The 55,968-nt window shown below is 73.5% G+C and carries 49 protein-coding genes, 2 pseudogenes and 1 riboswitch (1 of these 52 only partly in view); of the genes and pseudogenes, 21 read left to right on the top strand and 30 right to left on the bottom strand.

The genetic code is table 11. From position 1 onward, the window contains the following. Positions 1–465: 465 nt before the first annotated feature. Genes AB0P35_RS22630 through AB0P35_RS22620 form a run of 3 tightly spaced genes read right to left on the bottom strand, consistent with a single transcriptional unit; the run spans position 466 to position 3,685 of the window. Entirely contained in the window at positions 466–1,551 is a 1,086-nt protein-coding gene (locus AB0P35_RS22630; RefSeq protein ID WP_363513316.1) for a low specificity L-threonine aldolase, read from the bottom strand. Further along, entirely contained in the window at positions 1,548–2,291 is a 744-nt protein-coding gene (locus tag AB0P35_RS22625) for an SDR family NAD(P)-dependent oxidoreductase (protein WP_095876467.1), read from the bottom strand. Before AB0P35_RS22625 ends, AB0P35_RS22630 begins: the two co-directional genes overlap by 4 nt. After that, a complete protein-coding gene (locus tag AB0P35_RS22620) occupies positions 2,288–3,685 on the bottom strand; it encodes a DUF6421 family protein (protein ID WP_363513280.1) in 1,398 nt (465 codons plus the stop codon). The genes AB0P35_RS22625 and AB0P35_RS22620 overlap by 4 nt, the downstream gene beginning before the upstream one ends. Before the next feature lie 354 nt (positions 3,686–4,039). Between AB0P35_RS22620 and AB0P35_RS22615 the strand changes: the two genes are divergently transcribed. Both AB0P35_RS22615 and AB0P35_RS22610 read left to right on the top strand, forming a co-directional pair. Beyond that, positions 4,040–4,693, top strand: a complete 654-nt coding sequence (locus tag AB0P35_RS22615; RefSeq protein WP_363513277.1) for a DUF5134 domain-containing protein — start codon at positions 4,040–4,042, stop codon at positions 4,691–4,693. A 132-nt stretch (positions 4,694–4,825) separates the two neighbouring features. Then, positions 4,826–5,776, top strand: coding sequence for a M56 family metallopeptidase (locus tag AB0P35_RS22610; protein ID WP_363513274.1), 951 nt, complete (start codon positions 4,826–4,828; stop codon positions 5,774–5,776). 56 nt (positions 5,777–5,832) lie between these two features. Here AB0P35_RS22610 and AB0P35_RS22605 read toward each other — a convergent pair whose 3' ends face one another. Further along, positions 5,833–6,231: a MarR family transcriptional regulator gene (locus AB0P35_RS22605; protein WP_363513271.1), complete on the bottom strand. Its 399-nt coding sequence runs from the start codon at positions 6,229–6,231 to the stop codon at positions 5,833–5,835. Between the two features lie 86 nt (positions 6,232–6,317). Here AB0P35_RS22605 and AB0P35_RS22600 point away from each other — a divergent pair, with 86 nt between their 5' ends. The 4 genes from AB0P35_RS22600 to AB0P35_RS22585 all read left to right on the top strand — a co-directional run bounded on the left by AB0P35_RS22600 (position 6,318) and on the right by AB0P35_RS22585 (position 10,861). Then, positions 6,318–7,817: an MFS transporter gene (locus AB0P35_RS22600; protein ID WP_363513268.1), complete on the top strand. Its 1,500-nt coding sequence runs from the start codon at positions 6,318–6,320 to the stop codon at positions 7,815–7,817. Between the two features lie 260 nt (positions 7,818–8,077). Beyond that, positions 8,078–8,701: a TetR/AcrR family transcriptional regulator gene (locus AB0P35_RS22595; protein WP_257019430.1), complete on the top strand. Its 624-nt coding sequence runs from the start codon at positions 8,078–8,080 to the stop codon at positions 8,699–8,701. A gap of 81 nt (positions 8,702–8,782) precedes the next feature. Further along, positions 8,783–10,435 (top strand): LuxR C-terminal-related transcriptional regulator, encoded by a 1,653-nt coding sequence (locus tag AB0P35_RS22590; RefSeq protein WP_363513264.1) that lies wholly within the window; start codon positions 8,783–8,785, stop codon positions 10,433–10,435. Positions 10,436–10,561: 126 nt separating this feature from the next. Next, entirely contained in the window at positions 10,562–10,861 is a 300-nt protein-coding gene (locus AB0P35_RS22585; RefSeq protein WP_363513261.1) for a hypothetical protein, read from the top strand. Between the two features lie 42 nt (positions 10,862–10,903). Here AB0P35_RS22585 and AB0P35_RS22580 read toward each other — a convergent pair whose 3' ends face one another. Then, positions 10,904–11,770 carry a helix-turn-helix transcriptional regulator gene (locus AB0P35_RS22580; protein ID WP_095876475.1) on the bottom strand — a complete coding sequence of 289 codons (867 nt, stop codon included), beginning with the start codon at positions 11,768–11,770 and terminating at the stop codon, positions 10,904–10,906. A 419-nt stretch (positions 11,771–12,189) separates the two neighbouring features. Here AB0P35_RS22580 and AB0P35_RS22575 point away from each other — a divergent pair, with 419 nt between their 5' ends. After that, a complete protein-coding gene (locus AB0P35_RS22575) occupies positions 12,190–12,699 on the top strand; it encodes an ATP-binding protein (RefSeq protein ID WP_257019431.1) in 510 nt (169 codons plus the stop codon). Between the two features lie 236 nt (positions 12,700–12,935). On the opposite strand, the gene AB0P35_RS22570 is transcribed toward AB0P35_RS22575, so the two are convergent. Beyond that, the gene (locus AB0P35_RS22570) at positions 12,936–13,172 is read right to left on the bottom strand and encodes a DUF397 domain-containing protein (RefSeq protein WP_095876476.1); all 237 of its coding nucleotides are present in this window, start codon (positions 13,170–13,172) and stop codon (positions 12,936–12,938) included. 385 nt (positions 13,173–13,557) lie between these two features. Here AB0P35_RS22570 and AB0P35_RS22565 point away from each other — a divergent pair, with 385 nt between their 5' ends. Further along, positions 13,558–14,436 carry a hypothetical protein gene (locus tag AB0P35_RS22565; RefSeq protein WP_179419651.1) on the top strand — a complete coding sequence of 293 codons (879 nt, stop codon included), beginning with the start codon at positions 13,558–13,560 and terminating at the stop codon, positions 14,434–14,436. Positions 14,437–14,572: 136 nt separating this feature from the next. Here AB0P35_RS22565 and AB0P35_RS22560 read toward each other — a convergent pair whose 3' ends face one another. Next, on the bottom strand, positions 14,573–16,690 hold the full coding sequence (locus AB0P35_RS22560; protein WP_363513256.1) for a hypothetical protein: 2,118 nt from the start codon (positions 16,688–16,690) through the stop codon (positions 14,573–14,575). A 231-nt stretch (positions 16,691–16,921) separates the two neighbouring features. Then, positions 16,922–17,150, top strand: a riboswitch (cyclic di-AMP (ydaO/yuaA leader). 5 nt (positions 17,151–17,155) lie between these two features. On the opposite strand from AB0P35_RS22560, the gene AB0P35_RS22555 reads away from it, so the two are divergent. Beyond that, the gene (locus AB0P35_RS22555; RefSeq protein ID WP_363513253.1) at positions 17,156–18,355 is read left to right on the top strand and encodes a transglycosylase family protein; all 1,200 of its coding nucleotides are present in this window, start codon (positions 17,156–17,158) and stop codon (positions 18,353–18,355) included. 178 nt (positions 18,356–18,533) lie between these two features. Beyond that, positions 18,534–18,737 carry a hypothetical protein gene (locus tag AB0P35_RS22550; RefSeq protein ID WP_363513250.1) on the top strand — a complete coding sequence of 68 codons (204 nt, stop codon included), beginning with the start codon at positions 18,534–18,536 and terminating at the stop codon, positions 18,735–18,737. 119 nt (positions 18,738–18,856) lie between these two features. Here AB0P35_RS22550 and AB0P35_RS22545 read toward each other — a convergent pair whose 3' ends face one another. The 7 genes from AB0P35_RS22545 to AB0P35_RS22515 all read right to left on the bottom strand — a co-directional run bounded on the left by AB0P35_RS22545 (position 18,857) and on the right by AB0P35_RS22515 (position 29,631). Beyond that, positions 18,857–19,900 carry a LacI family DNA-binding transcriptional regulator gene (locus AB0P35_RS22545; RefSeq protein ID WP_095876480.1) on the bottom strand — a complete coding sequence of 348 codons (1,044 nt, stop codon included), beginning with the start codon at positions 19,898–19,900 and terminating at the stop codon, positions 18,857–18,859. 1 nt (position 19,901) lies between these two features. Then, a complete protein-coding gene (locus tag AB0P35_RS22540; protein WP_363513246.1) occupies positions 19,902–21,620 on the bottom strand; it encodes a glycoside hydrolase family 13 protein in 1,719 nt (572 codons plus the stop codon). Positions 21,621–21,724: 104 nt separating this feature from the next. After that, the gene (locus AB0P35_RS22535; protein ID WP_095876482.1) at positions 21,725–22,630 is read right to left on the bottom strand and encodes a carbohydrate ABC transporter permease; all 906 of its coding nucleotides are present in this window, start codon (positions 22,628–22,630) and stop codon (positions 21,725–21,727) included. 49 nt (positions 22,631–22,679) lie between these two features. After that, positions 22,680–23,681, bottom strand: coding sequence for a sugar ABC transporter permease (locus AB0P35_RS22530; protein ID WP_095876483.1), 1,002 nt, complete (start codon positions 23,679–23,681; stop codon positions 22,680–22,682). Between the two features lie 111 nt (positions 23,682–23,792). After that, positions 23,793–25,076 (bottom strand): extracellular solute-binding protein, encoded by a 1,284-nt coding sequence (locus AB0P35_RS22525; protein WP_363513242.1) that lies wholly within the window; start codon positions 25,074–25,076, stop codon positions 23,793–23,795. Positions 25,077–25,444: 368 nt separating this feature from the next. After that, complete coding sequence (locus tag AB0P35_RS22520; protein WP_363513239.1) at positions 25,445–26,512, bottom strand: aldose epimerase family protein; 1,068 nt, start codon at positions 26,510–26,512, stop codon at positions 25,445–25,447. Positions 26,513–26,670: 158 nt separating this feature from the next. Beyond that, positions 26,671–29,631, bottom strand: a complete 2,961-nt coding sequence (locus AB0P35_RS22515; RefSeq protein ID WP_363513236.1) for an AAA family ATPase — start codon at positions 29,629–29,631, stop codon at positions 26,671–26,673. Between the two features lie 280 nt (positions 29,632–29,911). Here AB0P35_RS22515 and AB0P35_RS22510 point away from each other — a divergent pair, with 280 nt between their 5' ends. Next, entirely contained in the window at positions 29,912–30,862 is a 951-nt protein-coding gene (locus AB0P35_RS22510; RefSeq protein ID WP_363513233.1) for a terpene cyclase, read from the top strand. 212 nt (positions 30,863–31,074) lie between these two features. Here the strand turns inward: AB0P35_RS22510 and AB0P35_RS22505 are convergent, their stop codons facing one another. After that, positions 31,075–31,503 carry a DUF6325 family protein gene (locus tag AB0P35_RS22505; RefSeq protein ID WP_095876488.1) on the bottom strand — a complete coding sequence of 143 codons (429 nt, stop codon included), beginning with the start codon at positions 31,501–31,503 and terminating at the stop codon, positions 31,075–31,077. Between the two features lie 186 nt (positions 31,504–31,689). Here AB0P35_RS22505 and AB0P35_RS22500 point away from each other — a divergent pair, with 186 nt between their 5' ends. The 5 genes and pseudogenes from AB0P35_RS22500 (at position 31,690) to AB0P35_RS22480 (ending at position 34,803) form a co-directional block, all read left to right on the top strand. Beyond that, the gene (locus AB0P35_RS22500; RefSeq protein WP_095877238.1) at positions 31,690–32,013 is read left to right on the top strand and encodes a hypothetical protein; all 324 of its coding nucleotides are present in this window, start codon (positions 31,690–31,692) and stop codon (positions 32,011–32,013) included. Positions 32,014–32,190: 177 nt separating this feature from the next. Continuing rightward, entirely contained in the window at positions 32,191–33,204 is a 1,014-nt protein-coding gene (locus tag AB0P35_RS22495) for a LacI family DNA-binding transcriptional regulator (RefSeq protein WP_363513229.1), read from the top strand. A 227-nt stretch (positions 33,205–33,431) separates the two neighbouring features. Beyond that, positions 33,432–33,617 (top strand): annotated as a pseudogene (locus AB0P35_RS22490) (hypothetical protein); the annotation flags it as partial. A 44-nt stretch (positions 33,618–33,661) separates the two neighbouring features. Beyond that, a complete protein-coding gene (locus AB0P35_RS22485) occupies positions 33,662–34,003 on the top strand; it encodes a hypothetical protein (RefSeq protein WP_363513226.1) in 342 nt (113 codons plus the stop codon). Between the two features lie 75 nt (positions 34,004–34,078). Continuing rightward, positions 34,079–34,803, top strand: a pseudogene (locus tag AB0P35_RS22480) (acetylxylan esterase). On the opposite strand, the gene AB0P35_RS22475 reads toward AB0P35_RS22480, so the two are convergent. Then, entirely contained in the window at positions 34,704–35,930 is a 1,227-nt protein-coding gene (locus AB0P35_RS22475) for a serine hydrolase domain-containing protein (protein WP_363513313.1), read from the bottom strand. The pseudogene AB0P35_RS22480 and the gene AB0P35_RS22475 overlap by 100 nt on opposite strands. 143 nt (positions 35,931–36,073) lie before the next feature. Between AB0P35_RS22475 and AB0P35_RS22470 the strand changes: the two genes are divergently transcribed. Further along, complete coding sequence (locus tag AB0P35_RS22470) at positions 36,074–36,583, top strand: NUDIX domain-containing protein (protein WP_363513223.1); 510 nt, start codon at positions 36,074–36,076, stop codon at positions 36,581–36,583. Here the strand turns inward: AB0P35_RS22470 and AB0P35_RS22465 are convergent. Both AB0P35_RS22465 and AB0P35_RS22460 read right to left on the bottom strand, forming a co-directional pair. After that, positions 36,559–37,224 (bottom strand): cytochrome b/b6 domain-containing protein, encoded by a 666-nt coding sequence (locus AB0P35_RS22465; RefSeq protein WP_363513220.1) that lies wholly within the window; start codon positions 37,222–37,224, stop codon positions 36,559–36,561. The genes AB0P35_RS22470 and AB0P35_RS22465 overlap by 25 nt on opposite strands. After that, positions 37,208–37,861, bottom strand: coding sequence for a molybdopterin-dependent oxidoreductase (locus AB0P35_RS22460; protein ID WP_095877240.1), 654 nt, complete (start codon positions 37,859–37,861; stop codon positions 37,208–37,210). The genes AB0P35_RS22465 and AB0P35_RS22460 overlap by 17 nt, the downstream gene beginning before the upstream one ends. A gap of 218 nt (positions 37,862–38,079) precedes the next feature. Between AB0P35_RS22460 and AB0P35_RS22455 the strand changes: the two genes are divergently transcribed. Both AB0P35_RS22455 and AB0P35_RS22450 read left to right on the top strand, forming a co-directional pair. Next, positions 38,080–38,868, top strand: coding sequence for a TetR/AcrR family transcriptional regulator (locus AB0P35_RS22455; RefSeq protein ID WP_095876493.1), 789 nt, complete (start codon positions 38,080–38,082; stop codon positions 38,866–38,868). 65 nt (positions 38,869–38,933) lie between these two features. Then, positions 38,934–39,482 carry an LURP-one-related family protein gene (locus AB0P35_RS22450; RefSeq protein WP_363513217.1) on the top strand — a complete coding sequence of 183 codons (549 nt, stop codon included), beginning with the start codon at positions 38,934–38,936 and terminating at the stop codon, positions 39,480–39,482. A gap of 15 nt (positions 39,483–39,497) precedes the next feature. On the opposite strand, the gene AB0P35_RS22445 is transcribed toward AB0P35_RS22450, so the two are convergent. Beyond that, positions 39,498–40,427, bottom strand: coding sequence for a helix-turn-helix transcriptional regulator (locus AB0P35_RS22445; protein ID WP_363513214.1), 930 nt, complete (start codon positions 40,425–40,427; stop codon positions 39,498–39,500). Between the two features lie 234 nt (positions 40,428–40,661). Here AB0P35_RS22445 and AB0P35_RS22440 point away from each other — a divergent pair, with 234 nt between their 5' ends. After that, positions 40,662–42,644 carry a hypothetical protein gene (locus AB0P35_RS22440; RefSeq protein WP_363513211.1) on the top strand — a complete coding sequence of 661 codons (1,983 nt, stop codon included), beginning with the start codon at positions 40,662–40,664 and terminating at the stop codon, positions 42,642–42,644. 336 nt (positions 42,645–42,980) lie between these two features. Beyond that, positions 42,981–45,233, top strand: a complete 2,253-nt coding sequence (locus AB0P35_RS22435) for a glycosyl hydrolase family 18 protein (protein ID WP_363513208.1) — start codon at positions 42,981–42,983, stop codon at positions 45,231–45,233. Between the two features lie 18 nt (positions 45,234–45,251). Here the strand turns inward: AB0P35_RS22435 and AB0P35_RS22430 are convergent, their stop codons facing one another. The 11 genes from AB0P35_RS22430 to AB0P35_RS22380 form a co-directional block, all read right to left on the bottom strand. Then, positions 45,252–45,932 carry a spermidine synthase gene (locus tag AB0P35_RS22430; protein ID WP_363513205.1) on the bottom strand — a complete coding sequence of 227 codons (681 nt, stop codon included), beginning with the start codon at positions 45,930–45,932 and terminating at the stop codon, positions 45,252–45,254. Positions 45,933–45,986: 54 nt separating this feature from the next. Further along, positions 45,987–47,060: a putative sulfate exporter family transporter gene (locus AB0P35_RS22425; protein ID WP_363513202.1), complete on the bottom strand. Its 1,074-nt coding sequence runs from the start codon at positions 47,058–47,060 to the stop codon at positions 45,987–45,989. Between the two features lie 5 nt (positions 47,061–47,065). Next, complete coding sequence (locus AB0P35_RS22420) at positions 47,066–47,602, bottom strand: cysteine dioxygenase family protein (RefSeq protein ID WP_363513310.1); 537 nt, start codon at positions 47,600–47,602, stop codon at positions 47,066–47,068. Between the two features lie 304 nt (positions 47,603–47,906). Continuing rightward, entirely contained in the window at positions 47,907–48,812 is a 906-nt protein-coding gene (locus tag AB0P35_RS22415; RefSeq protein ID WP_363513199.1) for a LysR family transcriptional regulator, read from the bottom strand. Positions 48,813–48,933: 121 nt separating this feature from the next. Then, positions 48,934–49,803, bottom strand: a complete 870-nt coding sequence (locus tag AB0P35_RS22410; protein ID WP_363513196.1) for an amino acid ABC transporter permease — start codon at positions 49,801–49,803, stop codon at positions 48,934–48,936. After that, positions 49,800–50,444, bottom strand: coding sequence for an amino acid ABC transporter permease (locus AB0P35_RS22405; protein ID WP_363513193.1), 645 nt, complete (start codon positions 50,442–50,444; stop codon positions 49,800–49,802). Before AB0P35_RS22405 ends, AB0P35_RS22410 begins: the two co-directional genes overlap by 4 nt. 62 nt (positions 50,445–50,506) lie before the next feature. Then, entirely contained in the window at positions 50,507–51,415 is a 909-nt protein-coding gene (locus tag AB0P35_RS22400) for a glutamate ABC transporter substrate-binding protein (RefSeq protein WP_363513190.1), read from the bottom strand. A 9-nt stretch (positions 51,416–51,424) separates the two neighbouring features. Further along, positions 51,425–52,153 carry an amino acid ABC transporter ATP-binding protein gene (locus AB0P35_RS22395; protein ID WP_363513307.1) on the bottom strand — a complete coding sequence of 243 codons (729 nt, stop codon included), beginning with the start codon at positions 52,151–52,153 and terminating at the stop codon, positions 51,425–51,427. A 17-nt stretch (positions 52,154–52,170) separates the two neighbouring features. Next, positions 52,171–52,434, bottom strand: a complete 264-nt coding sequence (locus AB0P35_RS22390; RefSeq protein WP_363513187.1) for a LapA family protein — start codon at positions 52,432–52,434, stop codon at positions 52,171–52,173. A gap of 158 nt (positions 52,435–52,592) precedes the next feature. Next, positions 52,593–54,383, bottom strand: a complete 1,791-nt coding sequence (locus AB0P35_RS22385; protein ID WP_363513184.1) for an ABC transporter ATP-binding protein — start codon at positions 54,381–54,383, stop codon at positions 52,593–52,595. Then, positions 54,362–55,968, bottom strand: partial view of an ABC transporter ATP-binding protein gene (locus AB0P35_RS22380; RefSeq protein ID WP_363513181.1) — the 3' portion only. The gene runs 238 nt beyond the window's last position; 1,607 of the gene's 1,845 nt are visible here — the last part of the coding sequence; its start codon lies beyond the right edge, outside the window — the gene reads right to left on this strand; it ends in the stop codon at positions 54,362–54,364. Before AB0P35_RS22380 ends, AB0P35_RS22385 begins: the two co-directional genes overlap by 22 nt.

Here is a 55,968-nt window from a genome sequence, read left to right as displayed (position 1 = left end):
ACCCTCCGGGCGTTTCGCTCTTTCGTGTTTCCAGCTTATCAGACCCGAGTCAGTGCTCTTCGCCGACTTGCTTTCTTCACCGCTTTGCCGGCCCGGCCTGGCGGCCTGTCCGACGTTTCAAACCCTAGCCGATCCCCGCTCCGAAAAGCGAATCGACCTCGACTCGAATGCAATTCCTATAAACGCGCACGCCGAATTCGCACAGGGGCGCGACGAGACGCGACCCAGCCCGAGCCGGGAAGTGGTGTTTCAAGGGATTGGCCGCTCCGGGACCGTCCGCGCAGACTGCGTGTCCGGTGCTCCCTGTCGAGCGACCAGTGAACACTACGCCGTTCCGGCCGCAGATGCAAAACTCCGCTGCCGGTCGGTGACGCGGGCACCGTACGAACGCCCACGACCCCGGCGCGGGATGTCCGCGCCGGGGTCGTGATGCCGAGCCGGTGGTGGGCCGGTCGTCGGGTCAGGTCAGACCCGGCCCATCTCCTCGGCGATCGCCGCGGCGAACGCGTCGATGTCCGCCTCGCTGGTGTCGAAGGACGCCATCCAGCGCACCTCGCCGGTGTGCTCGTTCCAGAAGTAGAAGCGGTAGCGCTTCTGCAGCCGCTCGCTGACCTCCCGCGGCAGGATCGCGAAGACCGCGTTCGCCTGCACCGGGCGCACGACCGTCACACCGTCGATGCCGCTGACCGCGGCCTCCAGGCGCTTGGCCATGGCGTTGGCGTGGCCGGCGTTGCGCAGCCAGAGGTCGCCGGCGAGCAGCGCCTCGAACTGGACCGAGACGAAGCGCATCTTCGAGGCGAGCTGCATCGACATCTTGCGCAGGAACTTGAGGTTGCGCACGCGCTCGGGGTTGAGCACGACGACGACCTCGCCCAGCATCAGGCCGTTCTTGGTGCCGCCGTAGGACAGCACGTCGACGCCGGCGTCCGTGGTGAACTCGCGGAACGGGACGCCCAGGGTGGCTGCGGCGTTGGCCAGCCGCGAGCCGTCCATGTGCACGAGCATGCCGCGCTCGTGGGCGTGGTCGCAGATGGCCTTGACCTCGTCGACCGTGTAGACGGTGCCGAGCTCGGTGCTCTGGGTGATGGAGACGGCGAGCGGCTGGGCCCGGTGCTCGTCGTCCCAGCCCCAGGCCTGCTGGTCGATCAGCTCGGGGGTGAGCTTGCCGTCCGGCGTGGGGACGGTGAGGATCTTGATCCCGGCGATCTTCTCCGGCGCGCCGCACTCGTCCACGTTGATGTGCGCGCTCTCGGCGGCGACCACCGCGCCCCAGCGCGGCAGGAGGGACTGCAGGGAGACCACGTTGGCGCCGGTGCCGTTGAAGACGGGGTACGCCTCGGCCCGGTCGCCGAAGTGGCGGCGGAAGACCTGCTGCAGGTGGGCGGTGTAGTCGTCCTCGCCGTAGGCGACCTGGTGGCCGCCGTTGGCGAGGGCTATCGCCGCGAGGATCTCCGGGTGGATGCCGGCGTAGTTGTCGCTGGCGAATCCGCGCACGGCGGTGTCGTGGTGCCGCACCGCGTCGGTGCGGGCGTCTTCGGTGCCGATGGTCATCGGGCTGTCAGCCACAGGTGCTGTCCGTTCAGTTCTGCTGCGGGGCGGTCCCAGAGGCCCGCCATGGTGTCGGCCAGGTCTGCGGTGTCGGTGAAACCGGCGAACTTGGCGTCCGGCTTCTCGGCACGCATCTCGGGAGAGACCAGAGCCTTGATCACCAGGATGGCAGCCGCGGCGGTGGGCGTGCCGTCCTCGGCGGTGGTCTCCTTCACGAAGGAGTCCGCCATGGCCATCGTCCATGCCTCGGTGGCGGCCTTCGCCGCGGCGTACGCGGCGCCGCCGGCGGTGGGCTTGTGGGCCGCGGCCGCGGAGACCATGGCGTAGCGGCCGCCGCTGCGGACCAGTGCCGGCTGGAAGGCCAGCGAGGTGTGCTGGAGGGTGCGCACCACGGTGTCGTGCAGGAAGTCCCAGTCGTCGATCCGGGTGTCGAAGAAGGTCTTGCTGCCGCGCCAGCCGCCGACCAGGTGGAGCAGGCCGTCGACGTGGCCGTGCTCGGCCTCCAGGTGGTCGGCCCAGTCGTGCACCTCCTGCGGGTCGAGGAGGTCGATGACCTGGCCGCTGACCTTGGCGCCGGGCACGGTGGTGCGGACGCTGTCGAGGGCCTTGTCGAGGCGCTGCTGGTCGATGTCGGCACCGACGACGGTGGCGCCGTCGGCCGCCAGGCGGCGCAGCACCGCCTGGCCGGCCGGGCCGCTGGCGCCGGCGACGGCGATCACCTTGTTCTCGAGGCGGGCGCTCATGCGGCGACCCCCTGGACACCGGCGCCGGTGATGCCGGTGGTGGCGGCGATGACGCCGCCGAGCTTCTTGGCGAGGGCTTCGTAGAACATGCTGAGCGGGAACTCGTCCGGCTTGACGGCGTCGCACAGGGCCTTGTTGAGGGCCTTGCCGTCGGTGATGTCGAGCGGGAGCGCCTCGGTGCCCTTGGCCCAGGTGGAGGCGGGGTGCGGCGTGAGGTAGCGGGAGACGAGCTCGTAGGCGGCGATCCAGTGGGCCGTCTTCGGGCGGTCGATGCCGTCGCGGTAGAGGGTCTCGATCTCGCCGCAGAGCTGGTTGGTGACCTCGGCGACGCGCTCCCAGTCGATGGAGAGGCGGTTGTCGCGCCAGCGCAGGGCGTCGTGCTTGTGCAGGTAGGCGAAGAGCAGCTGGCCGCCCATGCCGTCGTAGTTGCGGACGCGGTCGCCGCTGACCGGGAAGCGGAACATGCGGTCGAAGAGGATCGCGTACTGGACGTCGCGGCCCTGGGCGTAGCCCTCGGCCTCGAGCTTCACGGCCTCCTTGAAGGCGGTGAGGTCGCAGCGGAGCTCCTCCAGGCCGTACATCCAGAACGGGCTGCGCTGCTTGATCATGAAGGGGTCGAACGGCAGGTCGCCGTGGCTGTGGGTGCGGTCGTGGATGAGGTCCCACAGGACGAAGGTCTGCTGTGCGCGCTCCTGGTCCTTGAGGAGGCCGGTGGCGTCCTCGGGGATCTCCAGGCCGAGCAGGTCGACGGCGGTGGTGGACACGGCGCGGAAGCGGGCCGCCTCGCGGTCGCAGAAGATGCCGCCCCAGGTGAAACGTTCCGGCGCCTTGCGGACGGCCACGGTCTCCGGGAAGAGCACGGCGGAGTTGGTGTCGTAGCCGGCCGTGAAGTCGGTGAAGGTGATCGGCACGAACATCGGGTTGTCGAAGCGCTCGCGCTCGAGCTCGGCCAGCCAGTCCGGCCAGACGACCTTGAGCAGGACCGCCTCGAGGTTGCGGTTCGGGTTGCCGTTCTGGGTGTACATCGGGAAGACGACGAGGTGCTCGATGCCGTCGGCGCGCTGGCCGGCGGGCTGGAAGGCGAGCAGCGAGTCGAGGAAGTCGGGCTCGCGGTAGCCGGTCTCGGCCCACTTGCGCAGGTCCCCCTGGACGGCGGCGTGGTACGCGGCGTCGTGCGGGAAGAGCGGGGCGAGCTCCTGCACCGAGGTGAGGACGGTCTCGACCAGCGGGTCGACCGTGCCGCGCTGGACGGCGGAGAGGTCGATGGAGCCGTCCTTGGACTGCAGCGGGCGGAGTGCCTCCACCGCGTCCTTCAGGCGGATCCAGGCGGGGTGGCCGGCCGGAGAGGCGGAAGCATCGCCAGCCACGGCGAGCGTCGGCGAAAGATTCTGCATCTGAGACTCACTTCGACAGGAGGTATTGCGACGTACCCACCATAGATACGAAAGGTTCTTCTGTTCAAGGGGGGTCTGCCGGGCAATCCTGCGGCGGATGGGGTTCGCGGCGGGAGATCCGGCGCTCCGAGGCGTCTCGCGGGGCGGTCCGCGGGGTGCGGAGGCCGCCGTATCCCGACGATCGCGCGCCCGTCTCGGCGCCGCCACCGGGGGCCGGGCGCCCTCCGCGGGGCCCCGGCCGACGGCCCGATCGGCCGGTCACTCCCGTGCGCCCCCCTGCGCGCCCTGCTGCCCCGTGCGTCGATCGGTGATCGTGGACGTACTGTCCGCAGGCACCGGCCGGGAGGGGGCGCCGTGCACGGTCCGGCCGTCGTCACATGGATGCTGGCGGGGCTGGCCGCCGGCTCGGCCGCCCTGTGCCTCCTGCGCCTGCGGCGCCCGGGCTGTGCGGGGGCGCACCGCGAGGGGGACGTCGCCGAGGCCGCGATGGCGGTCGGGATGGCCGGGATGGCCGTCCTGCCGGGGGTGGCCTGGGGCTGGTTCTTCACCGTGCTGGCGGGCGCGCTGGTCCTGGGAGCGCTCGCCGGGCGCGCCGGGCGCGTGCACCGCCTGCACCACGGGGTCGGGGCGCTCGCGATGGCCTACATGGGGCTGGCCATGGCCGCCGCCCCGGCGGCACCCGGGCATCTGCACCACGCGGTGCCGGGCGTGCCGGGCCCGGTGGGCGCGCCGATGGGGCTGCCGCTGCTGACCGGGCTGCTCCTCCTCTACTTCGGCGGGTACACCCTGTGGGCCGGCAGCCGGCTGCTCTCCGCACCCGGCCGGGCGGCGGGCCACGCGGCGGCCGGCGCTGCGGTCGTTGGCGCTGCGGCAGCCGGCAGTGAAGCGGTCGGCGGCGCCGTCCGGAGCCCGGCTGCGGCGGGAACGAGCTCGCCGGAGGACGGCACGGTGCGGGCCTGCCGGGTGGCGATGGGCATCGCGATGTTCGCCATGCTCCTGACGCTCTGACGCCTCCCGGAGGCTGACGGGGTGTCGTTGGTCACCTGTCCCCCCGAACCCGTTCCACGGCGGCGCGGCGGAGCATAGGTTGGAGGCAGCGCACTGTCGCGCTCCTGATCGCCCCTCGGGGGAGCCCCTGCCATGACGGCCCTGCTGAGCCTGCTGCTGCTCGGACTGCTGCTCGCCACCGTGGCGCCGGGCCTGTTGGCCCGGGCCCGCTGGGCCGAGCGAGAACCCGTGCTGGCGCTGCTCGCATGGCAGTCCCTCGTGGTGGCCGTGCTGCTCTGCTGTGTGCTCTCCCTGCTGCTGGCCTGCGCGGCCGCGCTGCCGGCGCTGCGCGAAGCGGTCTTCACGGGAGCCCCGTCCGGCGTGGAGGAGGCCTACGGCCTGGCCGGCGCGGAGGGGTGGGGCCGGCTGACGGCGGCTCTGCTGGCGCTCGGCGGTGTGCAGACGGCGGTGTCGCTGACCCGCGAGGTGCGCGCCGCCCGGGCGCTGCGTGGTGCGCGCCATGCCCAACTCGACGACCGGGCACCGCAGTTGCCCGGCGAGCCGACGGCGGAGCGGCGCGGTGGCGAGCGGCTGGTGGTCCTGGAGAACGTCCGCCCGGAGGCCTGGTCGCTGCCCGGCCCGGAGGCCCGGCTGGTGGTGACCACCGGCGCGCTCCAGCAGTTGAGCGACCGTGAGCTGGCGGCCGTACTGAGCCACGAGCGCAGCCATGTGCGGGCCCGGCACCACTGGCTGGCCCAGTGCGCCGAGGCGCTGGCGACGGGATTTCCCGGCGTGGGCGTGTTCAGCGCCTTCCGGGACCAGGTGGGCGAGCTGGTCGAATTGGCGGCCGACGACCGGGCGGCGCGACGGCACGGCCGGATCACCACGGCGCTCGCCCTGGTCGAGATCAACGCCGGGCGCGGGGTGTTCGGCTCGTGCCCGCCGAAGCAGCTCGCGCAGGCGCCGCGGCGGGTGGACCGGCTGCTGGCGGGCGAGCCGCGGCTGCCGGTGCACCACCGGCTGCGGCTGACCCTGGCGGCGCTGGCGGCGCCGACCGCCGTGGTGCTGCTGGCGATGGCGCCGGGGCTGGGCACCCTGCTGTAGCCGCTGCAGCCCCCCGGCGGCCGCACGGCTCGGCGGACACCGCCGATGCCCGGGCCTCAGCCGAGGGTGCGGGCGAGCACCTCGCGGTGCAGCGGCTGGGCCTCCCGGTAGCGGGCGCGGCCCTCGTCGGTGAGCGCGACGAAGATCCCGCGCCGGTCGAGCTCGCACATGACCCGGGCGACCAGGCCGTCCTTCTCCAGCCGGCCGATCAGACGGGACAGCGCGCTCTGGCTGAGGTGCACCGTCTGCGCTATGTCCTGCACCCGGAGCTTGCCCGGCCCGACCCGCAGCTCGTCCTCCCAGAGGCGCTCCAACACCTCGAACTCGCTCATGCCCAGGCCGTACTGCTCCCCCAGCGCGCGGTCGAGCGCGCAGGAGACCGCGGCGTGGCGCGCGAGCACGTCCCGCCACTCGAATACGAGGGCGGCGTCTGGGGCGAGATCCGGTTCAGCCACACCGCCAGGCTAGCACATGCCCGCACATCTATTGCAGGCGCATTAAATTCACTTGCATTGGATGCACATGCATGTAGTCTCTGATCATGACCGCATCTGACGCCCCGTCGACGACCGAGGCCTGGAGCCCACGCCTGTGGGGCACCCTCGTCGTCCTCTGCGCCGCCCTCTTCCTCGATGCCCTCGACGTCTCGATGGTGGGCGTGGCCCTGCCCTCCATCGGCACCGACCTCCACCTGTCCACCTCCGCCCTGCAGTGGGTGGTGAGCGGCTACGTGCTCGGCTACGGCGGGCTGCTGCTGCTCGGCGGCCGCGCGGCGGACCTGCTCGGCCGCCGCCGGGTCTTCCTGGCCGCCCTCGCCGTCTTCGCCGCCGCCTCCCTGCTCGGCGGCCTGGTCGACGACGGCGGCCTGCTGATAGCCGCCCGGTTCCTCAAGGGCGTGAGCGCCGCGTTCACCGCCCCGGCCGGCCTGTCGATCATCACCACGACCTTCGCCGAGGGCCCGGCGCGCAACCGCGCCCTCTCGATCTACACCACCTGCGGCGCCAGCGGCTTCTCGCTGGGCCTGGTGCTCAGCGGCCTGCTCACCTCGGCCGGCTGGCGCTGGACGTTCCTGATGCCCGTCCCGGTGGCGCTGGTCGCCCTGGGTGCCGCCGTCCGGCTGCTGCCCCGGCAGCCCGCCCCGCCGCGCGGCACCGCCGGGTACGACGTGGCCGGCGCGGTCACCGGCACCGGCTCGCTGCTGCTGCTCGTGTTCACCGTCACCGAGGCGCAGAACGCCGGATGGGCGAGTGCCCGCACCATCGGTTCGCTGGCCGCCGTCGCGGTGCTGATGGCGCTCTTCCTGCTGATCGAGTCCCGGGCGGCCCACCCACTGGTCCGGCTCGGCATCTTCCGCAACGGCGGGGTCAGCCGGGCCAACATCGCGGCGCTGGCGGTCTTCGGTTCGTACGCCGGCTTCCAGTTCATCGCCACGCTCTACCTGCAGCGGCTGCTCGGCTGGTCCGCGCTGGAGATGGCCTTGGCCTTCCTGCCGGCCGGCGCGCTGGTGGCGCTGTCGGCGACGAAGATGGGCGCGGTGGTCGACCGGTTCGGCACGGCGCGCCTGATGCCGCTCGGCATCCTCTCGCTGACCGCGGGCTACGCGCTCTTCCTGCGGCTGGACGAGCACTCCGGTTTCCTCGGCCTGGTGCTGCCGAGCATGGTGCTGCTCGGCATCGGCTTCGCGCTCGCCTTCCCGTCGGTCAACATCGCGGCGACCAACGGCGTCCACGACGACGAGCAGGGCCTGGCCTCCGGCCTCGTCAACACGGCCTTCCAGGTGGGCAGCGCGATCGTGCTGGCCGTCGCCACGGCGGTGATCACCGCGGGCAGCGGCGGCGGCCAGAGCCCGCAGGCGCAGCTGGACGGCTACCGGCCGGCCCTGCTGCTGGTGACGGGCGTCTCGCTGGCCGCCCTGCTGGTGACCCTGGCCGGCTGGGCCGTGGAACGCCGCCGTGGTGGGGCATCCGCAGCCCCGGCGGCCGGGTCGGTCACGGAGTCCGGCCGGGCGGACCGGGAGGAGAAGGTGCTCGCCGACCGCTGACGCCACCGACCGCGCCGCACCTACCGCACTGCACCGAACTGCGGCCCCCCGCAGCGGACTTCGGCCCGGAACGCAGCAGCGCCGGCTCCACCAAACCCCCGTGTTGGTGGAGCCGGCGCCTGCCGTTGGCCGCCGCCGAGGCCACCTGGGCCCGGGCATACGGCCGCGCCGCGACGGGCCCGGCCAGTATATTGGCCGGGAGCCAGTCAACGTACGGAGCAGACACGATGGCACCTCGCGGGGAATCGGTCAATGAGGAGATGCGCCGGCGCTCCCGCCGCCGCATCATGCGTGCCACCGTCGAGCTCGTCGACCAGCGGGGATACGCCGGGACGACCCTCAGCGACATAGCCGAACACGCCGGGTTGGCACGTGGTCTGGTCTCGTACTACTTCGACGGCAAACGGCTGTTGATGCAGGCCGCCACCCATCGGCTGATGCATCTGGAGCTGGCCGCCGCCCTGGCGGAGCTGCCCGCCGGGACCTCCCCCGACGCCCGCCTGGCGCGGGCCATCGACGCCGTCCTGGGCCTCGCCCTGGACCACCCGCGGGTGATGCGCTCGCACCTCGCCCTGATCCTCGACCCGGACGTCGGCGCCTTCGTCCAGGACCCGGAGCAGCAGCAGCTCGGCGCGATCCTGCGTGGCCTGCTGAAGGACTGGGGCGCACCGGATCCGATCGCCGAGCACGCGGTGCTGCGCAGCGCACTGATGGGCGGCTGCATCGGCGTCCTGCTGCCAGGGGCGTCGACACCTCTGGCGCCGATCCGCGCGGATCTCTTCGCACGCTACGGGCTCTCGTGGCGCCTGGGCGTGCCGCCGCAGCCCGAGGCGCCCGAGCGCGCCCAGACGTCCACCCGCGCAGGGGCCTCGACCCGGGCGTGACGGCTCGGGCCCGGCCACCGGCGCCCGCCCGGCCTGCACCGCTCTTCTGTCGGTCTCGTCCGGCGGGTCGATAATCGGCTCGTGGACACCCGCACCGATCTCGTCCGGGGCCGTGCGTGCTACACCGCCGAAGCCTGGCGCGAGGCCTTCGAGAGCCTGAGTGCCGCCGACGGAGCCGCCACGGTCGGCGCAGACGACCTGGAGCTGCTGGCCAGAGCCGCCTACATGCTCGGCCGCGACGAGGACTACGTGGCCGCGTTGGAACGCGCCCATGCGGGGTGGCTCGATGCCGGCGATGTGCCGCGGGCCGTGCGATGCGCGGTGTGGATCGGCCACAGCATGCTGTTCCGGGGCCACGGTGCGCGGGCGAGCGGCTGGTTCTCCCTCGGCGAGCGCCTGCTGGGGGCCGAGGGGCGGGACTGCGTCGAACGCGGCTATCTGCTGATCCCCGTGTGGCTCGGCCAGATGGGCAGTGGCGACTGGCGGTCCGGCCGGGCGACGGCGGCCGAGGCCGCCGCGATCGGCGAGCGGTTCGGCGACGCCGACCTGGTGTGGCTGGCGCGCGACGACCAGGGCCGGGCCCTGGTGAACCTGGGCCGCGTGCACGAGGGCCTCCGGCTGGTGGACGAGGCGCTCGTGGTCGTCGAGTCCGGTGCGCTGTCGCCCGTCGTCAGCGGCATCGTCTACTGCAACACCATCAGCTTCTGCCACGACCTGTACGACCTGCGCCATGTGCGCGAGTGGACGGACGCCCTGACCCGGTGGTGCGAGCGCCAACCGCAGATGGTCGCGCACAACGGACTGTGCCTGGTGCACCGCGCCGAGGTCCTGCAGTACGGCGGCGCCTGGCCCGCCGCGCTCGACGAGGCCTGCCGGGCCACCGGCCGCTTCACCCAAGGGGTGCTGAACCGGATCGCCTGCGGGCAGGCCTTCTACCGTCAGGGCGAGATCCACCGGCTGCGGGGCCGTCCGGCCGAGGCCGAGCAGGCCTACCGGGAAGCCAACCGCTGCGGGTTCGAGCCCCAGCCTGGGTTCGCGCTGCTGCGGCTGGCGCAGGGCAACGGCGAGGCCGCAACGGCGACGATCCGCCGTGCCGTGTCGGAGCACACCCGGGAGCTGGAGCGGGCCGCGCTGCTGCCGGCGTATGTCGAGATCGTGCTGGCCGACGCCGACATCGACGGCGCGGCCGAGGCCGCCCGTCAGCTCGAGGCCGTCGCCGAGCACCAGGACAGCGAGGTGCTACGCGCGGCGGCCGCGTACGGCGTGGCCTCCGCGGCACTGGCGAAGGGCGACGCCGCCGCCGGTCTCGCCGCGGGGCGGCGGGCGTGGCACGGGTGGCAGGAGCTCGAGGTGCCGTACGAGGCGGCGCGGTCACGTGTCCTGGTGGCCCGCGCGTGCCGCGCGCTCGGCGACGACGACACCGCTGCACTCGAACTCCAGGCGGCCCGTGCGGTGTTCGCCGAACTCGGGGCCGACCCGGACGTCGCTCGCGTCGACTCCCTCGCCCACGGCGGCCCGGACACCGGCGCCCGCGCGCGCGGCTACGGTCTCTCACCGCGCGAGGTCGAGGTGCTCCGCGAGGTGGTCGGCGGCGCGAGCAACCGGCAGATCGCCGCCGCCCTGGTGATCAGCGAGCACACCGTCGCCCGGCACCTGCAGAACATCTTCGGCAAGCTGGGTGTCTCCTCGCGCACCGCGGCGAGCACCTTCGCACTGGAGCACGGCCTCGTCTGAGCCGCATGGCCAGGATTGACCATGCCACCCGCACCGGTTTGGTGAATCTGCGCGACGCGGCGTCCGCTGCCGCAGGCCTAGCGTCGAACCGTCGGTACGGAACGACCACGAGCGAGGAGGACTCCCATGTATGTCGTGGTCCAGCACACGATCCTGAACCCGGAGACCGCGTTCCCCCGCGGCCAGGCCCTGATGAGCGGCACCGGAGCGCCCGACGGCACCCGCGTGCTCCAGTTCTACCCGCACGTCGACGGCTCCGCCGTGACCTGCCTCTGGGAGACCGGGTCCGTCGGGGACGTCCAGCGCTTCGTCGACACCACCCTCGGGGACTCGAGCGTCAATCTCTGCTACGAGGTCGACCCGGAGCAGGCGTTCGCCGACCGCCCGCTCGGTCTGCGGCCGTCACCGGCGCCCGTCGCCCACTAGGCCCCCTTTGCCCGAGGACCGGCCGAGCCCGCATCCGGCCGGTCAGCGGTCCTTGAGGATCGAGGTGAGCAGGTCGACGGTCTGATCGGGTGTCAGGCTGTCGACGCAGAGCCGCTCCATGACCTGGATGTAGGCGTCGACGTCGTCGCGCTTGTCCAGGTAGAGGGCGCTGGTGAGCTGCTCCAGGTAGACGACGTCGGCGAGGTCCTGCTCGGGGAAGCGCAGGATCGAGAAGGCACCGCTCTCGCCGGCGTGGGCGCCGAAGCGGAACGGCATCACCTGGACGGTCACGTTGGGGCGGTCGGCCATGTCGATGAGGTGCTGCACCTGGGCGCGCATCACGGCCGGTCCGCCGACCGGGCGGCGCAGCGCGGCCTCGTCGATGACGGCCCACAGGTGCGGGCTCCGGTCCCCCGTCAGCAGGTTCTGCCGGCGCATGCGCAGGCTGACCCGGCGCTCCAGTTCCTCGGCGCTGATGGCCGGGCGGCTCTGGCCGAAGACGGCGCGGGCGTACTCCTCGGCCTGCAGGAGTCCGGGGATGAACTGGACCTCGTAGGTGCGGATCAGGGCGGCGGCCTCCTCGAGGCCGACGTAGGTCTGGAACCAGCCGGGCAGGACGTCGTTGAAGCTGTGCCACCAGCCGGACTTGTTGGCCTCGCGGACGAGGCCGAGCAGGGCTTCGCGTTCGGTGGTGTCGTCGACGCCGTAGAGGCTGAGCAGGTCGGCGACGTCGCGTTCCTTGAAGGAGACGCGGCCGAGCTCCATACGGCTGATCTTCGACTCGGAGGCGCGGATGGTGTAGCCGGCGTCCTCGCGGGTGATGCCGCGTCCCTCGCGCAGGCGCCGCAGCTGCGAGCCGAGGAGGATACGGCGCACCATCGAGCCCCCGCCGGGCTGAACTGTGGTCATGCGGTCGGAAACCTCCACCTCGGGTCAAACAGCGCACAGTCTGCCATCAGTTGGGCGCGCTCGGTGCCGGTAGTGGTGCAACGATCTACTACTTCTGCATCACATCCTCCATCTTGCACGTGCATTCGGCGCTTGCATATGCCAAACATGCGACTGCACGTGAATCGACTCTTGCATCTGCAGTGGGCGCAGAGGACCATGGTGCACGTGCACTTGCACGCACCTGACAACTCCGCGGGCTTCGCGTCGACCGAACGCGCGACCCCCCATGCCCTCCCGGCCGCTCCCCTGTGCGGCCGGGAGTTCGTGTGCGGGTCCGGGTTTTCGGGCGGCCGGCCGGGCGGCCGAGCGAGTCGGAGGTGACCGGCATGACCCGGACGGGTCCCGCCGTGTCCGCCCCCTTATGGGAGGAGCTCTTCATGAGCACCGGTACGGCCATCGCTGCCGACCCGTACGTGGTCAGCTGTACCCTCGCCCCTCGCTACGAAGCCGTCAGATCAGCCCGGGACTTCGCCAGAACCACCCTGCGGAGCTGGGGACTCGACTCACTGTTCGACGATGTCGCCCTGGTCGCCTCGGAGTTGGTGACCAATGCGCTGCGCCACGCGCTGGGTGCGGTGCCCGAGGGGTGCGCCGGCACGGCGGCGCAGGTGCCGGCGCAGACGGTGCGCACACAGGACCGCACTCCGATACGCATCAGCCTGGTGCACCGGGCTCCGCAGGTGGTGTGCGCGGTGAGCGACCCCAGCAGCCACGGGCCGGTGGCGCGGGAGGCGGACTTCGTGGCGGAGTCCGGCCGCGGACTGCACCTGGTCGACTCCTTCAGCAGTTCCTGGGGCTGGCACCCGCTGGCCGGGGCGGGCAAGGTCGTCTGGGCGCTGTTCGACGCGGCGCCGGCTGCCGGACCGGGTCGGCACCGGTCCGTCTGAGCCGCCGGAGGGCGCACGAACGGGCGGGTCGGGCGGAGGGGACCCGATCGGTCTGCGGCGCCGCCCGGCGAAGTGGCCCGCCCGAGGGGAGACACCCGGGCGGGGAGCGGTCGACGGAAGGCAGTGGCCGCCGGACGGGCCGCGCCACCCGGCCCGCGAAGCGCAACCGGGCCGCCGTGGCGACCCCCACGACGGCCCCTATATGAACGAGTCGGATCGCCGGCGGCGACCGGCGGTCAGGTCGCCAGGTGGTCGAACTCGCCGTCCTTGGCGCCGAGCAGCAGCGCGGCTATCTCGGCCCGGGTGTAGACGAGCGCCGGCCCGTCCGGGAAACGGGAGTTGCGCATCGCCACCTCGCCGGTCGGGAGCGCCGCGAACTCCACGCAGTTGCCCTGCGAGTTGCTGTGCCGACTCTTCTGCCAGACCACTCCGTCGAGGTCCGCAGCGGCCATGCCGTTGTACGTGTCACTCATCGTTGTCTCCCAGAGCCTGGCGTTCGCCTCACTTGACGTGATGATAGCTGGCCTGCACGTGCATCAGCACGGGACAAAGCGCGTGCATCTGACTCATCAGTAGCACCGAACAGCGCCGGCGCCGACCGGGTAAACAGGGGCAGAACACCACATACGACCGCGTAGATGATCACCGTCGGTACGGATGGATCTGCGTCCCGTTGATCTTCACGCTCGACGGCGGGCTTTACGCGCAGTCACATCGGCCACTGTGAGCCGCATCACGCACCCCTCCGACGGAGTGCGCATCGCTTTGCCGGGTTTTGTCCGGTCTTGTGCCGTCACCACCAAGCCCTCACGGGAGTCGACTGCAGTACGGACCCCGGAATGTCCTACGATCTCCGCCATGAGCACCGCAGCCATCCCGGGCGCGCCACTGCCCGTCCGTACGCCAGGCTCCCGTGCGCGGGGGCGCCACCGCCGTCCCGAGCGTCCGGAGGTTCCGGTCGGCTCCCCGGCCCTGCTGCTGGCCGTTCCGGCCACGGCCGGTCCCGAGGCCCGCCCGATCGTCGACGAGCTGCTGTCCGTCGTGCGCGGCGAGCAGCCCGGTATCGAGATCGCGGCCGGCTACCTCGCGGACGAGGCGGAGGACGCCCCGACCGTCGCCGACCTGCTCGCCATGGCCGCCGGCAACGGTGCGCCGCCGCCGATCGTGGTGCCGCTGCTGCCCGGTCCGCACGGTTTCCTGGCGGAGCTGCACGAGGTGGCCGCGGCCGCGGGATCCCCGGTCACCGACCCGCTGGGCCCGCACCCGCTGCTCGCCGAGGCCGTGCACGTCCGCCTCTCCGAGGCCGGGCTGGCGCGCGCCGACCGCGCCCGACTGTTCGCGATCGCGACCTCCGCCGACGGCGTGGTGCTGACCGTCTCCGGCGGCGAGGACGCGGCCGCGGCCGCCGGGATCACCGGTGTGCTGCTCGCCGCCCGCCTCGCCGTGCCGGTGGTGGCCGCCGCCCTGGACGTCCCGGGTTCGGTCGTCGCCGCGGTCGAGCACCTCAAGGCCACCGGTTCGGAGCGCCCCGCACTGGCGCCGCTGGTGATCGGCCCGGAGGCCGACTCCGAGCTGCTGGCCACGGCCGCCGAGCAGACCGGCTGCCCGAGCGCCGCGCCGCTGGGCGCCTACCCGACGGTCGGCCAGCTGATCGCCTCCACCTACCTGGCCGCGCTGCCGCCGCAGCCGCCGGTCGAGGAGCAGGCCGAGGCCGAGGAGCCCGCGGCGGAGCAGTGAGCGCCGTGAGCCACCGCCTCGCGCAGTGAACTCGCAGGAGGGGCCCCGACCGCACCGGTCGGGGCCCCTCCGCGTTCCGTGTCGCGTTCGCTGCAGCGTTCCCCGTCTCGCCCCTCGCCCGTCCCCCGCCCCGGCCTCAGACCGGCAGCCGCCGGGTCGGTGCCGCGGCGTCGGCGAGCCGGATCGCCGGGACGGAGACCGCCCGGGGCGGGCTGTCCACGGTGGCGGGGGCCGCCACGGCGTTCCACTCCGCCTTGCCCGGGCCCGGCTCCAGCTGGACGGCCTGCCGCTCGCCGGCCTTGCGGAGGACGATCCGGGCCGGGCGGGGGGACTGCGGGTCCAGCCAGACCTCGTTGCCGCCGAAGGAGCAGTCCAGCACGGCGATGTCGTCCGGCTGGCCGTCCGGGGTGGCGCGGAAGGCCACCCCGGCCTTGCGGTAGCCCGTCATCCGGCTCCGACTGATCGTCACCGTGCCGCCGGCGAGCTGGTGTTTGGCCGTGGCGACCGCGTAGTCGGACTGCCCTGCCGCGTCGATCAGCAGGCCGTCGAAGACGGTGCCCTTCTCCCGGCCGAGCGCGTGCACGGCCACTCCCCCGGCGCCGTTGCCGTACAGCACACCGCCGTTGTAGTCGAAGTCGTTGAGATAGGCGCCGTGCTCGACGCCCCAGCCGCCGTTGTGGTAGGCGACGAAGCGCTCCAGGGTGTGGTGGTGACGGGCGTTCAGCCAGACGAAGATGCCGTTCTGCAGGTTGTTGTGGGCCAGGCAGCGCTCGAAGGTCCAGACGCCCTCGCTGGTCTCCGGCCACTCGTAGCCGGAGGCGCCGGTGGCGCCCTGGACGCCGACGGCCACGCAGTCGCGGGCGGTGCCGCCGGTGCCGGCGCCGAGTGCGAAGCCGGTGAGCCGGTAGCCGCGCGGGGCGGGCTCGTAGACCGTGCGGGAGGCCACGCAGGACTCGTAGGTGATGTCGTCCGAGGGTGCCTGCGGGGTCCGGGTGTCCGGCGGGCCGTCCCACCAGTAGGCGTCCTCCCAGGTGTCGTGGCTGATGCAGCTGCGGAAGGTGATGCCGTGGCTGGCGTGCGGGACGAAGGCGTGGCTGCCGCAGTCACGGACCACCACGCCCTCCACGACGGTGCCGCGGGAGGTGTCGCCGAGCATGTGGAAGTGCAGCCCGTACCGGCCGAGGACGGGCTCGGTCACCGGGGCGCCGTTCCAGGTCTCCTTGCCGGCCCGGCGCGGGCCGAGCCAGCGCAGCGCCGCGTGCCGGACATCGGCCCGCCGCGAGCTGGTCAGGTGGACGTGGGCGCGACCCCGGGGGGTGCCCTCGACCCGTACGCTGCGGGTCAGGTTGAGCACCTCGGCGCCGACGGCGACCCCGCCGCCGGCCGAGACGCGCGGGTGCGCGTGGGCCAGGGGTGCGCTCAGCACGACGGTCCTGCCGTCGACCCGTCTGATCGTGCACAGATCGTATCGGGTGGAGAATTCGTCCTCGCTCGGGGGTCCGGTCGGAGTGACGGCCAGCTCGTCGCCCGACTGCCAGCCGGTGGGCGGCTCGGCCAGGCTCAGCTCGGTGTCGCCGGCCTTGAGCGCGGTCGCCGCGCGAGCCCAGGCGGTCTTGGCGGCGCCGTCCAGCCGGAGGTAGCCGGTGCCGGTCACCCAGAGCCCGGTGTCCCCCTCCACCATCGTCATGCCGCCGCCCCGGAACGTTCGTTCGTCCACGGATGGAAATCGCAGGGTGTGCACGGCACCCTCCGCCGGAGCCAGCGCCAGGGTGCCGCGGACCTCGACGCCGCCCGCCGAGGAGAGCGTGAGGCTGCGCTCCGGCGCGAAGACCAGCGAACCGCCCGGCTCGACCAGCAGCGAGCCGACCGTCGCGTCGGCGTCCAGCAGGACGCGGTCGGCGATCCGCACGGCGCCCTTCGGGCCCGGGACGGCGCCGCCCCAGCCGGCCGGGTCGGACCAGCGGCGGCCCGTCAGATCGACCGGGGAGGGCGAGGGGTCGACCGGGGTCGGGGCGGCGTGCGTGTGCCCGGCAGAGGCCCCGCCAGGGCCCTCGGAGGGCGTGGCACCGAACGCGCCGGGATGCGCCTCGGAGGCGAGCGACCGGCGGGCCCATTCGCCGCCGGCCGCCGCGACCGCCGCGGTGGAGATCCCGATCCAGAGCAGCACCCGGCGCCGGCCCACCCGGCGGTGCGGGACCGGCCTCCGCGACATCCCGTCGGTCTCCGCCTCGCGGCGCCCGTCGCGCTCGTCCATGACCGGTCGACCCCTCCCCCGGGTCGCCGCCCGGCCCCCGCTGCCTGAAGCATAAACAAGCCGGTTTTCCCGGACGGGATTTGCACGAAAGCGGCGAAAGTCGATCACGGGGATATCAAGGAATCGATCATGAATTACGCCAAGATCACCTGTGACCGGCATCACACATGTTTGCGGTTTGAACTTAACTCTGTCTAATGTCCTCCCACGTTCGTGGTCACACGGACCCAGTTGGCCCGAACGCCGAGTCCTGCCGGCGGTCCGACTGGCAAGCGAAACGCACTTCGGCAGGGGCGGGGGAACCAGGTAAGTCGCCCGGGAGCGGTCCAGCGCCGCTCCCCGGCTTGGGGTGAAGCCGCGCGCGCGGAAACGGCGAGAGATCGCCGGAATCCGTGCGTGCGGCCGGGCAACTCCAGCCCGAATCCGACAGCTCACCTCGCAGGCGTGGGAGAGGAACGCTGCTTCATGCTGTCCATCAACTCCAAGCGCGGCCGACGCATTCTCGCCACCACCGGCGTCGTCGGCATCGGCCTCACCATCCCGTCGCTGGCCGTCGGCAGCGCCTCCGCCGCCTCGGTCTCCACCTGGGACAAGGTCGCCCAGTGCGAGTCCTCCGGCGACTGGCACATCAACACCGGCAACGGCTTCTACGGTGGCCTCCAGTTCACCAACAGCACCTGGTCCTCCTTCGGCGGCGGCAGCTACGCCTCCCGCGCCGACCTGGCCACCAAGGACCAGCAGATCGCCATCGCCGAGAAGGTCCTCGCCGTCCAGGGCCCCGGCGCCTGGCCCGTCTGCTCCGTCAAGGCCGGTCTGACCAAGGGTGGTCCGGCCCCCGAGATCAACCCCGGCGGCTCGGCCTCCACCACCGCCCCGGCGGCCTCCACCGGCAGCAGCACCGCCGCCAAGCCGGCCGCTCCGGCCGCCCCGGCCGCCTCCACCGGCAGCGGCTCGACCGCCTCCGCCGGCACCTCCCAGGACGGCAAGGCCTGGCAGGGCAAGAAGTCCTGGCAGGGCAACCGCTCCCACGGCGCCACCTACACCGTGCGGGCCGGCGACTGGCTGTCGACCATCGCGGAGCGCAACCACGTCCAGGGTGGCTGGCAGAAGCTCTACGAGATCAACAAGTCGGTCCTGACCAGCGGTCCGCACACCATCTACCCGGGCCAGAAGCTGTCCCTGGGCACCGGTGCGCAGCACGCCCAGGCCGCCCAGGCCGCTCCGGCCGCCGCCCAGCCGGCCGCCAAGCCCGCCACCACGGCGGTCAAGGCGAGCACCACCACCCCGGCCGCGCAGACCGCCACCGGCTCCAAGGCCGCCGCGGTCAACTTCGCGCTCTCCAAGGTGGGCCAGGCCTACATCTACGGCGGCACCGGCAACGGCGGCTGGGACTGCTCCGGGCTGACCCAGGCCGCGCTGCGCGCCGCGGGCATCTCCGTCCCGCGCGTCGCCGCCGACCAGGCCGACTACTCCACCCGCGTCTCGCTGGACAGCCTGCAGCCGGGCGACCTGCTGTTCTGGTCCAGCAACGGTGCCAACTCCGGTGTGCACCACGTCGCCATGTACATCGGTGACGGCAAGTACGTCGAGGCCGCCAACCCGAGCGCCGGTGTCCGCGTCCAGACGATCGCCAACTGGGCGCCGGACTTCGCCGGCCGGGTCTGATCCCGGCTCGGTGCCGGCGTCCCGCACGCCGGCATCCCCGCGCCCGTCGGCCGTACACGGGTCCCACGGCCCGGGCGCTCCTCTCCCCTCCGATGCCCCGGAGCGGCCTCCCGCCGCTCCGGGGCATCGGCCTGCCCGCGCGGATAGGCTGACGCTCCCACGGAGTTGAGGAGTCGCCATGGCAGCGAAGGTCACCGTCACGCTGGACGCCGATCTGGCGATCGAGGTCATGCTGGCCGCCGGGGCGGGCAACCCGCAGGACGCGGTCGAGCTCATCGTCCGCGACTACCTGGCCCGCAGCCGGCGCACCGAGGCCCGCACCGGGGACGCCGCCGACGCCGAACGCACCGCCCGCCCGCACCGCACCGTCGAGGAGGGCTGACCGGACCGCCGCCCGGGGGCGTCGGGGACACCGGGCCCCGGGAACGCCTGCGGCCCCGGAGAGAGAGCTCTCCGGGGCCGCAGCCGTGTGCCTCCGGCCATGGGCCGGGTGGCGGGGTGTCAGCGCACGCTGGCGCCGGTGGAGCCGCGCATCACGAGCTCCGGCTGGAACATGAACTCCGCGCGCTGCGCGGGGTTGCCGCCGACCTCCTCCAGCAGGGCGTCCACCGCGGCGGTGGCCATCGCCTCGACCGGCTGGCGGATCGTGGTCAGCGGCGGCTCGGTGAACGCTATCAGCGGCGAGTCGTCGAACCCGACCACCGAGACGTCCTGCGGCACGGAGAGCCCGCGCTGCCGGGCGGCCCGGATCGCGCCGAGCGCCATCATGTCGCTCCCGCAGACGATCGCGGTGGCGCCCTTGTCGAGCAGCGCGCCGGCCGCGGCGTGCCCGCCCTCCACGCTGAACAGCGTGTGGTGGACCCAGCCGTCGGCCTCCTCCGCGGTCAGCCCGAGGAGTTCCTGGACGGCCGCCCGGAAGCCCTCGATCTTGCGGAGCACCGGCACGTACCGCTTCTGGCCGACCGCGAGGCCGATCTTGGTGTGGCCGAGCTCGACCAGGTGCTGGACGGCCATCCACATCGCGGCCCGGTCGTCCGGCGAGATGAACGGCGCGGCGATCCGCTCGCTGTAGCCGTTGATCATCACGAACGGCACCTGCCGGCCGATCAGCTTGTTGTACCGCTCGTGGTCGGCCGTGGTGTCGGCGTGCAGGCCGGAGACGAAGACGATGCCCGCCACTCCGCGCTCGACCAGCATCTCCACCAGTTCGTCCTCGGTGGAGCCGCCGGGGGTCTGGGTGCACAGGACCGGCGTGAAGCCGTGCCGGCTGAGCACCTGCTCGATCACCTGCGCGAGCGCAGGGAAGATCGGGTTGCTGAGCTCCGGGGTGATCAGGCCGATCAGGCCCGCGCTGCGCTGCCGCAGCCGGGTGGGCCTCTCGTACCCGAGCACGTCGAGGGCGGCCAGCACGGTCTGCCGGGTCGTTGCGGAGACACCCGCCTTGCCGTTGAGGACGCGGCTGACGGTGGCTTCGCTGACCCCCGCCTGCGCCGCGATGTCCGAGAGTCGCGCTGTAGTCACGACCCCAGAGCCTATTGCAACCATCTCAGACCGCCCACCATACGGTGCTGTCCGCCGGCAGCAGAATCTCGCCGTCCACGGCCCCGGTGTCCGCGGAGGACAGCAGGATACGTCCGGGGGCGGTGATCCGGACCGGCTCCCCGGTGGTGTTGGAGGTGCAGACGAACGAGCCCTGCGCGCTGTCCCGGCGGAAGGCGAGGACGCCCTCCGGCGACTCCAGCCAGGTCACCTCGGTGCCGGCGCCGAGCGCGGGGTGCTCGCGGCGGACGGCCAGCGCCGAGCGGTAGAGCTCCAGGGTGGAGGTCGGGTCGCCGGTCTGGACCTCGACGCTGAGCTCGGCCCACTCGGCCGGCTGCGGCAGCCAGCTCGGGCCGCCCGCGGCGGGGCCGAAGCCGTACGGGGCCTCGGTGCCGGACCACGGGATCGGCACCCGGCAGCCGTCGCGGAAGCCGTCCTGGCCGGAGGCCCGGAAGAAGGACGGGTCCTGGCGGACCTCGTCGGGCAGGTCGGTGACGTCCGGCAGGCCGAGCTCCTCGCCCTGGTAGACGTACGCGGAGCCGGGCAGGGCCAGCATCAGCAGGCTGGCGGCGCGGGCGCGGCGCAGGCCGAGCTCGCGGTCGCCGGCGGTGCGGATCTGGGTGCCGAGGCCCGGCTCGTTGGCGAACCGGGTGGCGTGCCGGGTGACGTCGTGGTTGGAGAGCACCCAGGTGGTGGGGGCGTCGACCGGGCGCATCGAGTCGAGCGAGACGTCGATCACCTCGCGCAGCTCGGCGGCGTCCCAGGAGGTGCCCAGGTACTGGAAGTTGAAGGCCTGGTGCAGCTCGTCGGGGCGGACGTAGTTGGCGGTGCGCCGGACGGTCGGGGTCCACGCCTCGGCGACGCCGATCCGCTGGCCCGGGTACTCGTCGAGGATCTTGCGCCACTCGCGGTAGATCTCGTGGACGCCGTCCTGGTCGAAGAAGGGCATCACGTCGCTGCCGAGCAGCTTGAGCTGGTCGCCGGCGCCGATGTCGGGCAGGCCGGCCTCCTTGACCATGCCGTGCGCGACGTCGATCCGGAAGCCGTCGACGCCCATGTCCAGCCAGAACCGCAGGATCGAGCGGAACTCGTCGGCGACGGCCCGGTTCTCCCAGTTGAAGTCGGGCTGCTCGGGGGCGAAGAGGTGCAGGTACCACTCGCCCGGGGTGCCGTCCGGGTTGACGGAGCGGGTCCAGGCCGGACCGCCGAAGATCGACTCCCAGTTGTTGGGCGGCAGCTCGCCGTTCTCGCCCTTGCCGGGACGGAAGTGGTAGCGGTCGCGCAGAGGGGACGCAGGGCCCTCGCGCAGCGCGCGCTGGAACCACTCGTGCTGGTCGGAGGAGTGGTTGGGGACGAGGTCGACGATGATCCGCAGGCCGAGCCCGTGCGCGTCCCGGATGAGCCCGTCGGCGTCCAGCAGGGTGCCGAACATCGGGTCCACCGCGCGGTAGTCGGAGACGTCGTAGCCGGCGTCGGCCTGCGGGGAGGCGTAGAACGGGGAGAGCCAGACCGCGTCGACGCCGAGGTCGCGCAGGTAGGGCAGGCGGCTTCGGATGCCCGGCAGGTCGCCCATGCCGTCGCCGTTGGAGTCGGCGAAACTGCGCGGGTACACCTGGTAGATGACCGCATCCCGCCACCAGCCTCTGCTCGCGCCCGCACTCGCTGCGAGGGGCTCGGCGGCGGGGACGGGGGCGGGCCGGGAGGCGTCGGCCAGGTTCTGGGTCATGGGTCAGTCATCCCTTGGGGATTCGTGGCGAACAGAGCGTGGTGTGACGGTACGTCAGCCCGTCAGCGACGGCCGGTACTTCGGCCGTTCAGGGCGCGCAGCTGTCAGGACTTGGCGGCACCGGCGGTCAGTCCGGTGACGAGGTGGCGCTGGACGAGGTAGAAGACCAGGGCGGCGGGCAGCGCGATCAGCACCGAGGTGGTGGCCATGAGCTGCCACTGGTGGTCGTGCTCGCTGATGAAGGACTGCAGGCCGACCGCGAGGGTGTACTTGTCGGAGCTGAGCATGAACGTCGAGGCGAACGCGACCTCGGCCCAGGCGGTGAGGAAGGAGTAGAAGGCGGCGACGGCCAGGCCCGGGCGGGCAAGCGGCAGGATCAGCCGCCAGAACGTGCCGAACGGGGAGAGCCCGTCGACCCGGCCGGCCTCGTCGATCTCCACCGGGATGGTGTCGAAGTAGCCCTTCAGCAGCCAGGCGCAGTACGGGACGGTGGTGCCCGAGTAGACCAGGATCAGGCCGAAGTAGCTGTCCAGCAGCTGGAGGCTGGACAGGATGTAGTACATCGGCACGATCAGCACGGCGATCGGGAACATCTGGGTCACCAGCAGCGTCCACATCAGCTGCTTGTGGCCGGCGAAGCGCATCCGGGAGACGGCGTAGCCGGTGCTCGCGGCGAGCATGACGCCGACGACGGTGGTGCCGCCGGCGACGATCACCGAGTTGCCGAACCAGCTGAAGAAGTCGGTGTCGTTGAGCACCGTGGTGTAGTTCGACAGGGTGGCCTTGCCGAGGATCTGACCCGGGTGCAGGTAGTCCATGTCGTCGGGGCCGAGCGAGATGTAGGCGATGTAGACGACGGGGAAGAGCGCGATCAGGCTGGCGGTGATCAGCGCGAGGTGGCTGAGCACGGTGGCGAGCGGGCTGCGCTGCTCACGGCCGCGGACCTTGGCCGGCCGGGCGGCGTGGGCGGCCGCGGAGCGGGCGGCCGGGCGTTCGGTGGTGGTGGTCATCGGGTACCTGCCTCGTGGATGTCGCTGGTCTGCTGGATGCGCGCGGCGGTCAGCCGTTCGCCTGCTCGTTGCGGGCCAGCCAACGGCGGTAGAAGCTGGTGAAGACGATCAGGAGCGAGAGCAGCAGGACGCCGTAGGTGGCGGACTGCGCGTAGTCGCGGGGCATCTGGCCGAAGCCGAGGCGGTAGGCCCAGGTGACCAGGATCTGGGCGTCGGGCGCGCCGTTGCCGAACAGCAGGAAGATGACGGCGAACTGGTTGAACGTCCAGATGACGCCGAGCAGGACGACGGTGCTGCTGACGGTGCGCAGGCCCGGCAGGGTGACGTAGCGGAAGCGCTGCCACGGGGAGGCGCCGTCCATCTCGGCGGCCTCGTACAGCTCGGCCGGGATGGACTGCAGGCCGCCGAGCAGGGAGACCATCATGAAGGGCACGCCGACCCAGGTGTTGACGGTGATCGCGGCGGCCTTCTGGGCCAGCGGGTCGGAGAGCCAGCCGGGCTCGGGCAGGCCGACCGAGCCGAGGATGCCGTTGATCGCGCCGCCGTCGGCGAGCATCAGGCGCCAGGAGAACACGGTCACGAAGGTCGGCACGGCCCAGGGCAGGATGAGCATCATGCGGTAGAGGCCGCGGCCGCGGAGCTTCTGGTTGAGCAGCAGGGCGAGGGCGAGGCCGATGGTGTAGTGCAGGACGACGCAGATGGCCGTCCAGGCGATCGTCCACACGAAGTGCGACCAGAAGCGGTCGTACGAGCCGGGGCCCCAGAGCACGTCGGCGTAGTTGTGCAGGCCGACGAAGTTGAAGCTGTCCGGGATGTGGTTGACGCCGATCTGGCGGCCGGTGTTGAGGCTGGTGGCGTCGGTGAGCGTCAGGTAGACGCCGCGCACGAGCGGGTAGCCGACCAGCACGCCGAGCACGATCACGACCGGCGCGATCATGGCGTAGGCGTACCAGTACTTGCTGTACGAGAGCTTGAGGCGCTGCACGAGGCCCGGACGCGGTTCGCGGCCGCGGCGGCTCTTACCGGGAGCGCCCTGCACGGCGACTGCCATTGTTGACACCTTTTCGGGAGGTCCGCCGTCTCGCGTCGGCGACTGGGTCTTCGTACGGGGGTGGCCGACGGCCGCCCGGCCCACCAGGGGTGGGCCGGGCGGCCGGAGGGCTTACTTGGCGAAGCCGGGGAGGAGCTTCGCGTAGTCGACGGCGGTGGCGTCCAGGCCGGCCTTGGTGTCGGACTGGCCCTGGACGATCTTGCCGAGGTTGGTGCCGATCGAGCCGAACAGCGAGGAGTACTCGGGCAGCTCGGGCCGCGGCTGGGCGGAGCCCAGGATGGCCTGGTAGCCGGCGATGCCCAGGTTGGCCTTCACCTCGGCGGTGTAGGCGTCGCCGCGGGTCGGCAGGGTGGAGTTCTTCAGCGCGAGGGTGGTCTGGCTCTCGGCCGAGGTCAGGAACGCGGCGAGCTTCTCGGCAGCGGCCTTGTGGGCGGCGTCGGAGCCGGCGTAGACGGAGACGTTGTGGCCGCCGGTGGGGGCGCCGGCCTTGCCGGTGGAGCCGGCCGGGACGGCCGCGATGCCGAGGTTGGCCTTGTTCGCGAACGCGGTGCCCTTGTAGATGTTGGTGATCTCCCAGGGACCCTGGATGATCATCGCGACCTTGCCGGTGTTGAAGGCGTCCATCATGTGGGCGTACGAGTCGGTGGTCACGTCGGCCTTGGCGGTGCCGGGCGCGGTGAACATCGTCTTGTAGGTCTCGATGGCCTTGACGGCCTCGGGCGAGTTGACGGTGATCTTCTTGCCCGCCGCGTCGACCATGTTGGTGCCCTCGCCGAACAGGAACGGCATGGCGAAGTAGCCGTCGCCGGCCCGCATGAAGAAGCCGTCCACGCCGGCCTTCTCCTTGACCAGGGCGGCGTCGGCCTTGAGCTCGTCCCAGGTGGCGGGGGCCTTGGTGATGCCGGCCTTGGCGAAGAGCTCCTTGTTGTAGAGCAGGCCGAGGGTGTCGGTGACCAGCGGGGCGCCGTACGTCTTGCCGTCGTACTTGGCCTGCTGGATCAGGCTCGGCTGGAAGGAGGACGCGTCGGGGAGCGCCGGGGTGCCGTCCAGCGGCTCCAGGAAGCCGGCCTTGGCGAAGGCGGAGGTCCAGCCGACCTCGGCGCGGAAGGCGTCCGGGGCGCCCTTGGCGCCCATCGCGGTCTGCAGCTTGTTCTGCGCCTGGTCGAACGGCACGTTGACGAAGTTGACCTTGATGTTCGGGTTGGCGGCCTCGAACTTCTGGACGAGCGCCTGGTAGGTCGGAGCCTCGTTGGTGGCGTTGGACGTGTCCCAGTAGGTGATGGTGACCGGTCCGCCGTCGCCCTTGGCGTCCGAGCCGGAGCCGCTGCTGCCACAGGCTGCAAGAGATACCGCAAGGGCCGCAACGAGAGCGGAGGCCGCGATGCCACGCCGCATGAGAACTCCTAGGAAAGGTGGGGGTGCCCGAATTGGTGGAGGACCGCGCATAATGGCTGTCCCGTGCCGACTGCGCCGTTGCCGCCGTCGGGCTTGTGGAGGAACGTAACAGCGGCGAAAGCCAACCTGAAAGCCCTTGCAGCAACTTTCTGCAAGCGTCATTCAGATCGTTACATCCGCGTGTCCTCCGAGTTGCCGACCCGCGAATCACCGTGTCGATCCCGGTGGCCTGCATCACTCCAGCTCAACCCGGGCATGCGAACGGCCCGCGCCGACCGGGGGGTCCCCGGCGGCACGGGCCGTCGTTGCGGAGCTTTCAGCAACCGGTCTCGGCGGACGGGCACCCGGCCCGCCTCCGGCCTCCGCTCTCAGGCGGTTCCGAGGCGCAGCACCGTGGTCGAGCGGAACTCCTCGCCCGGCCGCAGCAGCGTCGACGGGTAGGAGGGCCGGTGCGGCGAGTCCGGGTGGTGCTGGGTCTCCAGGGCGACGCCGGCGTAGGGGCCGTACGAGACGCCGCGGGCGCCGGCGACCGCGCCGTGGAAGCCGTTGGCGGTGTAGACCTGGATGCCCGGCTCGGTGGTGAGCACCTCCAGGGTGCGGCCGCTCTCCGGGTCCTCCAGCAGGGCGGCGCGGGCCGGGGTGCCGTCGGCCGGGCGGTCGCGCAGCACCCAGTTGTGGTCGTACCCGCGGGCGGCGACGATCTGCGGGTGGTTCTCGGCGATGCCCTTGCCGAGCGGTCGCGCGGTGGTGAAGTCGAAGGGGGTGCTGGCCACCGCCTCGAACGGGCCGAGCGGGATCTGCCGGGCGTCCACCGGGGTGTAGTGGTCGGCGTCCAGGGTGAGCAGGTGGCCGAGCACGTCCCCGCTGCCCTCGCCGGCGAGGTTGAAGTAGGCGTGGTTGGTCAGGTTGACCACTGTGGGCTTGCTGGTGACGGCGTGGTAGTCGATGGTCAGCGCGTCCGCGGAGAGGGTGTAGGAGACCGTGACGTCGAGGCCGCCGGGGAAGCCCTGGTCCCCGTCGGGACTGTGCAGCCTCAGCCGGACGCCGCCGGGGATCTCCTCGGCCTCCCAGATGCGGTGCGCGAAGCCGTCCGGGCCGCCGTGCAGGGTGACGCCGTTGCCGGTGGGGGCGAGCGGGTGGTCCTCGCCGTCGATGGTGATCCGACAGTCGGCGATGCGGTTGGCGTAGCGGCCGACGGTGGTGCCGTAGTGGCGGGCGGCGCCGAGGATCTGCGGGAGTTCGTCGGTGGAGAGCAGGATCTGGCCGGGCGTGCCGGAGCGGTCGGGCGCGGTGAGGGTGTGCAGGGTGGCGCCGAGGGTGAGGACGTCGGCCTGCAGCGGGCCGTTGCGCAAGGTCCAGCGCTCGATCGCCGCGCCCGCGCCGCTGGGTTCGAAGGGCCCGTGCCCGACCTCCGTGGCCTGTGCGGATGCCGCCATGGCCTGCTCCTCACCGAAGCGGCCGCAACCGCCTCACCTCGACAGCTGTTCGATTATGGGCGATCTTGTCGCTCCAGGAGCAGCCTAGCCCGACCGGGGCCCGGTACGGCGCTGCTGCGCGGTACGTGCCCCGGCCGGTCGGCCGCTGCCTGCGGTGGTCAGAGGCCGTCGTCGGTACGGGAGTCCTTGTCGGGCAGCTCGAGGGCGGCCGCCAGGCCCTCCGGCCCGGTGCCCGCTTTGCGGTGCACGGCGGCCAGCCGGCGGTGCACCAGGCTGAGCGGCAGGTCGAGGTGTTCGGCGATCCGCTGCGGCGGCAGGCCGCGGACGGCGAGCTCGGCGACCTCCCACTCGTGCTGGCTGAGCGCGTCCTTGGAGAGGGTGCGCAGCCGGTTGGGGCGCAGCCCGGAGACGGCGAGTTCGCGCCGGGCGCGGGCGACCAGGCCGTCGGCGCCGCACTGCTGGGCGAGTTCCATGCCCTGGTAGAGGTATTCGCCGGCGCCCACCAGCCGGCCGCTGCGGCGCAGCGCCGCGCCGAGGTCGACCAGTGCGTGGGCGTGCTCGTGGCCGGCCGGGGACTGGCCGAGCACCGAGACGGCCTCCTCCAGGAGGTCGACGGCGACCGGGCCGTCGGTGACGGCGGCCTGCAGTCGCAGGGCGGCGCCGACCGCGGAGGCGGAGCCGAAGTGCCGGGCGCGGTCGACCGCGAGCTGTGCGTACTCGCGGGCGGCGTCCGGATCGTCCGGGGCGAGCGCGAGTGCGAGGTGGCCGGCCCAGGGCGCCCAGACGGTGTTGTGCCGGCCGCGGGCGGTGAGCTGGTCGCCGACCTGGTGGAGCACCTTGGCGGCCTCCGTGAGTTCGCCGCGGGCCAGCAGCAGCTTGCCGTAGAGGGTGGGCGCGTCGGGCAGCACCATGGCGGTGGGGTGGTAGGGCGGTGCGAAGCGGTACTGCTCGGCGAGCTCCCAGGCCTCCTGGACGCGGCCGCGGGCGAGCAGGGTGTCGGCGAGGACGCCGACGATGTCCCACTGCAGCAGCAGGTCGGGAGCGATCCGCTCGGAGATCCGCAGGCCGCGGCGGAGGAAGTCCTCGGCCTCCAGCAGGAATCCGCGGCGGAACCGGACCAGGCCCATCAGGAAGTAGGCGAAACCGCGGTGGGCGCCGCTCCAGCCGGCGATCTCGAACTCCATGATCGCGTCGGAGAACAGCCGTTCGGCACGGATGAGTTCGTCGGTGTAGGTGAGGGTGAGGCCGATCAGGGCGGGCAGTTCGAAGCCCCAGGTGGTGCCCGTCCAGCCGAGCTCGGTGGGCAGCCGGCCGCCGACCAGGGCCCGGTCGGCGAGTTCGACGGCACGGGCGGCGGACTCGCCGCGCAGGGTGAGGTCCCAGGCGCGCATCGCCATCACGGCGCGTTCGGCGCTGTCCCGGCCGGTGAGCGAGTGGGCGAGCTGCTCCAGCCGGTCGGAGCGGGCGCCGGCGTCGTCCTCGTCGCGCTGGAAGGCGGCCCACATGAAGTGCGCGGCCTGCAGCCGCAGCCGGCCGGGGCCGGGCGGGGTGCGGTCGGCCTCCTCCTGGCAGATCTCCGCGGCCCGGGTCAGCTGCCCGGCGTGGGCCAGCGCCTCGGAGAGCCGGAAGGTGGCGTCGACCCGCAGTTCGGCGCCGAGGCCGTTCTCCTGCTCCAGCGCGATGGTGAGCTGGTTGACCGTGGCGGCCGGGTCGGTGAGCAGGGCGGAGCAGCCGAGCTCGTACATCACCTCGGCGCGGATGTCCTCGTCCGGCGGCTCGTTGAGGGCGCGCTCCAGGCAGCGCTTGGCGGCGTCGGGGGCGCCGATCGCGAGGTGCTCCTGGGCGGCCTTGCGCAGCTTGCGGACGATCGCGTCGTCGCCCTCGGGCAGCACCTCCAGCAGGTGCCGGGAGGCGGCGAGCATCGAGCCGCCGGCGTTCTCGATCGCGGTGGCCGCGATGCCGTGCATGGCCGTCTTGGTCGCGGCCGGCATGGTCAGGTAGATCGAGGTGCCGATCAGCGGGTGGACGAACTCGAGCCGGCCGTTGGGCTGGCTGGTGAGGACACGCTGGCGGCGCAGCTGGCGGACGGACTCCTCGGCCTGGTCGGGGCCCTGGGCGGAGATGGTGGCGGCGAGGCTCTGCCGGATGTCGGTGCCGAGCAGGGCGGCGGCCCAGGCGAAACGCAGTGTGGTGGGGCCGAGCTTGTCGAGCCAGTGCTGCAGCGTCTCGCCGCGGGCGGCGGCGGCGAGGTCGTGCAGCCGGCGGGAGTTCTCCTCGCTGGGCTCCAGCGCCTGGTCGCGGACCTCGCGGAGCAGCGCGACGACCTCGTACGGGGTGCCGCCGGTGACGGCCCAGACCTGGCGGCAGAAGGCGTCCTCGGCCTCGCCGCCGAGTTCGGTGCGGACGAGGTCGGCGACGGTGTCCGGGGTGAGGCGGCGCAGTTCGTGCCGCTGCTGCGCGATCGACTCGACCTGGTGCCGCAGGGCGTGCGCCTTGTGGTCGAACTCGTCGCGGTAGGCGAGGACGAGCAGCACGGGGAGTTCGCGGGAGCGGACGGCGAAGGCGGCGAGCCAGCTGAGCGACTCCTGGTCGGCCCAGTGCAGGTCGTCCACCACCATCACCAACGGCGCGCGGCGCGGCGCGAGTTGGGTGAAGACGAAGTCGAGACCGTCGCGCACGCCCTGCGGGTCGAGCGGCTCCAGTTCGTCGGAGGGCGGGACGAGGCCGATGGCGGGGCCGACGATGCCGTACCAGTTGCCGAAGACCTCCTGCTTCTCGTCCTCGGGCAGCGCGCCGAGGACGGGCTGGAGCAGTTGGCGCAGCACCCGGAAGGGCTCGTTGCGCTGGCGTTCGCCGCCGCGGGCGAAGAGCACGGTGCAGTCGGGCTGGAGCTTGGCGAGGCGGCGCACCCGGTGCAGCAGCGAGGTCTTGCCCATGCCGCCGGGGCCGGAGTAGCAGAGGACCTCGCCGATCTCGGTGCCGCCGGCGGCGAACTTGCGGCAGAGCCGGGCGACCGCCTCGTCGGCGGCGTGCAGTTCCGCGTCCCGCTCGCGGAGAGTCTCCTCGGTCGGCGAGGCGACGTACTCCTGCTCGCCCTGGCCGTTCTGATCTGCCGCCACCGCAGCGCCTCCGCCTCTTCCGATCCTGGTACGTTCCCGACCCTAGCGCCGTGCACGCCCGCGCGGGCGGCATTCGTGCAGGCCCGAACGGAGTCGAGGATTGAGGCCCGACGCCCCGGGCAAATGCCCTGGTGCGCATGCCATCTGATGATCCGATCGGGTAGTCTGCCGGGCCGGACGGCGCAGTCGATCTTCAGTACGTCCCAGTATCAGCAGCGGAGTTCACCGCACGACGCGCACGTACAGCACCGGATCCGAGAGTCACCTCGCTGGGAGCACGATGTCCGACGACAGCTCACTCGACTTCCCGTTCCCGCACCGACGCAGCGGGCACCACGCCCACGCGGCCGAGCGGCACCGCTCCTGGCTGGCCCGCCACCGCGAGCTGGCGGACGTCGCCGACGCCGCGGTCTACGGCCACTGGGAGGTGGCGGAACTCGCAGCGCTCAGCCATCCCGGCATCGAGGCGGACGAACTCGCCCTCGCCGCAGACATGTTGGGCTTCTTCTTCCTCTTCGACGACCAGTTCGACAGCGACCTGGGCCGGCGCCCCTCCGAGGTGGGCCGGATCTGCGACCGGCTGACCGCGATCCTGCACGGCGCCCTGCCGGACGGCAATTCGGGGGTCGAGCGGGCCTTCGCCGACCTGTGGAGACGGTCCACGGCCGGCATGCCCGGCCGCTGGCGGGCACGGGCCGCCGCCAACTGGGAGTGGTACTTCGCCAGCCACCCCGCCGAGGCGGCCGGCCGGCGCTCCGGGCGCATCCCGGACCGCGAGGGCTATCTGATGCTCCGTCGGGGAACCGCCGCCATGGAGACCATCTTCGACATGCTGGAGCGGCTCGGCGGGTTCACGGTGCCGCAGAGCACCTTCCACCACCCGGTGTTCCGGCAGCTGCGCCAGGTGGCCGCCGACATCCCGTCGTACAGCAACGATGTCCGCTCCTACCCGTTGGAGGCGCCGCGCGGCGACGTCTACAACCTGGTGATGATCGTCCAGCGCGAACGCTCGTGCCCGCCGGAGGAGGCCTGCTCGGTCGTCCTCGCCGAGGCGCAGCTGCTGGTCGACCGCTACGGCCGACTCCTCGCCGAACTGCCCTGCGCCTTCGGAGAGCTGGAGCTGGACGAGGAACAGCGCGGCATCGCGCAGCGCTACGCCGACGGCATGACCGCCTGGCTGGCGGGCTACCTGCACTGGGAACGGTGGACCGGCCGCTACCGCACCGGGTGACCGGCGATGCACCCACCGTAGCGGAACGCCGGGCTCGGGACCAGAGGCTCCGGCGCACGCGTGCGAGTATTCCGACGGGCGCGCACGGGTCGGCCCGCGCCCCTCACCCCGCCCGGCGCGCGTCGCCCGGCGCAGGGGTCTGCACACCACGTACGGGCGGCCACTCAGGGGCGCGTGACGACACCCGACGCCCCGAGGGCGACTCCTGACACTCAGCGCCCGCTGCCCGCCCGGGCGCGTGCGGCGCGGACGGCCTCCTCGATCCGCTCCGGCGGGATCCGCACGCCGGACGCGATCCGCCCGCCGACCGCGCCGAGCGCGGCCGCGGCGCTCTGCGCCCACAGGTGCTCGATCAGCACGACCACCGCGACGGTGCCCGGGGCGAGCAGGGCGGCCGCCTCCTCGGCGTCGGCCGGCCCGATCAGCGGCAGCTCCGCGCCGCCGGCCGCGACCACCCCCTGCAGGTGCTCCACCTCACCGACCTCCGCGTACTCCACGGTGCCGTCGGCCCGGCGGGCGACCACCAGGGCGTCGATCACCCGGATGTCCCCGGCCGTCCGCAGGGCGCCCAGCGCGCGGGCGCTCTCCGCGGTGATGGCCTCCTGCGGGAACGTCAGGACGATCAGTTCGGCCGGCCCCATCCAGGGCACTCCTTCCGTCGGCGGTTCCCCGCGGTGGCCCCCCCGGAAGCGGATCAAAGCACAGCCCGGGCCCTGCTCGGCGGAGGCGGGGCGCGGACGGAGTACGCCGCTGGCGGCCGGGCGGGCGCCGTGCTCTCTGGAAAGCACGGCACCGTGCCGTGCACCCGGGACGAGGAGGCCCCGACCATGACGATCCCCGCCGCCAAGCTGTCCAATCCCGCCGTCCGCGCGCTGGTCGCCGCGATCAACGGAGGAGACCCGACCGCGTTCTTCGCCGCGCTGACGCCGGACGCCACGATGTCCGACGACGGCTCGGACCGCCCGCTGGCGGCCTGGGCCGAGCGGGAGATCTTCTCCTCCCGCGGGCACATCGAGGTCCAGACCGAGAAGGACGGCGGCCTCGCCCTGATCGCCAACTACCGCAACGACACCTGGGGCGAGATGCGCACCGCGTGGCGGTTCACCGTGGACGGCAACCTGATCAGCCGTTTCGAGACCGGTCAGGCGTAGGACTCCGGGCCCCGGCGACACGGCCGGGCACAGTTGGTGAAGCGCTTCGACACCGGGTCTGGACACAGTCCATCTGCCTCTCTAAGCTCTCGGGCAGGACAGCATCGAGCCGCACAGCAGACATCGTCGAAGCGCTTCACCAGCCGCGCCCGGCCGTGTCGCGAGATGGAGCACCAGATGGTCACGCTCGCCCAGGTAGCCCGGCACGCCGGGGTGTCCCCGAGCACGGTCTCGTACGTCATCAGCGGCAAGCGGTCCATCTCGCAGGACACCCGGCTGCGGGTGGAGCGCAGCATCGCCGAGCTCGGCTACCACCCGCACGCCGGGGCCCGGGCACTGGCGAGCAACCGCTCCAATGTGATCGCCCTGATGATCCCGCTGCGCACGGACATGTTCGTGCCGGTGATGATGGAGATCGCCATCGCCATCACCACCACCGCCCGCCGCTTCGGCCACGACGTGCTGCTGCTCACCAGCGAGGAGGGCCCGTCCGCGGTGAAGCGCGTCGCCGCCAGCGGACTGGCCGACGCGATGATCCTCATGGACGTCGAACTGGAGGACGAGCGGATCCCGCTGCTGCGGCAGACCGGGGCCGCCGCCGCGCTGATCGGCCTGCCCGCCGACCCGGCCGGGCTCACCTGCGTCGACCTGGACTTCGAGGCCACCGGCGCGCTGGCCGCCGACCACCTCGCCGACCTCGGCCACCGCGAGGTGGCGCTGATCGGGGCCGCCGAATCGGTCTACCGCCGGCACACCGGCTTCGCCGAGCGCACCCTGGCCGGCTTCCGCCAGCAGGCCGCCGCCCGCGGCCTCGGCTTCCTCCACCGCCCCTGCGGGGCCGGCCTCGAGGCGGCCAGCGGAACCCTCTCCCGCATCCTGCAGGAGCGGCCGAACACCACCGGCTTCGTGGTGCAGAACGAGGCCGCGCTGCCGCACCTGCTCAGCCAGCTCCGCCAGTCCGGGCGCGCCGTGCCGGAGGACGTCTCGGTCGTGGCGATCTGCCCCGACGAGGTGGCCCTGCACTCCGCCCCGCAGCTCACCTCGGTCTCCATCCCCGCCCAGGAGATGGGCCGCCGGGCGGTCGAGCTGCTGATGGCCCAGGCCGGCGGCGAGGACACCTCCGGGCTGACCCTGCTGCGCCCCACCCTCACCATGCGCGAGTCCAGCGGACCGGCCGTCCGCACGAACTGACCCGTCCCCCTCGCCGCGCACCACCCGCAGCGGACTCCCGCAGCACCCGCCAGGCACCACCGCTCCAGCGCACCACCCGCTCCACCGGGCCGCTCGCGCGCATCGCCGATCCCCCGGAGCCGGGCGCACCCGCACGCGCCCGTACCCCCACCGATCCCACACGCCGGGGCGTCGCCGCGCCGGCGCGCCCACCGCTGCCCACGCGCACCCCCAGGAGTCGTCCCGTGAACCAGCTGGTCGCACCGGTGGTCGAGGCGGGTGCGCGGGAGCGTGCCGTCCGACTGCCGGCAGGCGCGACCTGGCGGTGCGCCTGGACGGGCGAGACCCACCCGGGCGGCACCACGGTGACCGCCGACGCCCCGCTCGACCGGATCCCGCTCTACCTGCGCGACGGCGCCCGGCTGCCGATCTGATCGGGCTGACCGGGCCCCGTCCTTCTCGTGGCAAGGAGGCCACCATGCACCCCCCCGCCCTGCACCCGACCGCTGCGCCCCATCCCGCCGCCCTGAACCGCGGCCGCACCCCCGCGTCCGGCCGGCTCGGCCCGCTACAGGCACCGCCGTACCGGCAGGCCCAGCCCGTGCCGCAGACGCGGCGGCCCGCCGCCGGACTGCTCGCCCCGGAGGAGCACCAGCTGCTGCTCCTGCTCGCCGAGGGCCTGCCGCTGGACGCCATCGCCCGCCGGCTGTCCACCTCCAGCCGCACCCTGCGCCGCCGGATCCGGGTGCTCTGCGACCGGATCGGGGTGCGGACCCCGCTGCAGGCCGCGGTCTGGGCCGCCCGGCGCGGCCTGATCTGACCACCCGCCACCACCGGGACCGTCCGCCACCACCGGAACTTCCCCGGCTTCGGCGGCGAGCCGGTCGCCGGGTGGCTGCTGCTGCCGCACGGCGCCGCGGGTCCGCTGCCGGCGGTGGTCGAGTACCTGGGCTACAGCCAGGTCGGGGCCTGCCACCGGAGCGGCTGCTGTACGTCTCGGCGGGCCATGCCCACCTGGTCATGGACACCCGTGGCCAGGGCCACGACACCCCCGACCCGCACCCGGGCGGCCCGCAGTGGGCGGCCGGGTTCATGACCCGCGGGATCGACTCCCCCGCGGGCTACTACTACCGGCGGCTGTACGCCGTCCGGGCGGTGGGCTTCGTCCGGGGCCTGCCGCAGGTCGACCCGGCGCGGGTCGTCGTGGCGGGCGCCGGCCAGGGCGGCGGGCTCGCGCCGGCCGCGGCCGCCCTGGCCGGGGAGGCGGTGGCGGCCGCGCTGGTCGACGTCCCGTTCCTGCAGCACGTCCCGCGCGCCGTGGAGACCGCCTCGGCCGGCCCCTACCCCGAGATCGCCGACTACTTGGGCCTGCACCGCCCCCGCCGCCATCGAGGTCTGGCGGTTCGGCGACCACGCCGGCGGCCGCGCCTCCCAGCAGCAGCGCCACCTGGAGTGGCTCCGCGAACAGGGCCTGGGAGCATCGAACTGACGGACAGTCAGGTCAGGACGGGGCGGACCCGTCAGCCGGTCCGGCCGTCCAGGCAGGCGCGGACGGCGGCCATCAGGCTGCGGGAGCGGATGTCGCCGGTCACGCCGGGCTGCATGCCGTTGGTCACGTAGCCGAAGCCGATGCCGAGGTCGGGGTCGGCGAAGCCGAGGGAGCCGCCCCGGCCGGGGTGGCCGAAGCTGGCCGGGGAGGCCATCGGCGAGGTGGCGGCGTGGCGGAAGAAGCCGTGGCCGAAGGTGGTGTTGACGATCAGTACCTTGTCCGGGCCGCTGACCGCCGGGCCCATGGCCTCCTTCAGCACCTCCGGGCCGAACAGCGCGGGCAGCCGCTCACCGGGCGCGCCGCCGTGCCGGTCCGCGGCGCCGATCAGCGAGGCGTAGAACCGGGCGACCGACCGGGCGGTGCCGATGCCGCCGGCACCGGGCACCTCGGCGGCCTGCACGGCGGGGTCGTTGAGGTCGACGGCGGCGAGAACGGCGCCGAACGCCCGGGCGGTCAGCGAGGTGCGGTCCTGGTAGGCGCGCACCACGGAGGCCTTGGGGCGGACCTTCATGCCGCTCGGGCCGGTCTGCGCGGCCTCGGGGGCCGGCAGGTCGACCAGCCGGCCGACCCGGGGCGCGGCCCCCGCGGGCAGGCCGATCCACAGGTCGAGGCCGAGCGGCTGGGCGATCTCCTCGGTGAGGTAATGGCCGATGCTCCGGCCGCTGACCCGGCGGACGACCTCGCCGACCAGCCAGCCGAAGGTGTACGGGTGGTAGCCGTGGGCGGTGCCCGGCTCCCAGGCGGGGGCCTGCGAGGCGACCGCGGCGGCGGCCGGCTCCCAGGTCAGCAGGTCCTCCAGGCGCAGCGGCACGTCGAGCACCGGCAGCCCGGCCTGGTGCGAGAGCAGCCAGCGGACGGGGACCCGACCCTTGCCGGCGGCTGCGAACTCCGGCCAGTACGAGGAGACCGGGGCGTCCAGGTCGAGCAGGCCCCGCTGGACGAGGTGGAGCGCGGTGGCGGCGGTGAGGCCCTTGGTGACGGAGCGCAGCACCTGGGCGGTGTCGGCCGTCCACGGCACGGCGGGGGCGGGCCGGCCGCCGACCTCGGGCCGGGCGTCGCCGCCCCACAGGTCGACCACCTTGCGGCCGTCCAGGTAGAGCGCGAAGGCCGCGCCGAGTTCGCCGTACTCGCGGAAGTTGCGGGCGAAGGCCTCGCGGACGGGTTCGAAGCCCGCCGCCGTCTCGCCCCAGATCTCCACCGCTGTCACGTTCCCCGCCGTTCCGTCGTCTGCGCCTCCGGTTGGAACGATAGTCGGGTGGTCCGACCGGTGCCGCCGCGGTCCCGGGGCGGCTCTCCTCCCCTGCCCCTGTCCGGCCGGCTCCGGCGGTAGTGTCCGGAGACATGACGAACCCCGCCGAAGAACTGCTCGACGTGGTCGACGCCCAGGACCGGGTGGTCGGCACCGCGACCCGCGCCGAGGTGTACCGGGACGGTCTGACCCACCGCTGCGTCTTCATCCTGGTCCGCGACCCGCAGGGCCGGATCTTCGTCCACCGGCGGACGGACACCAAGCTGTTCGCCCCGGGCGCGTACGACTGCTTCGTCGGCGGGGTGGTCGGCTCCGGCGAGTCGTACGCCGAGGCGGCCGTCCGGGAGGCCGAGGAGGAGCTGGGGGTGACCGGGATCGAGCCGGTGCCGCTGTTCCGCTTCCTGTTCGAGCAGGACGGACTGTCCTGGTTCTGCGACATGTACGAGGCCCGCTGGGACGGCCCGGTGTCGCCGCAGGTCGAGGAGGTGGCCTGGCACGGCTGGCTGTCCGAGGAGGAGCTCGCCCAGCGGCTCACCGAGTGGGACTTCGTGGTCGACGGCCGGGAGGCGTACCGACGCTACCTGGAGTCGCGGTCCTCCTGAGGGATCCCCCGGGCGGCGTCCGGAGGGTCCCACTCGGGGTGCTCGCGGGCGGCCCAGTGCCGGTCGACCAGGCCGGTGCGCATACCGCGGCGGGCCTCCGGGTCGCGCACCGCCATCCAGATGTGGCCGGCCACCGCGACGGCGACCGCCACCGCCAGCCAGTCGTGGACGAAGGTCGCCCCCGTGCGCCAGACCAGCGGCGCCAGGTGCGTGAACCACATCAGCAGGCCGGTGCCGAGCATCACCAGCGCCGCCCCCGCGATCCACGCCGCGTACAGCTTCTGCCCGGCGTTGAACTTGCCCGCCGGCCGGTCGTACGAGCGTTTGCGGACGGCCCGCAGCCAGCGGCGGTCGGCTGCCGTGAACCGGTTGAGCCGGACCAGGTCTGCGCGCAGCGCCCGGGAGGCGAGGCCGAGCAGCAGCGGGACGGGCAGCAGCAGCCCGCACCACTCGTGCACCACCACGACCAGCCGGCGCCGGCCGACCAGCTCCGACAGCGGCGGGTAGTACAGCATCAGCGCGGTGGCCAGGCAGCTCAGCATCAGCGCGGCGGTGGCCCGGTGCACCCAGCGCTCGGCGCGGGCGAAGCGGGCCACCCGGGCGGGCCGGGCGGCGGGCCCCGGGTCAGCCGGTGGGTGCATCGTCGCGTCCGTTGGAGCGGCCGACCCAGGCGTCGACGTCGTAGCCGAGGTGCTCCCAGTAGCCCCGGCGGACCTCGGGGGTCAGCGTGATGCCGGAGAGCCACTTCGCCGACTTGTAGAAGTACATCGGGGCGACGTACAGCCGCACCGGGCCGCCGTGCGCGTGGCCGAGCGGGCGGTCCTGCATGCGCAGCGCGACGAGGACGTCGTCGCGGCGGGCCTGCTCCAGGGTGAGGCTCTCGCTGTACGAGCCGTCGAAGCAGCTGAAGCGCACCGCGGTGGCGCCGTCCCGCACGCCGGCCCGCTCCAGCAGGTGGCTGAGCCGGACCCCTTCGAACGGGGTGCTGGGCACCCGCCAGCCGGTGACGCACTGGACGTCGTGGACGATCCGGGTCTGCGGCATCGCCTGCAGGTCGGCGAGGCGGAGGGTGGCCGGCCGGTCGACCAGGCCGTCGATCGTCAGTGTGTAGTCGGCGGCCGTGCGCTGCGGTACCGCCGCGACCACCGAGTAGTAGCGGAACCCGCCGCCGCCCGGCACCAGGTCGCTGAGCCCGGTCGGGTCGTGGCTGGTGACCGCCTCGACGGCGCGCTGCAGGTAGGGCCCGGCGGCGACGCCCGCCGCACCCAGGCCCAGCATGCCGAGCACCACACGGCGCCCGACCGGCGTACCGGTGGATTCGTTCACCCCCCGATTCGACCACTCCGCGCGGCCGCGGACCAGGGTCGGCGGCCGGACGTCAGACTTTCGTCACCTCTGATCGGGCACGTGATCGGACGCGTGATCGGGCAGATCGCCCGGACGGATTCCCAAGATCAGGTGATCATCCGACGGCCGGGGCTGGATAGGGTGGCGCCATGGTTTCCCGTACGCCCTCGACGGCGCCCCGGTCGGAGGATCAGCCAAGCCGTGCCGACAAGGCGCCCCGGCGCCGGCTCAGCGTCGACGAGCGGCGGGAGCAGTTGATCGCGGTGGCGCTTGAGCTGTTCAGCAAGCGCCCGCCGGAAGAGGTGTCGATCGACGACATCGCCGCGGCGGCCGGCGCCTCCCGGCCGCTGGTCTACCACTACTTCCCCGGCAAGCAGGCGATCTACGAGGAGTCGCTGCGCCGGGCCGGGCAGGAACTGACCGCCCGGTTCGAGGAGCCCGCCGAGGGGCCGCTGTCCGAGCGGCTGCTGCGGGTGATGGGCCGCTACCTGGACTTCGTGGACAGCCACGGCCCGGGCTTCGCCGCCCTGCTGCGCGGCGGCTCGGTCGCCGCCAGCCCGGGCACCAACGCGGTGATCGACGAGGTGCGGCGGGCCGCACAGGAGCAGATCCTGCTGCACCTGGCGCTGCCCAAGGCCGGACCCGGGGTGCGCCGCACCGTGCGCGCCTGGATCGCCAACGCCGAGATCAGCTCGCTCGACTGGCTCGGCGAGCGGGCCGTGCCCCGCGAGGAGTTGCAGCTGCAGCTGGTGCAGGAGCTGGTCGCGGCCCTCGCCGTCACCGCCGCCCGCGAACCCGAGCTGGCCGTGGAGTTCGCCTCCTTCTTCGCCGACGAGCGTCCGGACGGTCCGTGCGCCGGCCTCGTCCGCGACCTCGCCGGCCTGCTCGCCGTCGACGGCATCGCCGACGCGCTCGGCCGGCTCGCCGCACCATACTGAAGTCATGGCGCAGCACGACCAGCCGCACCGCGACACACCGCGGTGAGGCGCGAAGGGACGGCACCATGTTCCAGGAACGGCGGGACCGCCGGAAGGCCAACGACGCCTTCGACCACGGCGACGGCGTGACCAGGTACCGCATGCGGCAGAAGGCGGTCGCCATCGGGGACGACTACTGGATCGACAACGACGCCGGGGACCACGTCTACAAGATCGACGGCAAGGTGCTGCGCGCCCGCCGCACCTTCCACATGGAGGATCCGCAGGGCCACCGGGTCGCGACCGTCCAGAGCCGCCCGATGCGGATCAAGGACTCGATGGCGATCGACGACGCCGAGGGCCACCGCGTCGCGGTCGTCAAGAAGGCCGTGATCAGCCCGATCCGGGACAGGTGGACGATCAAGCAGGAGGACGGCGACGACCTGAGCGTCGAGGGCAACGTCCTCGACCACGAGTACACCATCGAACGCGACGGCTACAAGATCGCCGAGGTGTCGAAGAAGTGGTTCCGGGTCAGGGACACCTACGGGGTGGACATCGGCCCGGACGCCGACCACGCCACCGTCCTCGCGGCGGCGGTCGCCATCGACTCCATGGCCCACCCCGGCGACTGAGGCCCCGGACACGGGTCAGGGCGTCCGGCGGTCCTGTGCGGGCTCGGCAGGCATGTCGGGCCCGGCCGGCATGTTGGGCTCGGCCGGCACGGCGGGTCCGTCGGACGCTGTCCAGGCGAGGAGCATCCGGAGGGCGTCGTGGGACGGGGTGCCGGGGTCGGCGGTGTAGGTGATCAGGGCCTGGTCGGGGTCGTCGGCGGCGCGCAGGGTGTCATAGGCGAGTTCGAGGTCGCCCACCAGCGGGTGGTGGAAGCGCTTGCTGCCCGAGGTCTTGTCCTGCACGGGGTGTTCGGCCCACCAGCGGCGGAAGTCCGGACTCTTCATGGAGAGTTCGCCGATCAGGGCGGCCAGCAGCGGGTCGTCGGGGCTGCGCCCGGCCTGCAGGTGGAGGTAGGCGACGTTCTCCCGGGCGCACGCCGACCAGTCCGCGTACAGCTGCCGGGACGCCAGGTCGAGGAAGGTGATCCGGGCGATGTTGCGCCCGGCCGCGTCCCGCGCGGAGTAGTCGCCGAGGAGGGCGCAGGCGGCCGGGTTCCACGCCAGGACGTCCATCCGCGGGCCCATGACGAAGGCCGGGACGTCCGGCAGTTCGTCGAGCAGCCGCCGGAACGTCGGCCGGACCCGCGGGCGGCGCGGCGGCTGCGGGCGGCCCGGGCGGGCGGCGCGCCGCGGCCGGGCCAGTTCGTGCAGGTGGCGCCGCTCGTCCTCGTTCAGCCGCAGGGCGCGGGCCAGCGCGTCGAGCACCCCCTCCGAGGGGTTGGCCACCCGGCCCTGCTCCATCCTCGTGTAGTAGTCGACGCTGACCCCGGCGAGCAGGGCCGTCTCCTCGCGGCGCAGTCCGGCGACCCGGCGGGTGCCGCCGTAGTCCGGCAGGCCCACGTCCTGCGGGCGCAGGCGGGCGCGGCGGCTGCGCAGGAAGTCGGTGAGGCTGCTCGCTGGGCTCATGTCGGCGATTATCGCCCTCCGCGGGAGCGCGCCGCCTGGCCCTGCGAGGACCAGGCAGCCGACGGCCGGCCTGTCAGGGGGGTTGTGCGACGCGGCTGTTGGCCGATCTGACCGCGGAACGGGGCCGATCGGCGCGGGCCGGACGGCCGGTCCGGTTCGGGGCCCGATCCCTGCGTCGGCCAGGTCTGATAGAAAGTGGGCAGATTTTCCACCGAGAGCGAGGGGGCTCGGCGCATGACCCAGGACGGCTTCGCTGGCGCGGAGCGGATTGCCGCCACACTCGACGTGCTGGCCGAGGCGTTGCTGGACGAACGGGCCACGCACTACGACGTCGGGTCGCTGACGGCCATCCGGCGCGAGGAACACCCGTCCGCGGACGCCTTGTTCGGTCTGCGGATCACCTCCGACGGGCCGGGGGTGCTGACGGTCCGTGGGCTCGGCACCGTGGTCGAGGGCGGCACGGCCCGCCGGATCGGGTCCGCCGCCGGGGTGACGGCCGCGCTGGCCGCCCGGTTCGGTCCGGGCGAGGTGCGCGGGGTCGCCGTCGACGCCGGGGCGGGCGACGCCGTCCCGGGCGCGTTCCAGCTGCCGGTCGCACCGGAGCCCGGGGACGTCAAGCTCCGGCCCCCGTTCACGGCCGCGCTGGCCGCGCTGGCCTCCGAGCGGGTCACGCTGGCGCCCGAGGAGCTGTCGACCGGCTCCGGCACCGAGGTCCGGCTGGTGGTGCCGCCGGTCTTCCACCCGCTGACCGCGCGCGGCGGCGGCGCCGCGGTGGCCGCCCATCTGGCCGAGGTCGCGGAGGAGCTGTTCGCCGGCGCCGGCATGGCGGTGCGCCGCGACTGGTCGGTGGTCGCCGCCTCGCTGGCCGCCGAGGCGGCCGCAGCGGGGGTGGTCTTCGCCGGGCTCTGCGCGCTGCGCTCGGAGGGTCGGACCAGCCACGCCTCGCTGACCGTCTCGCTGCACCGGCACGGCGGCCCGGCCGACCAGGTCGCCGTCCGGCTGGCCGACGCACGGCCGCACGCCGAGGTGTGGACGGTGCTGCTGCCGGCCGGCCCCGCGGCCCTCCTGGTCGAGCCGCGCACCTCGCCGGTGCCCGCGGCCCTCACCGCCGACGGGCAGCGCCGCTGGGCGGTCAGCTCGGTCGTCGAGGCGGTGCTGCCGCTGCCGGACGGCGCCACGGCGCTGGTCGTGCAGCTCGGCACCGTGGACGCGGACGACTGGGAGCTGTACGCGAGCGTCTTCGCGGACGTCCTGCAGAGCGTGCAGCTCGGCTGGGACGGCGTCGCCGCCGCCGAGCCGCAGCCGGTCGCACCGCCGCAGTCCCGGCCCGAGCCGGTCGCCGCCGAACCCGCCCAGTTCGCTCAGCCCGCTCAGTCGGCGCCGTTCGAGCCGAGCACTCCGGCGCCGACCGTGCCGCAGGCCGTCTTCGAGCAGCCGCCGGCCGCCCCGCCCGCGCCGCCGATGCCCCCGGCTCCGCCCGCGGTCCCCGCCCCGGTGGCCCCGCCCGCGCCGGTCGAGCCCGCGCCCGCGCTCGCCTCGGCGGCACCCGAAGCCGGCCCCGCCGCTGCGCCGGAGCAGCCCAAGGGCACCCCGGTGCGGATCCCGCCGGCGGACTTCAACCCCTTCGCCCCGCCCGCCCCCGCGCCGGCGGCGGCCGAGACCGCGGCGGCCGCACCGGCCGGCGGCCAGGCCCCGGGCGCGGGCAAGGGCACCCCGGTGCGCGTTCCGCCGGCGGACTTCAACCCCTTCGCCCCGCCTGCGCCCTCCGGCGCCACGGCGGCCCCGGCGCCCGCACCGGTCGCTCCGGCACCCGCGGCTCCCGCGCCGGCCAAGACCGACCCGTTCGGTACGACGGTCGCGAACGAGCCGCAGGACCCGTTCGGCACGGTCACCTCGAAGCCGGCCGCGGCGCCGGCCGCTCCCCCTGCCCCCGCCGCTGCGCCGGTGGCTCCGGCGGCGGCCCCGCCGGGCCCCGGCAAGGGCACCCCGGTGCGCGTCCCCCCGGCGGACTTCAACCCCTTCGCCCCGCCCGCCCCCGCGCCCGCAGCGGCCGAGGCACCGGCCGAGGAGGCGCCGTCCGGCCCGGGCAAGGGCACGCCGGTGCGCGTTCCGCCGCCGGACTTCAACCCGTTCGCCCCGCCGGCGCCCTCCGCGCCGGCCGCTCCCGCCGCGCCGCCCGCGCCCGAGGAGCCCCCGGCGTACAACCCCTTCGGCTGACCCGGGGTCAGCGGTCGTTCCGGCCGGCGGCCGGGCAGGTGGTGCCTCCACCCGCCCGGCCGTCGGTCGTTGCGCGCGTGCTCCCGGCCGGCTTGCAGCCGCCACGGCATGACGGATCGTCACGGTCCGACCACCCGGTATGGTCCAGACCTATTGCGCAGTGACCGCGCCCTCCCTAACCTCCTGGACAGGACCTCCGCGGCAACCCGACGGCCCGGGGAACCCGGCTCCGCCGCGCCCTCGCGTCCGGAGCCCTGCACCTGGCACCTCCCCCACAGGTAGCGGAGCCCTGGGCCGTACGCGGTCCGGCGTGCTCCCGGACAGGAGCTCTCACCCATGCGCAAACGTCGGTTCCGCCTCCCGCTGCTCGCCGCGGGGACCCTCCTCGCACCGCTCGTCGCGGTCGCCCTGCCCGCGACCGCGGCCCACGCCGCCGGTGCCACCGCCACCTTCGCCAAGGACCAGGACTGGGGCACCGGGTACGGCGGCAGCTACACCATCAGCAACGGCACGACGAGCGCCATCAACGGCTGGACGCTCGAATTCGACCTGCCCGCCAACAACTCGGTCTCCTCGCTCTGGAACGCGAGCTACACGGTGGCGTCCTCGCACGTCACCGTGAAGAACCCGAGCTGGCAGCCGACCATCCCGGCCGGCGGCTCGTACAACTTCGGCTTCAACATCGCCTATTCGGGCGCCTACGCGCCGCTCGCCAACTGCAAGCTCAACGGCGCGCCCTGTGGCGGCGGGGGCGGCGACACCGCGCCGCCGACCACCCCGGGCAACCTGACCGGCGCGCTGAGCGGCGGCAGCGGTGCCGCGCTGTCCTGGACGGCCTCCACCGACAACGTCGGGGTGGCCGGCTACGACGTCCTGGAGGGCACCACCAAGCGGGCCACCGTGACCGGCACCTCGGCCACCGTCACCGGCCTGTCGGCGGGTGCGCACGGCTTCACCGTGGTCGCCTTCGACGCCGCGGGCAACCGCTCCGCCGCAGCCGGACCGGTCACCGTCACCGTCCCCACGACGACCGACCCGCAGCCGCCGACCGCCCCGGGCACGCCCACCGTCACCGGCACCTCGTCCAGCTCGGTCTCGCTGGCCTGGGGCGCCTCCACCGACAACGTCGGCGTGGTCGCCTACGACGTGTACAACGGCGGGACGGTCGCCGCGACCGTCACCGGTACCTCCGCCACGGTCGGCGGCCTGGCCGCGGACACCTCGTACACCTTCACCGTGAAGGCCAGGGACGCGGCGGGCAATGCCTCGCCCGCCTCCGGCGCGGTCACCGCCCGCACCCAGACCGGCGGCGGGGGCGGCGGAAACCTGAAGATCGGCTACTTCACCCAGTGGTCGATCTACTCCCGCGGCTACAGCGTGAAGCAGCTGGAGACCTCGGGCAGCGCGGCGAAGCTCACCACGCTCAACTACGCCTTCGCCAACATCCACCCGACCACCAAGCAGTGCTTCATCACCAACAAGGCGGCCGGCAACGACTCCGACCCGAACGCGGGCGACGGCGCCGGCGACGCCTGGGCCGACTTCGGCAAGGGCTGGGACGCCGGCACCTCGGTCGCCGGCACCACCGACACCTGGGACCAGCCGCTGGCCGGTAACTTCAACCAGCTCAAGCAGCTGAAGGCCAAGCACCCCAACCTGAAGATCCAGATCTCGCTGGGCGGCTGGTCGTACAGCAAGTGGTTCTCCGACGCGGCCGCCACCGACGCCTCCCGCAAGGCGCTGGTGAGCTCCTGCATCGACATGTACATCAAGGGCAACCTGCCGGTGATCGACGGCCGCGGCGGCGCGGGCTCGGCGGCCGGCATCTTCGACGGCATCGACCTCGACTGGGAGTGGCCCAACTCGGAGGGCCACCTCGGCAACATCTACAAGCCCGCCGACAAGGCCAACTACACCCTGCTGGCGCAGGAGTTCCGCCGCCAGCTGGACGCGCTGGGCGCCACCACCGGCAAGCACTACACGCTGAGCGCCTTCCTGCCGGCCGACCCGGCGAAGATCTCCGCGGGCATCGACATCCCGGGCCTGTTCGGGGCGTTCGACTTCGCCACCGTCCAGGGCTACGACTACCACGGCGCCTGGGAGACCACGACCAACCAGCAGTCGGCGCTCACCCTGCCGGCCGGCGACCCGAGCCCCGCGAACCAGCGGTTCAGCTCCCAGATCGCCATCAACGCGTACGTCGCGGGCGGTGCGCCGAAGAGCAAGCTGACCCTCGGCATCCCGTTCTACGGACGCGGTTGGCAGGGCGTGCCGCGCGGCACCACCAACGGCCTGTTCCAGACCTCGACCGGCGCCGCCCCCGGCACCTACGAGGCCGGCTACGAGGACTACCACAAGCTCAAGGACATGGCCACGAGCGGCGGTTACACCGTCTACCGCGATCCGGTGGCGGGCTTCGCCTACATCTACAACGGGAACGTCCTCTACACCTACGACGACCCGACGGAGATCGCCCGCAAGACCGCCTGGATCAAGTCGCAGGGCCTGGCGGGCGCCATGATCTGGTCCTTCGACGGCGACACCGCGAGCGGTGAGCTCATGACCGCGGTGGACAACGGTCTGAAGTAGCAGTCGGGCGAACGGAGTTCACGCGCGGCGTGCCAGATGCACCACATCCGGCACGCCGCGCGCGACCGTGACCTCCAAGGTCTCGACCTCGGCGAACCCGGCCTCCCGCAGCGCCTGTTCGAAGGCAGCGGAGGGCCGGGCGCTCCACACCGCGAGGATGCCGCCGGGGTTGAGCCGGCCGCGTGCGGCGGCCAGCCCGGCCGGACCGTACAGGCCGTCGTTGGCCTCGTCGACCGTCCAGTCCGGGCCGTTGTCGATGTCGAGGCAGAGCGCGTCGTAGGCCTCGCCGCCGCCGGCCAGGTGCACCACCAGATCGGTGTGCAGCACGGTGACCCGGGGGTCGTCCAGCGCCCCGGCGGAGAACGCGCCGAGCGGGCCGCTGCGGTGCCAGTCGATGACGGCCGCCTCGCGCTCCGCCACCGCGACGGCGCCCCAGCGCGGTTCGGCGACCGCGTACGCCAGCGAGAAGCCGACGCCGAGCCCGCCGATCAGCACCGACGGCCGCGGGGCGGCGATCCGGTCCAGCGCGGCCTGCACCAGCAGCCGTTCGGAGCGGCCGTCCGCGGTGTCCATCAGGAAGCAGCCGTTGGCGATGATCTCCAGCTGCTCGCCCCGGCGGCGCAGCACCACCTCGCCGTACGGGCCCTCCCGCCGGTCCAGGGTGACCGGGGCGGCGTCGTCGCGCACGGGCGGGTTCATCGCTGGGCACCTCCGGCCGTCACAACAAGATCGGACGCGATCGACTCTATCCGTTCAGCGGGTCAGCAGGACACCGAGATACGACACCCCCGCGACCACCACCCAGGAGCCGAGCCCGAGCAGCGCGATCCGGCCGCCGGTGCGCAGCAGGGCCGGCAGGTCGACGGCGCTGCCGAGGCCGAACAGCGCGGCGGCGAGCAGGAGTTCGCGGCCGTCCTGGGCGAGTGCGAGTGCCTCGTCGGGCAGCAGTCCGGTGGAGCGGACGGCGGCGGCGAGCAGGAAGCCTGCAACGAAGAGCGGCATCGGGGCCGGCCGCCGGGCGCCGGCGGCGCGGGTAACCGCCGTGCCGCCGGCGGTTGGTGCGGCCGCCCGCCGGGCGCGGCGGGCGAGCGCGAGGGCCACCCCGGCGACCAGCGGGGCGAGCAGCAGCACCCGCATGAGTTTGACCACCACCGCCTCGCGCAGCGCGGCGGGCCCGGCGGTCTGGGCGGTGGCGACGACCTGGCCGACGTCGTGCACGCTCGCCCCGACCCAGCGGCCGAAGCCGGGCGCGTCGAGGCCGAGCGGGTGGTGGAGCATCGGCAGGACGGCGATGGCGAGGGTGCCGCAGAGGGTGACCAGGGCGACGGAGGCGGCGACGTCCTCCTCGTCGCTGCCGGCGGTCTCGGCGACCGCGCAGATCGCGGAGGCTCCGCAGATCGAGTAGCCGGTGGCGACGAGCAGCGGCTGGTCGCCGGGCAGGCCGAGGCGGCGGCCGAGCCAGAGCGTGCCGGCGAAGGTCGCGGCGACCACCGCGAGCACCATGGCGAGGGTGGCCCAGCCGAGGCCGAGCAGGTCGTCCAGGCCGAGCGCGAGGCCGAGCAGCACGATGCCGGCGCGCATCAGTCGGCGCCCGGCCAGCGACAGGCCGGGGCGGGCCGGGCCGCGGACGACCGGGCGCAGCCCGGGCAGATGGGCGGCGGCGACGCCGAGCACCACGGCGGCGGTGAGCCGGGGGACGGCGGGCACCGCGGCGTGCAGGGCCCACGCGGCGGCGGTGCCGAGGCAGGCCAGGAGCAGGCCCGGGCCGGTTCGGTGGAGCAGCGGGGGCGCGGCGGGGCGGGCGGGGGTGCGGAGGGTGAGGGCCATCGGGTTCACGCCCCGCCGGGGCCGCTGCCCGGGGCGGCGGGCAGCCGGTAGACGCGGCGGATGCTGGTGGTGAGGCGGGCGATGTCGGCGCCGTAGATGTGGATGGAGAGGGCGGTGTCCGGGCCGGGGTTGCGGACGAGGTGGATGTCGCCTGGCGGGGCGAAGGCGGCGACCGAGCCCTGCGGGCTGACGGCGGCCTCGGTGAACTCCAGGCGGGCGGTGGGTCCGTCGGGGACGAGCCGGTAGCGCAGTTCGCTCTCCTGGCCGCGGTGGACGCCGGCCACGCACCAGGCGACGTGGTCGTGGATCGGGGTCTGCTGGCCGGGCAGCCAGACGAGGGCGACGACGGAGAAGGAGCCGTCCTCCTCGGCGTGCACCAGGTGCTGGCGGTAGCGGGCCGGGTCGCCCTGCCGCTGCTGGGCGGTGAGCAGGTCGTCGGGGCCGAGGTGCGGGGCGAGGCGGTCGGCGACCAGCCGGGCGGTGGTGTCGGGGTCGAGGCCGCGGCGGACGGCGGCGCGGACGTCGGCGATCAGCAGCCGCATCCGCGGGGTGGCGGGTCCGGCGACGGCGATCCGGCCAGCGCCGGGCCCGGTTCGGGCCGGGGCGGCCGGACGGGCGGCAGCCAGACCGGGGACGGCGGTGGGACCGGGGACGGCGGTGGGGACGGTGGCGGCGTTCGGGACGGTGGCAGCGGCCGTGCCGGCCGGGGTGGTGGCGGGAACGGCGGCGGGATTCGCGGCGGTGGCCATGGCAGCAGAGTCGGCGCCGCAACCCATCACGTCCAACGACAGTTCGTTGAGGTACCGCCAACTCCCGCTTATGGGTGCGGGGTGGCGCGACGGCCGGTCAGCAGCCGGCGCGGGCCGCGGCGGCGCGGCGGAGCTCGTCCAGCACCAGGGCGGTGGCGGGCATCCGGAGGTGCTCGCGCAGTGCGTAGGCGAGCACCCGGCGCCGGTGGTGCGGCTCGACCAGGCGGCCGGTCACCTTGGCGTGGCACAGGAAGGAGAGCACCAGCGCGGGCATCAGCGCAATGCCCACGCCCGCGGCGACGAGGCTCTGCACGGCGAGGTTGTCGTCGGTGGTGAAGACGATGTCCGGGGTCCAGCCCTGCTCTGCGCAGATCTTCAGCAGGTTGGCGCGGCAGCGCGGGCAGCCGGCGATCCACCGCTCGCAGGCGAGGTCGGCGAGCCGGACGGCGTGCCGGCGGGCCAGCGGGTGGCCGACCGGCAGCAGCACGGTGAGCTGGTCCTCCATCAGCGGCGTCTCGACCACCTCGGGCGGCACGTCCACCGGCAGGCCGGGGTACTGGAAGGCCAGCGCGATGTCGCACTCGCCGCGCAGCAGCCGGTCCACCGAGTCGGGCGGCTCGGCCTCCAGCAGCTCGACCCGGATACCGGGGTGGTCGGCGAGCAGCCGGGCCATGGTCTCCGGGATGAGGGTCGCGTTGGCGCTCGGGAAGGCGCACACCCTGACCTTCCCGGCGCGCAGCCGGGCGAGTGCGCCGAGCTGCTGCTGCGCGGAGGAGAGGCTGTCGAGGATCGTCTCGGCGTGCCGGGCCAGCGCCTCGCCGGCCTCGGTCAGCCGGAGGCCCCGCCCGGCGCGGGTGAACAGCGGCACGCCGACGGCCCGCTCCAGCGCCTTCATCTGCTGGGTGATCGCGGGCTGGGTGTAGCCGAGCGCGCGGGCCGCCGCCGAGTACGAACCGGAGACGACCACCTCGTGGAAGGTCCTGATGTGCCGTGAATCGAACACCGATGAATCATAAGCGGAGATTGGGTCCGTGGACGACGCACCGTCAGCTTGCGGTCACCGTACGCGCTCCCCCGCCACGCGCCACCCCCGGCCGCCGCACGCCACCCCCGGCCGTCGGGCGCTACCCCTGGGCGTCGGGCGGCAGCCCGGTCACCGTCTCGGCCGCGGCCACCGGCGCCCCGCCGCGCATCCGCGGGCTGCGCCGCCCGTGCCGCTCGACGACCCGGGCCAGCCAGGAGAGCAGCAGGCACAGTCCGATGTAGACCGGGGCGATCACCATCACCACCGGGATGAACGGCAGCCCGTAGTCGAGGTTGGTGGCGATCAGCTTGCCGGCGTGCAGGAACTCCTCGTAGGTGATGAGGAAGCCGAGCGAGGTGTCCTTCAGCGCCACCACGAGCTGGCTGATGATGCTGGGCAGCATCGCCCGGTTCGCCTGCGGCACCAGCACGTAGGCCATCACCTGGGTCTTGCGCATGCCCAGCGCGTACGCGGCCTCCCGCTGTCCGGCCGGCACCGCGAGGACCCCGGCCCGGAGCACCTCGGCGAGCACCGAGCCGTTGTAGAGGACGAGTCCGGCGACCAGCGCCTGCAGCGGGTCGGCCTTGAGCGCCACGAAGAGGAAGAAGATCATCACCAGCAGCGGCATGGCCCGGAAGAACTCGACCACCGCCGTGCTGACCCGGCGCACGAGGGCATGCTCGGAGAGCCGCCCGGCGGCGAACAGGGCGGCGAAGGGCAGTGCCAGCAGGACCGTCCAGCCGAAGGCCTTCAGGGTGTTGCCGAGTCCGCGGAGCAGCAGTTCCTGGATGCCGCGGTACTGGAAGGCCGTCCACTTCTCTGCGGTGAACTGGTGGGTGTCGAACAGCTCGGCGACCACCCAGCCGAGCAGGACCAGCAGGGTGAGGCCGGCCAGCAGGCCGTACAGCCGGTGGCGGGCGAGCGCCCGCGGGCCGGGGACGTCGTAGAGGGCGGAGGCCTCGGTGCTCACCGGCTCACCGCCGCGCGCCGCTCCAGCACGCCGAAGAGCGCGCTGATCGCCAGGGTGAGCAGCAGGTAGCCGGCGGCGATCCAGACGAAGGCCCAGATCACGCTGTAGCCCAGCTCGTTGACGGTGCGGTAGGTGCCGAGGAGTTCGGCCACGCTGAACGAACCGGCGATCGCGGTGTTCTTCGCCAGGGCGATCATCACACTGCCGAGCGGGGCGACGACCGCGCGGTACGCCTGCGGCAGCACCACCAGGCCCAGGGTCTGGCTGAACGTCAGGCCCAGGCTGCGGGCCGCCTCCCCCTGCCCGGCGGGCACGGTGTTGATGCCGGAGCGGAACGCCTCGCAGACGAAGGCCGACGTGTAGCAGCCCAGGGCCAGCACCGCGAAGGTGAAGAACGGCAGCGCGATGCCGAACCGCGGCAGTCCCAGCACCACGACGAAGAACAGCAGGGTCAGCGGGGTGTTGCGCAGCACCGTCACCCAGCCGGTGCCGAAGACCCGCAGCGGGCGCACCGGGGACACCCGGAAGGACGCGACCAGCACGCCCAGGGCGAGGGCGAGCCCGGCGCTCACCCCGGTGAGCGCCAGGGTGCCGAGGAAGCCGTGCCAGTAGGTCGACCAGTTGTCGATCAGCACTCTCATCCGGTGGAGCCCTTCGGTGGTCGCCGGCGGCCGGCCGGTCCACGGCAGCCGGCCGGTCGTGGTCAGTAGCGGTCGATCGGTGGCGGGGCGGGGGCGGGCACGCCGGAGAGGCCGAGGGTGGCGTCGTAGGCCTTCCGCCAGTCGCCGTTCTGCTCGTGACGGGAGAGTGCGTCGTTGAGCGCGGCGCGCAGGACGGTGTCGTTCCTCGGCGTGCCGATGCCGTAGGGCTCGCTGGAGAACGGTGCGCCGACGACCTTCATCTCGTCCGGCGCCTTCGCCGCATAGCCCTGCAGGATCGCGTTGTCGGTGGTGACGGCGTCGACCTGGGCGGAGATCAGGTTGTCCACGCAGGCCGAGTAGGTGTCGTAGGCGACGAGTTCGGCCTTCGGGTAGTCCTTGGCGATCCGCTGGTAGGGGGTGGAGCCGGCCGCGGAGCAGACCTTCCGCCCTGCGAGGTCCTGCGGGCCGTGGATGCGCTCCTCGCCGCGGCGCACCAGCAGGCTCTGGCCGGCGGTGAAGTACGGTCCGGCGAAGCCGACCAGCTTCTTGCGGTTGTCGTTGATCGTGTAGGTGCCGACGTAGTAGTCGACCTGGCCGTTCTGCAGCGCGGTCTCGCGGTTGGCGGAGGCGACGGTGCGGAACTCGACGTCCTCCGGGGCGAAGCCGAGGTCGGCGGCGACCATCCGGGCGATCTCGATGTCGAAGCCGGCGTAGCTGCCGGTGGCCGGGTCCTTCTGGCCGAGGTAGGGCTGGTCCTCCTTGGCGCCGACCACCAGGTGCCCGCGGCGGCGGGCGGCGTCCAGGGTGGGCGAGCCCTGCACGTCGGAGGCGTCGCGGACCTGGTACTGCGGCAGCGCGCTCGGCTGCGGGCCCTTGGGCGGCGGCGTGCCGGGCTTCCCGCAGGCAGCGGTGGCGGCGGGCAGGGCGAGGACGGCGAGCAGGACGGCGGCGGTACGGACGCGGCGCTTCACTCGGCCGCCTCAGTGCTGGAGGATCTTGGCGAGGAAGTCCCGGGCGCGCCGGCTCCTGGGGGCGGCGAAGAACTCCTCGGGCGGACGGTCCTCCACGATCCGGCCGTCGGCCATGAAGACGACGCGGTCGGCGGAGGCGCGGGCGAAGCCCATCTCGTGGGTGACCACGACCATGGTCATGCCGTCCCGGGCGAGGCCGCGCATGACGTCCAGCACCTCGGTGATCATCTCGGGGTCGAGGGCCGACGTGGGCTCGTCGAAGAGCAGCGCCTTCGGGTCCATGGCGAGCGCCCGGGCGATCGCCACCCGCTGCTGCTGGCCGCCGGAGAGCTGCGCCGGGTACCGGTCGGCGTGTGCGGCGAGGCCGACCCGGTCCAGCAGGTCGCGGCCGCGCCGTTCGGCGTCGGCCCGGGAGCGCCGGCGGACCTTGGTCTGGGCGAGGGTGACGTTGTCCAGCGCCGTGCGGTGCGCGAAGAGGTTGAAGGACTGGAAGACCATGCCGACCTCGGCGCGCAGCGCGGCCAGGGCCCGGCCCTCCTGCGGCAGCGGCCGCCCGTCGATGCTGATCCGGCCGCTCTCCACCGTCTCCAGGCGGTTGATCGCCCGGCAGAGGGTGGACTTGCCGGAGCCGGAGGGGCCGATCACCACCACGACCTCGCCGCGGCCCACGGCCAGGTCGATGTCCCGCAGGACGTGCAGCTCGCCGAAGTGCTTGTTGACGCCGTTGAGTTCGATCAGCGGTGGGGTCGCGGTGGTCACCTGGTGCGGCGCCCCTTGAGCAGCCAGCCGAGGGCTCCGCCGGCCAGCAGGGTGCCGAGCAGGGCGATCCAGAGCGGCGCGGTCACCGTGAACACCCAGAACTGGATCTTCACGTCCTCCAGATTGGCGAACAGGAACCAGATCGCGAGCACCACGATCACCGCGACGGCGATCACTCTGGTGGGCACTCCCGCGATGTCGCCGCGCGGTTTGCCGCCGCCGGATGTGCGGCCCGAGGAACCACCGGAAGTCTTGGTCACACCATCAGTCTGCTCCGTTCTGTACCGGTTTGCCGGTATCGCGCCGCCCGGTGCGACCCGGGCGGCGCAATGCCGTACGGCCTCCGGCGGCACACCCCGACCGGGCCGGCGGCCCGCGGCGGCCGACCCGGCGGCACGCCCGGCGCCGCCCGCCCCGGTCAGCGCTCGTCGCGCCAGGAGCGCCAGAGCGCCGCGTACGGCCCGCCGGCCGCGACCAGCTCGGGGTGGCTGCCGTACTCGCTGATCCGGCCCTGCTCGACCACCGCGATCACGTCGGCGTCGTGCGCGGTGTGCAGGCGGTGCGCGATGGCGATCACGGTGCGGCCCTCCAGTACCCGGGAGAGCGAGCGCTCCAGGTGACGGGCGGCGCGCGGGTCGAGCAGCGAGGTCGCCTCGTCCAGCACCAGGGTGTGCGGGTCCGCCAGGACGAGCCGGGCGAGCGCCAGCTGCTGGGCCTGGGCCGGGGTGAGCGCGGTGCCGCCCGAGCCGACCTCGGTGTCCAACCCCTCGGGCATGGCGTCCGCCCACTCCTCGGCGTCGACGGCGGCGAGCGCCGCCCGCAGCTCGGTGTCGTCGGCGGCCGGCCGGGCGAGCCGCAGGTTGTCCCGGAGGGTGCCGACGAACACGTGGTGCTCCTGGTTGACCAGGGCGACCTCGGCCCGGATCCGCTCGGCGGGCATCTCCGCCAGGGCGGCGCCGCCGAGCGTGACCCGGCCGCGGCCCGGGGCGTAGATGCCGGCGAGCAGTCGGCCGAGCGTGGACTTGCCCGCACCGGACGGCCCGACCAGGGCCACCCGGCTGCCGGGCGCGACGTCCAGGCTGATGCCGTGCAGCACGTCGGCGCCCTCGCGGTAGCCGAACCGCACCTCCTCGGCCCGTACCCGCCGGCCGTCCGGGTGGCGCTCCTCGTCGGTCTCCGGGTCGGCGACCTCGCGGACGCCCACCAGTCGGGCCAGCGACGCCTGGCCGATCTGCAGCTCGTCGTACCAGCGCAGGATGAGGTCGACCGGGTGGACGAGCGCCTGCGCGTAGAGCACCCCGGAGGTGAGCTGGCCGACGTCGATCCAGCCCTTGACGGTGAACACCCCGCCGAGGGTGAGCGTGCCGAGCACGGCCAGCGCGTAGGTGGCGTCGACGGTCGGGAACCAGACCGAGCGCAGCCACAGCGTGTACCGCTCCCAGGCCACCCACTCGCCGACCTTGCGGTCGGTCAGCCGGACGCGCTGCTCGCCCAGGCGCAGCGCCTCGACGGTGCGGCCGGCGTCGACGGTCTCCGCGAGCACGGTGTTGACCGCCGCGTACCCGGCCGACTCGGCGCGGTAGGACTGCGGCGCGCGCCGGAAGTACCAGCGGGAGCTGGCGAGCAGCAGCGGCAGGCCGATCAGTGCGGTGGCGGCGAGCAGCGGCGAGGTCAGCGCCAGCGCGCCGAGGACGAGCACCACGGAGACCACCGCGACGGCGAGCTCGGGCACGGCCTCGCGGACCGACTTGGCGAGCCGGTCGATGTCGGTGGTGCCGCGGGAGACGAGGTCGCCGGTGCCGGCCCGCTCCAGCACGCCGGGCGGCAGGGCGACGGACCGGACGAGGAAGTCCTCGCGCAGGTCGGCCAGCACCTCCTCGCCGAGGATGCTGCCGCGCAGCCGGGACAGGCCGATGAACAGGGACTGCACCAGCAGGGCGGCGAGGTACCAGCCGACGGCGGCGAGGATGCGGCCCTCGGTGGTGCCGGTGGAGAGCGACTCGACCAGCGAGCCGAGCACCCAGGGGCCGACCAGGCCGGCCAGGGTGGCGACCGAGTGCAGCACGACGACGGCGGTGAAGCCGCCGCGGTGGCGCCGTGCCAGCAGGCGGACGTAGGCGCGGACGGTGGCCGGGCCGGCCACCGGGAGCATGGTGGCGGGCCCCTGCTCCTGGACGGTGGGGGGCTTCAGCCCTCGTGGGAGCCGCATGCCACCTCCTTCGGGGTCTCGTTCTCTGCCGGGGTGCCGGGGTGCGGGGAGGCCGGGGCGGGATCGCCGGCGTCCTCGTCCCGGGTGACGACGGCGCGGTACCGCGGGTCGTCGGCGATCAGGGTGCGGTGGGAGCCGACCGCGGCGACCCTGCCGTCCTGGACGAGGACGACGCTGTCGGCCTGGTCGAGCAGCAGCGGGCTGGTGGCGAAGACCACCGTGGTGCGGCCGTCGCGGATCTTGCGCAGGCCGGCCGCGATCCGGGACTCGGTGTGGGCGTCGACGGCGCTGGTGGGCTCGTCCATGACGAGCACCGGCGGGTCGGCGACCAGCGAGCGGGCGAGGGCGAGGCGCTGGCGCTGGCCACCGGAGAGCGAGCGGCCCCGCTCGGTGATCCGGGCGGCCATCGGGTCGCCGCCGCACTCGGGCGAGCCCTCGACGAGGGCGTCGAGGACGTCCTCGGCGCGGGCGGCGGCGAGCGCGTCGACGTTGTCCACCCGCCCGGCGCCGGGCACGTCCAGCAGTTCGGCGAGGGTGCCGGAGAGCAGCACCGGCTCCTTGTCGTGGACGAGCACGGCGGCCCGGGCGTCGGCCAGCGGCGCTGCGTCCAGCGGGACGCCGCCGAGGCGGACGGAGGGCTGCGGCTGCTCGTCCTCGGCGAGCGGGACGTGCCCGCCGAGCCGGGCGGCGAGCTCGCCGGCGACGTCGGGGTCGCCGCAGACGACGGCGGTGAGCCGGCCGGCCCGGGCGGTCAGGCCGGTGACCGGGTCGTGCAGGTCGCCGCGCTCGGGCCGGACGATGCTCTCCGGGAAGTCGCTGCCGGGGTCGGTGCGGTTGAGTGCCAGGACCCGGGCGGCCCGGCCGGCCGAGACCCGCGCCACCGACCAGGCGTGCGCCGCCTCGCCGAGGATCCGCAGCGGCGCGGCGAGGAAGGCGGTCGCGCCGTACACGGCGACGAGTTCGCCGATGCCGAGCGCACCGGTGGCCGCGAGGTGGGCGCCGTACCAGGTGACGCCGACGACGAACAGGCCCGGCAGGAGCACCTGCTGGGCCTGCATCAGCGACCAGGTGCGGGCGGCCCGGACGGCGGCCCCGCGGACCTTCTGCGAGGCGGTGCGGTACCGCTCCAGGAACAGCTCCTCGCCGCCGATGCCGCGCAGCACCCGCAGGCCGGCGACGGTGTCGGCGGCGAGCTCGGTGGCCTTGCCGCCGAGGGCGCGCTGCTCGGAGTAGCGCCGTTCGAAGGGGCCGAGCAGCGGCCAGACGGCGGCGGCGAGCACCGGGACACCGAGCAGCACGGCGGCGCCGAGCACCGGCTCGCGGACGAGCACGACCAGGCTGACCGCGAGCCACACCAGCACGGCGGCGCGGACGCGGGCCGTCAGCTCGACGTACCAGCCGATCTTCTCGACGTCGCCGCTGCTGACCGCGACCACCTCGCCGGTGGCGATCCGGCGGGAGAGGCCGGCACCGAGGCGGGAGGCCTGGCGGGCGACGAGCTGGCGGACCTGGGCCGCGCAGGTGATCCAGTTCCACACCGCCTGGCGGTGCAGCAGGACGGTGCCGACGGCCTGGAGGACGGCGA

The organism is Kitasatospora sp. NPDC085879 (assembly GCF_040686255.1).
In the GTDB taxonomy this organism is placed as follows: Bacteria; Actinomycetota; Actinomycetes; order Streptomycetales; family Streptomycetaceae; genus Kitasatospora.
Note: the sequence above shows the minus strand (reverse complement) of the source record. Positions and strands in the feature narration are given on the sequence as shown.

Bases quoted from the DNA above. Each gene is read 5' to 3' on its own strand.
- AB0P35_RS22540 (WP_363513246.1), bottom strand. From the start codon at position 21,620: ATGACCCAGAACCTGGCCGACGCCTCCCGGCCCGCCCCCGTCCCCGCC.
- AB0P35_RS22470 (WP_363513223.1), top strand. From the start codon at position 36,074: ATGACGAACCCCGCCGAAGAACTGCTCGACGTGGTCGACGCCCAGGAC.
- AB0P35_RS22560 (WP_363513256.1), bottom strand. From the start codon at position 16,690: ATGGACGAGCGCGACGGGCGCCGCGAGGCGGAGACCGACGGGATGTCG.
- AB0P35_RS22555 (WP_363513253.1), top strand. From the start codon at position 17,156: ATGCTGTCCATCAACTCCAAGCGCGGCCGACGCATTCTCGCCACCACC.
- AB0P35_RS22385 (WP_363513184.1), bottom strand. From the start codon at position 54,383: ATGCGGCTCCCACGAGGGCTGAAGCCCCCCACCGTCCAGGAGCAGGGG.
- AB0P35_RS22405 (WP_363513193.1), bottom strand. From the start codon at position 50,444: ATGAGAGTGCTGATCGACAACTGGTCGACCTACTGGCACGGCTTCCTC.
- AB0P35_RS22450 (WP_363513217.1), top strand. From the start codon at position 38,934: ATGTTCCAGGAACGGCGGGACCGCCGGAAGGCCAACGACGCCTTCGAC.
- AB0P35_RS22505 (WP_095876488.1), bottom strand. From the start codon at position 31,503: ATGGGGCCGGCCGAACTGATCGTCCTGACGTTCCCGCAGGAGGCCATC.
- AB0P35_RS22455 (WP_095876493.1), top strand. From the start codon at position 38,080: ATGGTTTCCCGTACGCCCTCGACGGCGCCCCGGTCGGAGGATCAGCCA.
- AB0P35_RS22440 (WP_363513211.1), top strand. From the start codon at position 40,662: ATGACCCAGGACGGCTTCGCTGGCGCGGAGCGGATTGCCGCCACACTC.
- AB0P35_RS22430 (WP_363513205.1), bottom strand. From the start codon at position 45,932: ATGAACCCGCCCGTGCGCGACGACGCCGCCCCGGTCACCCTGGACCGG.
- AB0P35_RS22495 (WP_363513229.1), top strand. From the start codon at position 32,191: ATGGTCACGCTCGCCCAGGTAGCCCGGCACGCCGGGGTGTCCCCGAGC.
- AB0P35_RS22465 (WP_363513220.1), bottom strand. From the start codon at position 37,224: ATGCACCCACCGGCTGACCCGGGGCCCGCCGCCCGGCCCGCCCGGGTG.
- AB0P35_RS22565 (WP_179419651.1), top strand. From the start codon at position 13,558: ATGAGCACCGCAGCCATCCCGGGCGCGCCACTGCCCGTCCGTACGCCA.
- AB0P35_RS22595 (WP_257019430.1), top strand. From the start codon at position 8,078: ATGCGCCGGCGCTCCCGCCGCCGCATCATGCGTGCCACCGTCGAGCTC.
- AB0P35_RS22445 (WP_363513214.1), bottom strand. From the start codon at position 40,427: ATGAGCCCAGCGAGCAGCCTCACCGACTTCCTGCGCAGCCGCCGCGCC.
- AB0P35_RS22620 (WP_363513280.1), bottom strand. From the start codon at position 3,685: ATGCAGAATCTTTCGCCGACGCTCGCCGTGGCTGGCGATGCTTCCGCC.
- AB0P35_RS22550 (WP_363513250.1), top strand. From the start codon at position 18,534: ATGGCAGCGAAGGTCACCGTCACGCTGGACGCCGATCTGGCGATCGAG.
- AB0P35_RS22545 (WP_095876480.1), bottom strand. From the start codon at position 19,900: ATGGTTGCAATAGGCTCTGGGGTCGTGACTACAGCGCGACTCTCGGAC.
- AB0P35_RS22535 (WP_095876482.1), bottom strand. From the start codon at position 22,630: ATGACCACCACCACCGAACGCCCGGCCGCCCGCTCCGCGGCCGCCCAC.
- AB0P35_RS22460 (WP_095877240.1), bottom strand. From the start codon at position 37,861: ATGCTGGGCCTGGGTGCGGCGGGCGTCGCCGCCGGGCCCTACCTGCAG.
- AB0P35_RS22510 (WP_363513233.1), top strand. From the start codon at position 29,912: ATGTCCGACGACAGCTCACTCGACTTCCCGTTCCCGCACCGACGCAGC.
- AB0P35_RS22585 (WP_363513261.1), top strand. From the start codon at position 10,562: ATGTATGTCGTGGTCCAGCACACGATCCTGAACCCGGAGACCGCGTTC.
- AB0P35_RS22435 (WP_363513208.1), top strand. From the start codon at position 42,981: ATGCGCAAACGTCGGTTCCGCCTCCCGCTGCTCGCCGCGGGGACCCTC.
- AB0P35_RS22600 (WP_363513268.1), top strand. From the start codon at position 6,318: ATGACCGCATCTGACGCCCCGTCGACGACCGAGGCCTGGAGCCCACGC.
- AB0P35_RS22630 (WP_363513316.1), bottom strand. From the start codon at position 1,551: ATGACCATCGGCACCGAAGACGCCCGCACCGACGCGGTGCGGCACCAC.
- AB0P35_RS22530 (WP_095876483.1), bottom strand. From the start codon at position 23,681: ATGGCAGTCGCCGTGCAGGGCGCTCCCGGTAAGAGCCGCCGCGGCCGC.
- AB0P35_RS22610 (WP_363513274.1), top strand. From the start codon at position 4,826: ATGACGGCCCTGCTGAGCCTGCTGCTGCTCGGACTGCTGCTCGCCACC.
- AB0P35_RS22570 (WP_095876476.1), bottom strand. From the start codon at position 13,172: ATGAGTGACACGTACAACGGCATGGCCGCTGCGGACCTCGACGGAGTG.
- AB0P35_RS22575 (WP_257019431.1), top strand. From the start codon at position 12,190: ATGAGCACCGGTACGGCCATCGCTGCCGACCCGTACGTGGTCAGCTGT.
- AB0P35_RS22500 (WP_095877238.1), top strand. From the start codon at position 31,690: ATGACGATCCCCGCCGCCAAGCTGTCCAATCCCGCCGTCCGCGCGCTG.
- AB0P35_RS22580 (WP_095876475.1), bottom strand. From the start codon at position 11,770: ATGACCACAGTTCAGCCCGGCGGGGGCTCGATGGTGCGCCGTATCCTC.
- AB0P35_RS22525 (WP_363513242.1), bottom strand. From the start codon at position 25,076: ATGCGGCGTGGCATCGCGGCCTCCGCTCTCGTTGCGGCCCTTGCGGTA.
- AB0P35_RS22420 (WP_363513310.1), bottom strand. From the start codon at position 47,602: ATGCGGCTGCTGATCGCCGACGTCCGCGCCGCCGTCCGCCGCGGCCTC.
- AB0P35_RS22425 (WP_363513202.1), bottom strand. From the start codon at position 47,060: ATGGCCCTCACCCTCCGCACCCCCGCCCGCCCCGCCGCGCCCCCGCTG.
- AB0P35_RS22625 (WP_095876467.1), bottom strand. From the start codon at position 2,291: ATGAGCGCCCGCCTCGAGAACAAGGTGATCGCCGTCGCCGGCGCCAGC.
- AB0P35_RS22485 (WP_363513226.1), top strand. From the start codon at position 33,662: ATGCACCCCCCCGCCCTGCACCCGACCGCTGCGCCCCATCCCGCCGCC.
- AB0P35_RS22520 (WP_363513239.1), bottom strand. From the start codon at position 26,512: ATGGCGGCATCCGCACAGGCCACGGAGGTCGGGCACGGGCCCTTCGAA.